The following is a 46,173-nucleotide window of genomic DNA, read 5'->3' as shown; positions in this document are numbered from 1 at the left end:
AGCATTCGTATCATTTTTTACCGTAATACTCGCCACATAACCGCTACCCCATTGATTATCAATGTTGTAGGTACAGGCTGCAAAGGCATTGAGGGAAAACGCGGCCAGGCCGGTGCTAACGCCGAGCGTTAACATTTTAGCCAGTGTTTGACTGGCATTTTTTTTTGGAATCATTTTAATCTCCGCTAGATAGGTGGTACGGGTTCACTCTGCTGCAAGTAAAAAGCACCCGGCCCATGGACCGGGAAAAACAGCGCTCCTAAACAACCCTGTTACAAAAAAGCGCCGACACAGCGGAAATAAACCCGATTGGTTTTTCTTTAATTACATTTGAAGCAACTGTGATTTTTTACCTGTTACCAGGCCTATTATTTGTATTCATTGCCGATGACAGTGAGTATCTGTATTGCACCACTGCTATTTGTGAATTTAAACTCAGCTTTTACCTATTAAATGGTTCAACCATGCTGGATACTGGAACGCCAAAATTATTGTTATAGCCTTGGAGTGGTTTCCAGCGAGGCCGCAAAGCTGGTGTCGAAAGTAGCGAAATAGCAGGCGTTACTCCCGCATTTTTGAAAGGATTTTTATCACACTGTAAAAATTCGTAAAATTCCTGCAATTATTTGCAGTTTTTTTGTCGTGTAATAATGCAAAATGTGATGTGTATCAATTTAAATGCATCGAAAAAACCCTGTGAAAAATACCAGGCGAATTTTCGATAAGGCAACATAAAAAAAGGCCAGGTGTTATTCGCTTGGCCTTTTTTATAAACGCTGTTTTTATTATTAAAAATTAAACTGCATCGTCTTTATTTTGATATAAATTTTTGAACGTTTTAGGTACACATCCGTACTCTTGCTTAAACAGTTTACTGAAATAGGAAACGTTGTTATAGCCTACCGAATAAGCGATTTCTGATACGTTTGCCTCTTCATTTTCGGACAATAAACGCGCAGCTTCGGTAAGGCGTAATTTATTGAGATAAGTACTAAATGTAAGGCCAAGCTCATCTTTCAATATATCGTTAATTTTAGTTCGGTTGATGCCCAGAGCTGCGGCCGCTAATTCAAGGCTTAAATCAGGATTGGCATATTCGGTTGCCATGTAACGAAACAACCCCGTTTTTTCTTTATCCCGCTGCGGCTCTATTGTTAATTTTGCATATGCAATCAAGGGCTGGTCCTGTCGAACCTTTTCTTTCAGCTCTGCTGTAAGAACAATCACATAGCGGCGAAACTGCCAGATAACAAACAAAATCCACAATATCAGTGAAAGTGCTATAGCCCCATAAAAAAAACGTGAATCAGCGCCTTGCAATTTGATATCGGTCAGCTTTACATGGGATGGAGTATTAATCGGGCTTTGCAAAGAATTCACCCAGGCAAAACCCATGGTTTTGTTAAGCTTGTACGATGTATCACTAAATTCAAACCCGTACCGACCCAGCCACCAGTGCGGTGTATCCAGGCTATCAAAATCAATATTGATATCAGACCAATGTTTATCACAGGAAAATGCTGTGGAAGATACACGTCGGGTAGCCATGTTTTTTAAATCGGTTACTTTGTCATCAAAACTAAATAATACAAAGAGCAATACATTCTTTGGATCGCATTGGATTTTAAATGAGATCTTCGAATATCGGGTTAAATCTACCTGAATAAAAGATTGGATAGGATCAACAAAGTACATCGAAAAATGGGTGTATGGAAATGGCTCCACCGGGTCAAGAAAAAAATCATATTCAATCGTGCCTACTTCATTCTCCACCGTTAACATTGTTTGTGTTACAGGCTTCTTGGGTTCTATCGCGGACATCCACAGAAATTCAGTATCGCGAGCCGGGAACATCGAAGTACTTATTTGGGATTTCTTGATCCCAATATAAATAATAAGCCCTGTCACAAGCATCAAAATAAATGAAGCGATGATTGCGTTTCGAAAAAACTTTAGCATTTTTAAAACCGCATGATTGACGCAGTTGGTCGTTTTTTATTTTCGATATTTCAGAATTATTACGATTGTGTTTGTGCGAAATATCGTTGTGAGCCAAGAGGCGTTCGTTATTATGAATGGCTTCCCTAAAGTCACAGTAACTTTTAATGAAGGCACCAAACATCATAATATCAGACATATATATGATAAAAGCAAGAGAACTTTCGCAATACTTTTTATTGTGTTGTTAGTGATTTAATTTTTATATTTGAAATTGCAGATCGTTTCACACTACTAAAGCGTCGCTTAAATCAATTTCAACATGTATTTATCCTGTGATTGCCGAACGAATGGTAGTGGTCCTACGCCCCATAAAACCTTACAGGCCTCGCAGCCCGACTCGATAGCAAATCTCAAACTGGATCGGATTTCCATATACCTCTTCCTTGTCGTGTGATAAAACATCCAAAAAAGAAAAAGGTTAAAAACAGATCCAACATATACCCCGTTTTGCACTTATGGCTCGAAGGAAATTGATTCATGAAGTCTGACGCTTCTACAGAAAACCATAATAGTAAAAGTAATCTGGTTAACGCCCCCGGGATATCCCTTCCTAAAGGCGGCGGAGCTATTAAAGGTATTGGGGAAAAGTTTTCGGCTAATCCTGTTACGGGGACCGGTTCCATGTCAGTTCCCATCGCGCTGTCTCCAGGGCGTGGTGGGTTCGGCCCCCGGCTTTCCCTCAGTTATGATTCGGGGGCAGGGCAGGGAGTTTTCGGGCTTGGTTGGCAGATTACACTGCCCTGTATTTCCCGGAAAACCGATAAAGGATTACCCCGTTATCTGGATGATGAAAACACAGACGTTTTTTTAATATCGGGTGCAGAAGATTTGGTGCCTGTACTTGAAAATGGCCTGCCCGCAAAGGAATTAACCCAGTTATGGGGGCGGGAATATGTGGTTTCATTTTTTCGCCCGAGGATAGAAGGGCTTTTTGCACGCATTGAATATTGGGTTGAAAAAACGAATAGCGCCAATACATTTTGGCGTAGCATTGGCCGCGACAATATCACTACCTGGTATGGGCTTGATGAAAATAGCCGTATATTCGACCCGGATAATCACGCGCATATTTTCCAATGGTTAATTTGTAAAAACCATGATGACAAAGGCAATCTCTGTGAATACAAATATATAGCGAATGAAAATCATCAAGCTAATAAAGCGCATCCCTGGGAAGTAAATCGATTAGAACAAGCGCGAACATCCAATCGGTATTTGAAGCGAATTTTGTATGGTAATCGCAACGTATACCGACCGGATCTTGATGCAAATACACGCGAAAACGCCAATGTGGATTGGATGTTCGAAGCGGTTTTCGATTATGGTGACCACGATTTAATAAACCCGAAACCGCTTGAAATTATCAATACTCCCAATCGCGATTGGGCTGAAAGGGTAGATGCTTATTCACAGTATCGGGCGGGTTTTGAAATACGGACGGAGCGACTTTGTCGTCGCGTTTTAATGTTCCATCACTTTCCTGAAGATGAGGATACGCAATTAAATTGCTTGGTAAAATCGACGGATTTTAATTACAGCAGCGCCAGCTTGAATGACCCCGCCAGGCCCGGCTATACAACACTTCAATCGGTGACCCATCGCGCCTATCAAAAACGTGCAGTTACGGATACCGTTTACGAATCCCGCCAGTTCCCTCCTGTTACTTTTTCCTATAGCCAACCTCGGGTGAATACAACTTTACAGCACATCAATGCCGATCAACTGGAAAATTTACCGGTTGGAACTCAAGGCAATGGTTATCGTTGGTTGGATCTTGACGGCGAAGGTCTTTCGGGTGTGCTGGCAGAATCGATAAATGGCTGGTATTACAAGCCTGGCCTGGGGAATGGCACATTTGGTGCGACACGCTCGGTTGCACCACTGCCTGCGCTGGCATTGGCGACTAATGCACCTTATCAATTGATGGATTTGGTGGGTAATGGGGAAATTGATGTGGTGGATTTCTCCGGGCCTGCGCCGGGATTCTATGCGCGTGACCAAGAGCAAGGCTGGAAACAGCATATTCCTTTTTTGAATTTGCCAATTATCAACTGGCAAGATCCTAACTTACGGTTTCTGGATTTAACAGGCGATGGACATGCCGACGCTGTTATTACAGAACAAGAGGTTTTTACCTGGTATCCATCATTGGATGAGCGCGGTTTTGATAATGCTGAACATATTCACCAGGCGATAAATGAAGATGCAGGTCCTCGAGTAATTTTTGCCGATGTAATCCAAACTATTTTCCTTGCTGATATGTGTGGCGATGGACTTACTGATTTGGTTCGAATTCGCAATGGAGAAATTTGTTACTGGCCCAATGTGGGTTACGGACGGTTTGGCCGTAAGGTAACGCTGGGTAACCCACCAATTTTTGATTCCCCTGATTTATTTGATCCCAATAGAATCCGTCTTGCGGATATTGATGGTAGTGGTCCGGTTGATGTTATTTATTTGAGCCGTCATGGCGCCAATTTATATTTTAATCGCTCAGGGAATTGTTTAAGTGATGCCTGTATTGTTGAGTTTCCTGTGGCGACTGAAAATCTACATGCGGTTCAGGTTGCCGATTTGTTAGGTAACGGTACTGCCTGCCTGGTGTGGAATTCGCATTTACCTGCTGACGCACATCGCCCGGTTTTCTTTATTGATTTAATGGGCGGAAAACAGAATTCAAATGATGAAACATTTGTCCGGCACAAACCTGCAAAGCCGCACTTGCTTATTGCGATAGATAATAATCTGGGTGCGACCACGGAGATTGAATACACTCCGTCTACGCGTTTCTATTTGCAGGACAAAAACGCAGGTACACCCTGGATTACGCGTTTGCCATTTCCGGTTCATTGTGTCAGTAAAACTATCTCAAAGGATAAGTGGCGGGGAACCCTATTCACGCGTAGTTACAGTTACCATCATGGCTATTTTGATGGCGTCGAGCGGGAGTTTCGCGGGTTTGGGCGAGTTGAGCAAATAGACACCGAATTGTTCATACCCTTTGCAGAAGATAATGCTGGCAGCCCTTGGATTACGCAGGATAAAAAATTATATCAACCACCCGTAAAAACAATTTCCTGGTATCACACAGGTGCAGCGGTTGACCATAAAAAAATCCTTACCCAATTTGAACAAGAATATTTTACCCATCAATTTAGCGGACGGCTTGATTCGGCTGGCAATACGTTTAACGAAAATAAATTGGCCGAGCCGGTGTTGCCGGATGGATTAACGGCGAGTGAATGGCGTGAAGCTTTGCGTGCTTGTAAAGGAACAATGCTACGGCAGGAAATCTATGAGCTCGATGTGGGCGACCTCACTGCTAACGAACCGACACATACTCCGGTACGTTTGTATTCCGCTACGAATCGTACTTGCCAAATTAAATGCGTACAAAAAAAGGAGAATAATCGCCACGCTGTATTTTTAGTAACAGAAAGTGAAGCGCTAACTTATCACTATGAATTGCCTATACCAAAAGCCGGGGTGTTACATCCTGATCCGCGTATTTCCCACTCTATAAATTTGCGGCATGATCAATACGGAAATCTTTTGCAATCCATTGCAATTGCCTATAAACGGTACAAGGACGCCGATTTCAATCATTTACCCAAACCTGCGTTATTTAATAAAATTCAAGCGGAAGAACATATTGCCTATACCGAAACCTGGTACACAAATGATGTGTTTCAACCTGGTGTTCGCACAGGGCAGGCACTTGAACATTATCGATTGCGAGTAGCTTACGAGGTTAAGACCTATGAATTAAAAGGTATCACGAAAGAAAACTATTTTTATTACACGCCAGCAGATTTTCACAAACTTCAATTAAGCAATATTTACGATACCCATCCCGGGCTTAAACCTGTTCAATTTATTCAGTACCATCATTTTGCTGATGGTACTGCTGAGCAAAAGCGCATTGTTGAACATACTTGCACACGCTTTTTCGATGATCATACCAATGCCCCGCAACACCCTTTAATGTTTGGCCAGCTTGGACCTCGCGGTTTTAAATATGAAGATTACAAACTGGCATTAACGCCGGATTTGTTGGACGCCGTCTTCAAAAGTGAAGACCTGCATGGCAATCTGGTGGACGATAAATTAAATTGGAAATGGAATACTACGGAAACTGTTCGCAATCTTCTGGATACACCTTTAAATCCAATCCATCCCAATTATTTAAAAACGGGCTATATTCGCGGTGAGGCAATTAACCCGGATTTTTCCGGGCAATACTGGATGCGCTCCGGCATAGCGGGATTTGGCCCGGACGCACACAATAATTTCTATTGCCCCAATCTCTATACAGATCCTTTCGGTAACCAGACTCGAATTGCTTTTGACCCGCTTAATTTGTTTTTGGTGAGTAGTACGGATGCCAAAGGTAATATCGCGGGAATTTTTGCCATTAATAACAAGCTGCGTTTTAATTATCGAGTGCTTGCTCCTATCGAAATGATTGATGCCAATGGCAATCACAGCGAAGTTGAATTTGATATTCGCGGGCTGGTTATTGCCGCTGCAACCAAAGGGAAAAAAATCGGTGGTCAATGGGAAGGCGATAATCTTGATGGATTTGATTTTGATCTGGTAAATCCACCGGAGAATAAAATCCAGGGGTTTTGCCTCACTACGCATTTTGGTCAACAGCAGGAGCAGCAGGCACGCGATTGGCTGGTAAATGCTTCATCGCGTTTTATTTATCATTTTGGTAATGCCTATGGTCGCGATAACCAGCCAGTATGGTTAACCTGCATGTCCGGTGCATGCAGTATCGTCCGTGAGATTCATGCAGGGCAGCCTGGGGGAACTACAAGCCCTCTGCACATTTCATTGGAATGCTCTGATGGTAGTGGTGCGGTGGTAATGAAAAAGGTGCAAGCCGAACCGGAACCGGATGCGCCATCGTCATTGTCCGCGCGGCGGTGGATTATTAATGGCCTGGCATTATTTAACAATAAAGGTAAACCTGTTAAACAATATGAACCTGCCTTTAGTAATGATTTCGGGTGCGAAATACCGCATGCAAATGGTATTTCACCGACAATTTTTTATGATGCTATTGGTCGCGTGGTGCGCACAGAATTTCCTGATGGTACTTTTAGTTATGTTGAATTTTCACCGTGGCTAAGCCGCAGTTTTGATCAAAATGATACTGCTTGCGACCCCCTTAATAATGAACACAGCGATTGGTATTTACGGCGTACTGATCCTGCGCATTTACGTTTTGCAGAATTTGCTACAGCAGAAAACCAGCGCGCGGCGAATTTAATTCAGGCGCACGCGAATACCCCCGCTGAGGTTCATTTTGATAGCCTTGGCCGCGAAGTAATTTCCCTTGCACATAATCGCAATAACGGTGTTGATGAAAAATATATTACGTTCTCCAAACTTGATGCTGAAGGCAAGCCATTATGGATTCGCGATGCCAATAACAACCTGGTGATGCAATATATTACGCCTTACAAAATAAATAATGACTTGGACAATGAAATCCCGCATCGTTTGAATGCCGGTCGTGGAGAGCGTATCTATAGTGCTCCCTGTTACGATATGGCGGGTAATTTACTTTTTCAACACAGTATGGATGCAGGTGATCGCTGGGTACTAAGTGATGCCACCGGCAAACCGATGATTGCGTGGGATACCTATCGTGCAGTTGATAAAGATTCTGCACCAACAGAGCAACGGCTCTACATTACTGAATATGATGCCCTGCATAGGCCAGTTTCATTAACAATAAAAGTTGATAACGATACATCACGGTTGATTGAGAAATTTATTTATCAGGATGCCGTCAGTTTTCCTATTAACAATCTTAATGGGCAAGCTACACATCATTACGATGCAAGCGGATTGAATGAAGTTATTGCTATGGATTTCAAAGGCAATCCTCTTGAAGTGCAACGTACATTGGTCGCTGACAAAACAGCGGCTGTTACTGATTGGCAGGGCGACCTCGTCGGGAAACTTGAGCCTGATGCATGGATTAAAATCACCGTTTATGATGCATTAAAACGTATAACGCGGTTATTTAATTGGCATCGCAGTGATAGCAGTCGTGTCGCTGTGTATGAGCCGCAATACAATGAGCGCGGTGCACTTAAAAGTGAATCGCTAATAATCAACGCCATCAAAACAACAACTGTATTAGGTTACGTAGCAGATTCCCTGACACAGCGCACAACGCCCATTGTCCATATTACTAGTAATGCAAAAGGGCAGCGCCAGGAAATCATTCTGGGCAACGGCACTCGCACACAATACCACTACGACGCTGAAACCTTTCGGTTAAAACAGCTGCGAACAACTCGGCCTGGAAATAATCTGCCGTTTCCAAACCATCATTCCAATTTGATCGATAATCGTATTCTGCAACAGTTAAATTACACCTATGATGCAGTTGGCAATATTGTTGAAGTTTATGATGAAGCATATGAGCCGGTGTTCTTCCGGAACATGCATGTCGAACCGCGCAATCTCTATGAATACGATGCACTTTATCGCTTGATCAAGGCCTCAGGTAAAGAGGATGGTTCATATACCGGGGCACCACAAAGTCGCGAGGGTAACTATCGCGATACATTATTTCCAATTACTGCTGCCAATGCTGTGCGTAATTACTCGCAGCAGTATTCCTACGATGCAGTAGGAAATATTTTGCAAATGAAGCACCACGCTGGAAGCAATAATTGGACACGGCATTACACTTATGCGTTCAATGTGCCTGATTTGTCCGCCAGCAATCGCCTGGTTAGCACGCAATCGGGCAGTACTATTATCCAGTATGATTATGATTCGCATGGCAGCATGCTGAATCTTGAAAATACTCCCGATGATTATCGTATGCAGTGGGATCATCGCGACATGATTGCGATGATTAATTTGGCGGGTGGGGGATATGCGCACTATCAATACGCTACTGATAAGCAACGTACTCGCAAGTTGATCCGCAAAAATAATGGCAACATTGTCGAAGAGCGGATTTATCTTGGTGAGTTTGAAATCTATCGCCGTACGGAAAATGGTGTTCTAAAGGAAGAAATTGAAACATTGCATTTGTTCGATGGCGAACAACGTTTATTGATGCTCGACCAAATTAATACCACAGACAATAACCGTCTCCGCACCGGAAATTTATATCGTTATATTTACAGCAATCACCTGGGTTCATCCAACCTGGAGCTTGATGAACACGCCCAAATAATTTCTTACGAGGAATATCATCCCTTCGGTACCAGTGCTTACCAGGCGACTCGTAATAATGCGGAAGCAACACTAAAACGTTATCGTTATACGGGAATGGAGCGCGATGAAGAAAGCGGTTTAAGTTATCACTCGGCGCGATATTATTTGCCGTGGTTGGGGCGTTGGTTGAGCGCTGATGCAGCTCCTCCATTGCTCTCATCCAGCAGATACTATTACGCTTCCAATTCGCCTAATAATAAAGTTGATCGCAATGGTTATGAAGATACCTGGGTTTCGGCCCAAACTAACTATACCCTTGATCACCTGATAGCCCAGGCAAACCAGGGAAATAAAGTGGCTTCCCGAAATTTGATGATGACGGTTGCCAGCGATAACTTTAGTAAACAAGATTCAGTATTTACGCCGCGTCCGCCGCGTCCGCAAATTTCATTGGCTTCTATTGCATCGACTGGACCCAATGGTCCTGTTCAAGCAGCTATTGCTATTACGCAACGTTCATTGTTCGAAGTTCAGGAATTGGATGAGCTTTGGCAACGGGCGAGTCGAAAAGAGTCTAACAAATATGAAACTTCTCGAGGCAACTTCTTTAAATTGTTGCGGGATGATCAATCGGTAGCGGCTAAAGCTTTCAGATCAGTTTGGAGCAGGATTGGCGATTTTGATCCAGATACAGGTTTGCCAAGGCTTCGATGGGATTCTGCTTTTGAATCAAATCTTGCACGCTCTTCCGGATCTCCAAAAATGACGCAGCTGCAGATCAGCAAGTTGGTGGCGTGGATGAACAGTCCAACTCGTTTGCAGGGTATCAAAGATATTATGTCCAAATCGATGGACGATATGCAGCATCGAATATCCTTAACTGGTCAGCTCCAGCGGATGGGAGGATCGGCGACTACCTTTTTTCGAAACACATGGGCATCCCGAAATGCCTATTTATCCCAGGTGATACCGGGGTATGAGGAGGTTACTGCATTAGGCGGTGGATCGTTTGTTGCGGGCTTATCGTTTTTTTTCAGCACGTCATTCCTGTCTCGACTTCCTGGTTTCATAGCCTCAGAAACCATGAGCATCGTTGAGTCATATGGCTCGGCTTTAAGATCTATATTTGGTGGAATTATGAGTGGGCCGTTTATGTTGATACCAGCGTTTGATTTGCAAATGAAAGCAATAAATCCACCAACACCAACAGACGCATAATTGAATAGCGTCTGTCATTGATGCCTGACTAAAACATGTGTTGCATGAATTTATTTTTTAATTGATCAATATTTTCAATGTTGTTCGGAGAACTGTATGCTGCCAATAAGTGCAACCATCAAACCAGGCGATAGCGGCAACGACGTCGTTAATCTTCAACAAGTGTTGCAGTTCCTTTATGGGAAAGGTGTCTTTAAAACATTTAACCCGCCGAATTCCCCCACTGCTGAAGAACTCAATGCGCTGGTTAAAAAAATGGGCAGCGAACAAACACAACAAGTGTTTGGTGATGCGACTCGTTTGTTGATTCGATACTTTCAAATACAGCGAGGTCCGGGGGATAACCTGCACGGATTGGTCGAAGAAAAAACTGCGCAACGCATTAATGCATTGCTATCCGAATTGGGTGCACCAATCGATAGCAATTATGTTGTAACCGGGATAATCACCAATGCCAAAACGCACGCCGGGTTGGCAAATACAGCAGTGCGTGCGTTTGATGCCGATGGTGCAATTCGCACGCTGCTTGGGCAAACACAAACAGATACTAAAGGTCGATACCGTATTGAATTTCATCCATCGGTATTTCAAAACACTCCTGCTGAACGCGGCGGCCCGGATTTAATTATCGAAGTATTTAGTCAACCTGGTGATGTTTCATTGGGAATATCAATGAAACACAATAATTGCCAACAAGCGACGACAATTGACCTGGCAGTGATGATTCCCGACTTGAATGTATTCGGTAATGTGATTGACTCTAACAAGCAATTACAAAAAAATATTATCGTAACTGCCTGGGATCGTGATTTGCGCAAACGGCAGCTTTTAGGTTCGGCAATCACAGATGAAAAGGGCAATTATTCCATCAATTACAACATCGACCAGTTTGTCGCTGCTGATGTGGTTGGGCGAAATAAACCCTGGTTAATTATTGAGGCGCAACGAAAAGCCAATGGCGAAATTGAACAGAGTATCGTGATCAAACCCGATCAGGTAGAGCGCTTTCAGCGAGTAGATTTACTATTAAAACCCGCTGCAGAAAAATCGCTTTCTGAATGGGAACAAATAACGCAAATGGTTTCCCCGCTGCTGGCGGAACAAGCCGATGATGGCGACAACTTACAGCCTGGTGAGTTGAATGATGACGATATTCAATTTATTGCGAGCGAGACCGCGCTGGAATACAGCCATATAACTGCGTGGTCACTTGCCCATGTTATGCAGGATGCGGCATTGGTTTTATTCGACGAAGAGCATGCACTTGAGGCTATGGTGGTTTCAAAATCGGGCGGGCCCTTGTTTTATGGTTTGATTCGCCAGCTCTCTGTTTCAGTATTGCAGCAATTATTCTTAAAATCTGCTGATAGTATTGTACGAGCACTTGGTAACGCCGTTGCGCAGAAGCAAATTCCACTTGACGCAGAAGATGAAATAGACACATTCGTTGCTACATTGGTTTTGTTACGTCAGCTGCAAACAATCAGCCCGCAAGCAGCTAACGATCACCCCATTGCCAAGATCACATCGTTACTGAAAATCAATCTTTCTACGCCTGTTAAGTTGGCTGCATTGGCGTTAGTCGAACAAGGGGATACGTCGGATCCCGATATTTTTTTGTCGCTCCACAAAAAATTTCCTGACGATATAAAACCCATTAATCGCTTCATACAAGGTGTGCGGCTTCACCAGTTAACCAATGGCAATGCAACACTTATCAAAACACTTGCCAACCATATATCCAATGATGGTGATTCTATTGTGTCGCTCGCGGGCCTGGATATTGGCGGTTGGAATATCGTAGCAACTGAATCAAGGGTGGACTTACCTGTTGCCATGGCAATGTTAAATTCCATGGAACTGGCGTATCCCGTTGAAGCACTGCAATTACGTATTGAATCCAAACAATTAGCAGAACTCTCCGGGGAAATTAATAACGGTATTAAACAGCTACTCAAGGATAATCCAAAGAAAGTCCAAGACTATATACAGGGTAGGGAAAAAATTCCTGGTGTTATAGAAGATGTGACGGAAAAAGCATTAAGTAGTGTTGGGTTGTTTGCGCGATTGTCTTTACCGTATGAAGTGAGTGCAACATTGATTGCAGCTAACATCGATACACCGCAATTAATCATCCATCACGGTAGGGAAACCCTGCGGGAATTGCTAAAGGAAAAATATGGTGAGGTGATGGCTACGCATTGGAGTGATGCGACTGTCAAGGTAATCGATGATCTTAAAATAATTGGTACGGGTGTTATCGCGGGGACGATTCAATATCAATATGTGCCACCGGGTTGGTATATAAAACCTGACAAGCCTGCACAAGAAATTCGGGAAAATATTCCCGGCATCCCTGCTTTACTGGGCGACCTTGATGAGTGTATTTGCGCTCCATGTGAATCCATGTTGGGACAACCTGCTTATTTGGTGGATTTATTACAGTTATTGGATAAACCCAATGCAAATAACCAAGCAGCGTTAGCTTTTTTGCGTGCGCGTCGCCCGGATATATTTGGATTACCATTGGGATGTGAGCAAGCTGAAACCCCGGTTCAGCATATCAATCTTGTTATCGAGATGTTCGAGGATCAGTTGCGACCAAGGCAATATCCAAATCCATACATGGGAATTGATGTGTTGTATAAGCAGCTGGCGCAACAACCTTATCCCTGGTTCATGCCTTTTGATAAGTGGCAAGCACAAGAGTCTGCATATCTACAAAAATTAAATATTACTGCACATGAACTCAATGAATTAACGCAGAATAATTTAACGGAAGAGCAAATTGCAGCAAACTTGCTCGGTATTCCTTCTCCATCATCCAGCAACACCATCCCTGTAGAATGGAAATTATTGACAAATATTACCCAGGGTACAGAGCTCTGGAATTTATACGGTTTTTCTGTAAATTCCCAAGGGCAGGTCTCACTGGTGGACCCTGCTTCTGGTGAGGTGCTTGCCAATCAACCCGTTCAGGATGTTGTAAAGAGAATTTCCGTGTTATTGGCGCGCACGGGCTTGTCGCTCGATGAGTTTGAGGATGTGATCCGCCAGCCATACGTGGGCAATTTATCTATTGAAAATCGTGCGCAATGTAAAACCAGCCAGATGATCCTTAATACAGGCACACAGTCGCTGGACATTTGCCTTGACCGCATTCATCGCATAGTGCGCTTGCAGCGTAAACTGGGTTGGGCATTTGCTGATATTAATGCTGTGTTGGCGGCATCGACTCAAAGCACAAATTTCAGTAGCACTATTATTCATATTGCTCGGATCAAATCCCTGGCTGATACCTATCATCTATCCGCGAATTTATTATGTCACATGCCGCAAACCTACGGCGCCATTTTGCGTACCCTGGGGTTTAGCCGCGCGCAACGTTTATGTTTGGAAAAAATTCTGGGGATTGATCCGGCGCAAACTAGCTTCAGCATTGCTGATTTAAACGTGATTCTCACATTTAATACACTGATTGGAGGAACTCATTTTTCGCCGGAAGAACTCGGGCTTGTATTCCTGCCACGTAGTGACTTGCAATCTATTTTCATAGAACTTCCAGGCTATATAAAAAATGACATAGAAATCGCAGCGACAGCCGGACAACTGGTTAATACATTACAACAGGAGCAAATGCTGCTACATAAACAATTGTTGCAAGACGGTGTGCAAGAAGATCCAGAACTTCCTTCGCTAGAAGATGATGCCATTATCACGTTGATTGCTACCTCGTTAAATATTTCGGAGCAAGATGCCAGGAGTTATGCCTTTTTTAAAACATCAACAAATGAAACGCTGATAGAAACCCTGCGTGCACCTCACACTATTATATCCACCAGCACCCTTGAAGTTTGGTTGAACTGTGTATTTCGAATGGAAGGAATCAGGAATAAATTTGATACGGGATTATGGGATGCGTTAATAAAAACGTTTGATTGGGTAACTGTAATAGCCGGTCATTCTGTAACCGGACGTTCAGCTATTATGTCGTTGGTAAACTGGCTTTGGCTGGCGCAACCGGAAAGGGCAGGGCCACTGGTAATTGCTGGAATAATAACCTTGTCAATGTTGGATGACCCCGCCCAATTCAATACGGCCATCAATATTTTTTCAAAGCGTTTCGAAATGGATGCATCTATTGTAAATGGACTTGCGCTGTTAGTTGGGTTGTCGCCAGCCAGTATAAATAGTTTTAACGACGCTGCATTAGTTAAACGGTTTTTTGGATTGTTAGAGTTTGCCAGGCAGTGGCGAGCTGACAGCATTGCGATTACTAATTTGCGCAGTAATAGCGTTGCGCAAGTAGTGGAGTCATTATTGCGAATTAAGCATGGTTATACCGATGAAGAATGGATTGAAATCAAACGCCAGATTGAAAATCCTGTTCGTCAACAGAAACGCAATGCGTTGGTTGCTGAACTGGTTCGGCGCAATCCGCAGCTAAAAAATGCCAACGATATTTATGAGCATTATCTAATCGACCCATTGGTCGAGCCATGCATGAATACTACACGAATCCTTGAGGCGATTACGGCAACGCAATTATTTGCACAGCGCGTGTTATTTGGTGTTGAGCGGTATCGGGATAGCGCCAACAACGAACACGGATTACTTGCCAGTGATGCATTGAGGAGCCAGTGGACATGGATGCGCAATTACCGTGTATGGGAAGCCAATCGCAAAGTATTTTTATTTCCTGAAAATTGGCTGTATCCGGAATTGCGCGATGACAAGTCGTCCAGTTTTAAATTATTGGAAACAGAATTGGGCAAAGGCGAGTTAAACGGAGCAATGGCTGATGCAGCATTTGGTCGATTTCTTGATGACATCGCGCGTGTTGGCCAGATTCAAGTAGTAAGTATGTACGAGGATGTTAAATATGAGGGTTCACAATCCGGCACTTACGGGCGTCGGGCAAGCCAGGAGAGTCGCTCTCAGCGAAACCTCTATATTGTTGGAAAAACACCTTCGGTTCCTGCCAAATATTTCTGGCGGAAATCCATTGCATTTGGTTCTCCTCAAATGCAATGGACTCCATGGCAAGAAATTGAGCTGGACATTCAAGGTGATCATTTGCAAGTATTTGTACTTAACGAAAAGTTAATGGTTTCATGGCCGCTCATCACCCGCATCAGCCGAAAAATAAACGCCGATACTCAAAAAGATTACTGGCATATTGAAATGTGTTATTCGTCTTTTGATGGGTACAACTGGTGCCAGCCGATAATCACCGGTACCTATAGCCAGGATTATCAGAACCCTAATGATATTGCTGTAGATGCATTTGAAGATGAGCGCTATGGTTTTTCGTTCCGGAACCGCGTACTGCCAGATGACCAGATGGCGGTGATTGAATGTTTCTCAATGAATAAAATACCGGGTTCTGCATTGCAGCCTCCTTCTTCGCCGGCTCCGTCAAGGGAACCACTGGTTGTGACAACCGCGGGCACAGACTTAATTATTCGAGTTTTTCGAGCGGCAATTTGGAATGGAAATATCCTGCCATCATTTTGCCAAAAAATGTATGAGTCCTATCTTTTACACATTGCGGCTGAGCATCGATTAAGCAGTGTTGGAATTAATTTGAACTCTGCTTTTTTTGATTTCCTGGATGTTTTTGGTGATAGTAATGTGGCAACCAAATACGATGACCAAATGAGGGATTGGAGTACTACACTGAACCCGGTGCTGGGAAAATTTAAAAGTATTAATGCTACTCCGGGTATTGGCGCTGCAACGTTATACGATCAGTATATCGAGGAATTTGTAGCGGCTGGCAATGCGAATCAACATCCTAATTATGCAAAATTTGTCACCGAACTTTTATCCAAAAGTTCGCAGCGAATTATTTCCATCCAGGCGACCGTCCAGTCAACACTCACCGGTGTTTCGGGAATTCATATTTTGCCGCAGGGCACCAGTGTTGAACTACAAATTGGATCAAACCCGAATAGAATCAATACATCAGTAGGGAGCTCGATTGAACTTGATGTGGCTTACGGGCAGCAATCGGAAGTAATTATTACCTTGTATTGGCGCGGCTTGTCTGCTGCTGCTTCCCTTGGCCTGGTGGCCGAAGGAAAAAAATTAATGCAGGAATTAAATTTCAAGTTTGATTTGCAAAATAATGACCCGTCACATTATGGAATTGTTTCAGAAGCAGACCGTTCGTATTCCAGGGTTTTTGATTTTCATATCCGGCGTAATGGGCAAGTATCTTTGGTTAAATCGTCCGGTTTGCTTGAGAAGCTGGTAAGCAACACAGTGTATTTTACCAATGGTTTTTTAGAGCAGGATCATCTGAATGGAGCAAATGAACTTGATTTTGGAAATCCTGCCTATGAAGAAGGGCTGCATTTTTCAGGGTATGATCAGGTGTTCGATAAATCACTTAAACAGCACCGCTTTTATACTGTTGGCGCAGCAGGTGTAAGGAACTACTCGCAAAACCATCAGGTATGGAGTTATGCCGAGGGGGATACCGCGTGCCTGGTAGATTTGAAACCGTTTAAAGGCGGGCGAAAAATTTATCCCAATGTGTGGCTTGATGAAACTAACCTGGCGGCAAATTGGTTTTCCTCATCGACAATTCCCGTAGGTGCGCGCCAGATAAATACCTATGGTGCAAATAAGTTGCCTGCAAACACGTTGGTTGATCCTAAAGTGATTAGCGGTGAATTGACGTTTAATGCTGATATGCCAAACGCCTGCTACAGCTGGGAAGTTTTTTTGCATGCCCCGTTATTAATTGCTGATCAATTATCCAAACAACATCAATTTGAAGATGCTGAACGATGGTTGCGTTATGTATTTGATCCTGCATCAACAGAGCCAGGTACTGATGCATCGCGCTTTTTAAAGTTCCGGGTGTTCAAGGAATTAAATACGCATACGCAAGTTGTTGATGACCTTAAGGCAATCGCACAGACAGCATCTGGCCGTTACAGTGATAGTGATGTTAGCCGGATTAATACCATTATCGAACGCTGGCGCGAACTTCCGTTCAGGCCATTTGTAATTGCACGTGATCGCCATATTGCCTTCTTGTGGCGAACATTGTTTGCCTATATTGATAACCTCATTACATGGGCAGACAGTTTGTATCGCCGTGATACCCGTGAATCCAACAATGAAGCCATGATGCTCTACGTGCTTGCATATCGAATTCTGGGGCGTCGACCAAAGCAGATGGCTGGCGCGTCCAAAAAAGTGGCAGACACTTATGACAAATTAGCAAGCAAACTGGATGCTTTCTCTAATTATTGGGTCGATGTTGCAACCAGGGCCGGTGGTTACGTTATTTATAATAATGGGGCCAGGTTGGCTTTAATCGACAAGCAGCCACCGACATCTGCAGGTACGTTATTATTTTGCATGCCGCATAACGATAAGTTGGATCGCTATTGGGAAGTTATTGAAGATCGGTTATTCAATTTACGCCATTGCAGAAATATTGAAGGTATTGCACGCGATTTGCCGCTGGTTGACTCTCCCGTTGATCCGGAGTTACTGGTGCGTGCAACAGCGGCCGGTTTGGATTTGAACAGTGTTATTGCCGGCTTGTATGCGGCTCCACCACATTATCGTTACGGTGTACTTGCCGCACGTGCAATGGAGTTGGTTGGCGAAACGAAATCGCTGGGGGCGGCAATGTTATCTGCATTGGAAAAACACGATGCGGAATATATGGTTCAGTTGCGATCAACCAACGAGATTGCATTATTACAACAAATTGGTGAACTCAAGAAACTGCAAATTAAAGAAGCGGAAGCCAACATTACTGCGCTTCGTGCAGCACGAAAATCTGCAGAAACACGTTATAGCCAATATCAGCGACTGTTGGGGCTGGATGGTATTGCACCGGATGAGGGGGCTGCTGTTGGCGAGGTCGCTATGCTGGGGCAACTCGATAGGGGTAATTCAAGCCCGCGATCCGGAATGGGATTAATTACCGAGGAGGCCCAACAATACAACGGCGTTGAATCAGTTAACACCTGGTCAACTGCCGCTACCATTTCCAAATTGGTAGCAGGTGGCCTTCACGCGTCTGCTTCGATTGTTGCTGCTGCAATGTCTGCGACACCCTTACCGAACCCTCCCAAAGTGCTTGAAGCAATCGGAAATTCAGTATCTAACATCGGCGATTCATTTTCTTTTGTCTCCCAGGCCTGGCGAATTTACGCTGAACAACAAGGTATGTTGGCAGGACACCTGCGCCGTCGTGACGACTGGGCTTTTCAAAACAACCAGGTACTTAAAGAACTCAAGCAAATCGATAAACAAATTCTTGCCAATCAGATTCGCATCGATATCACTGCGAAGGAACTTGATAACCACCAATTGCAACTTGAACAATCCCATGCTGTGGATGATGTGTTACGCAATAAGTTTACCAATGCGCAGTTGTATCAGTGGATGTCGACGGAGTTGGGGGCTCTGTACAACAAGGCCTATCGTATGGCCCTGGAAATGGCTCGCAAAGCGCAGTCGGCAGCAGAGTTGGAGCTAGGGCTTGAAAAAGGCGCCCTTGATATTGTTCGCAATGACCACTGGAAATCCATGAAGCAGGGCTTGCTTGCCGGTGAGCGCCTCTATCAGGATTTGAAACGTTTGGATGTGGCGTATCTTGATCAGAACAAGCGCGAATTAGAACTTACCAAACACATTTCATTGCGACGCCTTGACCCTGCTGAATTAATTAAATTGAAATTCGGCACAGACGATAATGGTGTACGCGTTAATCGCTGTGAATTTGATATTCCGGAATGGTTATTTGACCTTGATACACCGGGCCACTATTTGCGCCGGATTAAATCGGTTGCGCTCAGTATTCCCTGTGTTGTTGGTCCTTATACCAGTATTCATTGCAAGCTGACGCTAGTGAAAAGTTCAATCCAATATGATCGCACCAGCAATAAATATACTGATTGCCCTATCACATTGGAAACGGTTGTCACCAGCACTGCCAATGCAGATTCCGGTTTGTTCGAAACCCAATTACAGGATGAGCGTTTTTTACCGTTTGAAAACGCAGGTGCGATTGGTAGGTGGAGAATTGAATTACCTGACCAGTTCGTACAATTTGATTATTCTACTATTTCGGATGTTATTTTAACCTTGCGCTATACGGCGCGCGATGGTGGGGAGCAATTAAGTGATTTGGTAAAAGAATCATTGGCCGTGCAATTCAATCCGGCCCCGTCCGCACCACAGGATGATTCACCGGGTGTTCCACTGCTATTAAGTTGCCGATCAGATTTTTTTTCTGAATGGACGCACAGCAACGTTTCGGGAGAAACACTTGAGATCACGCTTACGAAAGATTTTTTACCTTATTGGATGCGGGTAAAAAATATTGGCTTAATTGGGAGGGTGCAGGTTTTCGCCATAAAAAATAATGTTAAGCCAGGATCAGCTGATACAGTGACGACGACTGTATTAGCACTTGAGCAAAAGATAGATCTCTTTAGCGGGAGTGTGAATCAATCGATTGATACGACAATAAAGGTTGCGGAAGCGGCAGTCTCGGATGTATTAGTCCTTCTCATGCTAAAGCAATCAACCTGATAATTAACGCGCAATGAAAATTTTCTTGCTTAAGGTACATTTTATAGGCACGCAAACCAGTTGTATTAATGTTGAACATCCAGAGCGGATTGCTCAAATTCACTTGCGCGGGTTTTAACCTGCTCAAGTGAATTGATTGTTGTGGTTTTTCCGTTTGAGTGTTATCGCCTACACTAAATCCATGTCTTTCATTTTCTGATAATTTTGTTCCTCCCCATGTCTAATATTGCTGTAGTAATTATTTGTCTCATTGTTGGTTTGCTGTTCCAACGCAGTAAACACCTGCCGGAAAATGCGGCGGCTGCGTTGAATGGCTATGTGATTTATGTGGCGCTGCCCGCGTTGATCCTGGCAGAAATTCCCAAGTTAACCTTGAATCACGAGGCGCTGATCCCCGTTGTTGCTGCATGGGCAGTGATGTGTTTTAGTGCAGCGATTACATTTTTTACGGCGCGCTGGTTGCAATGGTCGCGTGAAATTACCGGCGCCTTGATGTTGTTGGTGCCTTTGGGTAATACCGGTTTTGTTGGAATTCCTCTGATTGAGGCGCATCTTGGTTCTAAAGGCATTCCCTATGCAATCCTCTATGACCAACTGGGAACTTTTGTTGCATTGAATACCCTGGGTATTGCGCTAGCAGCTTACTATGCGGGTGGTGCTACATCGGCTACAAAGATCTTGCGTAATATCCTGGTATTTCCTTCTTTCATTGCGCTTATTCTGGCGCTGCTGCTACGCTTTTTTACATATCCCGATTGGCTTGCCGAGGCGCTTGCGCGAATCTCATCTACACTTGTGCCTGTGGTGATGGTTGCGGTTGGGTTGCAGTGGCGCTTCAAACTGGAATCCACGCATTTATTACCCTTGGTATTAGGGATTTTTTATATCCTGGTTTTATCTCCCGCGTTTGCCTGGTTTGGATTGTGGTTATTTGATATCCAGGGCCTTGCTGCACAGGTTGTCGTGTTAGAAGCCGGGATGCCGGCAATGATTTCTGCTGGCGTATTGGCAATTAGCCACAACCTTGCACCGCGCTTTGCGGCATCCATGGTGGGTTATAGCTTATTGGTTGGATTGGTTAGTGTCTGGTTGTGGCGAGTTTTGCTGGTGCATTAACCGGGCAATCGGAATTAACAATAAATTAAATGTAATCTTAAAGTTTCTGCACGGATGGTTTGTTTTATGTCGCACAATCAGCCGTCTGGTTTGCTGAAAAATGATTCTTCTGCATGGAGTTCCTTGCAGTTAGATACTTATGATTTTTATCTGGCACAACTTTGCGCAACAAATCCTGTCAGTGTTACGCAGAACATTTATTCAACAGAGGGTCAGTTACTATTGGCAGTTGGCGATTTGGTAACCCATAACGCTCTGTTGCCACTCCGCGCATTTACCCTCGTAAAGCCTTTGTCAGGTTGCATCCACATCCAGCGATTGATGAATAATGCTGATTTTTTACAGCACATGGTCAATATCATTCGCGACACAGAATTTTTCCAGGCGCTGGAAGAGCGAAAATACCCGCTTGAATCCTTGCGACCTGTAAGTGAAATGCTGGAGCAATTTCCATTGGTGCAGCAACGTTTGACGGTAATGGCGGCGCAGATGGGCGATTTATTTCAACGCACATTAAGCGTGGGATTGTGGTCAATTTTTATCGCACAGGAAATGCGTTTGCCAATTGTAGAAACGCAGATGGTTTTTTGGGCTGCGATTTGCCATGACTTTGGCATGATGCATATCTCTCCGCACATTTTGGCAAAGGAAGAAGAATTAACTGCAGAGGAATGGCGCAGCTTGCAAGGGCATGTCGAAATTTCCCGGCAAATTCTTCGCGAGGCGGCAGAGTTTCCGGAGGCGCTTATTAATGCAGTGTATGAACATCATGAGCGTAGCGATGGCACAGGCTACCCGCATGGAAAAGTAGAAAGTGAAATCTCCTTGCCCGGCCAAATTTTGGCGCTTGCTGACAGTATTGTCGGCATCTATTACAACCGTTTTAAGCCCCATGGCCGCCGTTGGCGAGAAGTTATCGCGGTGTTGGAGTTAAACCGTGCGGCTTATTTATATCGCAGCTGTGAAATTGTGAGCACTATGATTTTTCGCAGTGAAATTCCCCTGGATAATGTGGTGGAAGGTAGTGATGTACCGGAATTTGCCGAACGGATGTTGCAACAAAATGTGCATCTGCAACAGTGGTTTGCTGAATTGAGTTCGGTGTTGACCGACCTTGGTTATACACATGGTGATCGTAAACTCCACAGTTTGCAGAACGTGGTATTGCATATTGCATCAACGTTCAAGGGCAGTTTGTTATTTAAGGAAGATTTGCGTGCGTCGCTGCAATCGATTGCGAACCAGCAGGGCATTGGTATTAATAAGGTAGTGGAAGATGCCTTATTGCGTCAGCAGGAAATGAATTTCCACCTTCATCGCTTAACCCATATGTTGCAAATGTATATGGGGTCCGGCGATTGTAAAAATCCAAAAATTGCTAAAAAACTTGATGCGGGATTACAAAAAATTGGCGGCTTTTTAGCGCCGCCAACTGCGCAATAGGACATTATTTTTTGCCATTTATTGCTGGTGCCAGAAAGGCTGGCCTACCGTTGGCGTGCTGGGGTTGGCAGTCTGGCGTTTTTGCATTAAGCCCGCCTTGAATGCTTTACGGCCTGCATCAATTGCATCGGCAAATGCTTCTGCCATCAACGGCGGGTTATGTGCTTTAGCTACCGCAGTATTTAACAATATTCCGTCAAACCCCATCTCCATTGCCTCAGCAGCCTGTGAAGGCGCGCCAAGGCCGGCATCAATAATCATTGGAACATCTTTGATTCGTTCACGCAGGCTGCGCAAGCTGTAGCGATTTAATAATCCCTGGCCGGTACCAATAGGAGCTCCCCATGGCATTAATACTTCGCAGCCAACATCGAGCAAGCGCTTGCATAAAATTAAATCGTCAGTGCAATAAGGCAAAACTTTGAAGCCTTTTTTAATCAAAATGTCTGATGCTTCTACCAGGCCAAATGGATCTGGTTGCAAGTTGTAATCATCACCAACCACTTCCAGTTTAATCCAGTCAGTATTAAAAATTTCGCGCGACATCTCGGCGAGTGTTACGGCTTCTTTCACGGATTTACAGCCAGCCGTATTAGGCAGTAAACGGCAGCCACTTTCCTGAATATATTGCCAAATGGCATCACCATCACGGTTGGCCGGGTTTTGCCGGCGCAAACCAAGCGTCACAATTTCGCAGCGCGATTGTGTAATTGAATCGCGCATTAATTGCGGTGATGAATAAAGCGCAGTGCCGAGTAAAAAGCGACTGGAAAATGTTTCACCATAAAGCGTGAAATCGCGTGCAGGTGTGGTTGATGTTGCGTGGCTCATGGCAATTAACCCCCGCCCACCGGGCGAACTATATCAATTTGGTCGTTGTTACTGAGTGCCCGCTCCGTGTAAGTGGAGCGGGGTACAAATTCCTGATTGATTGCCACAGCAATTTTGCTATCGCCGTAACCCCAATCCTGTAATGCATCGCTCAACAGTGTTGCCGGAGCAATGGATTTAATTTCATTGTTTACACTGACTTGAATCATCATTGATTAACCTGAAACAGAAGCTTGAAGCAAATCGGGAAATAATATGTGTGGGTTTTGTGCAACCCTGGCAAGTACTTGTTCAACAACGGCAGGTGCCAGCAGGTAACCATGGCGGAACAAACCATTTGCAACAATCAAACCGGGTTTGCAGAAAATTTTTGGTAAATTATCCATAAATGCCGGACGCAAATTGGTATCCATTTCGATAATCCGTGCCTCGGCAAATGCAGGTGATAATGTGTAGAGTGCGCTACCTAATTCGAGCGACGATTGTAGCGTTACTGGCGAGCGATCTTCACTTTCAATTTGCGTCGCGCCAATAATAAAACGATTATTCGGTTTTGGTACTACATAAAGCTGGTAGCGCGGATGCATTAATCGCACCGGGCGCTGCAGATGAATTTCACTGGTTTCCACATGCAAGGTTTCACCGCGTACACCGCGCAATTTTTTCAATTGTGTTGTTGCGCCCAGGCCACGGCAATCGATTACCAAATCAAATTTTTCTACACCCGTACCTGTGTGAATGGTTTGCGGCGCTGTTTCTACGGGAGTGTCTTCGCGAATCAGGACGCCCTGGCGAATTAATTCATCCCCGAGCCGCTGTAAAAATTCGCGGTTATGCAAATGGCCTTCTTCTTGTAAAAGTAACCCGCGCATGAATTGCGGACTTAAATCCGGTTCCAGATCCCGGATGTCGCGATTGGATAAGTGTTGGTAATTGCGGCACTCCGGCACAACAAAATTTAACTCGCTTTCGAATTGTTGTAATTCGCTTTCATCTTGCGGGTGGGCGACCAGCAAACTTCCTTTGGCGAAAAATAATTCTGTTTCGCTGTGCGGTAAATCTTTCAACCATTCTGGCCAGCGCTGCAATGCAAATTGCCCCATGCGATAGACATTTGCATCGGATACGACAGCTTCGCTCAGCGGGGCGATCATCCCCGCAGCCGTAAATGCCGCTGCACGCACTGCATTACCGGCTGGTTGTAACTTGCCTGCGTCAAATAAGGTGATGTCATGACCAAGCAGGCGCAAACGCCAGGCGAGTAAACGTCCTAACAAGCCGGCACCGGCAATAGCAATTTGTTGTGGGTTGGTTTGGGTATTCACAATGCCTCGAAAAAAGAGGCGGAGGGCAGGGGAAATAGCTATCGCTATACGCCTTGTTCCCTCCGCAGGTGCTAGCCTGTTCAGGTTCTACGGGTTGGGCCGAGCCCATCTCAGCCCCCGTACCGAATGTATCGGCCAGGGCGCCCCGACAAGAATGCGGCCAATATACTGATGGCTGCAGCCCTTCGCAATCAAAACCTTGCAGGTTTTGTTAAGGGTCCAGCGACTCAATAACGCTGTGAAATCCACCACCCGCAACTCTGGTGTGGATGCGTTGGCCCGGTTGGACTTGTTGTTGATGGGTGATGATCCGGCCCGATTGTGCATCGCTTGCCAGGGCAAATCCCCGTTCCAGGGTATTGAGCGGGCTTAATGTATTTAGCATCCTCGCCGCGGTTGCGAGGCGTAATTTTTGACGATCTATATAAGTGAATTGTGCTTTATGAAGTTGTGCTTGCGCAGCATTCAGGCGTTCGCGCATTTGCGCCAGGCGCACTTGCGGGTGGTGCGCCTGCATGCGCAAGCGCAATTGTGACAGTTGGTGTTGATGGCGACTCAGCAAATTTTTAATGTGGTTTTTCAAACGCAATTCGAGATTATCCAAACGTTGCGCCTGTTGTTCCAATCGTTCGCGCGGGTGGCGTAAACGCTGGCGCAGGTGATGCAAATGTTTTTGCAGCTGTGCAAGTTTGCGTAACAGGGCATCTTCAAGTAGTACTTCAAAGCCGATAAATTTATCCAGCCATTCATCGCCATCGGGTACCAATAGCTCGGCAGCAGCAGATGGGGTGGGCGCGCGCAGGTCGGCAACAAAATCAGCGATAGTGAAATCCACTTCGTGGCCTACGGCGCTTACGATTGGTAACTGGCTGTTAAAAATGGCACGGGCAACGATTTCTTCATTAAATGACCATAAATCTTCCATTGAGCCGCCGCCGCGAGTAAGCAGGATGACATCAAACAGATCGGCCCGGTTGGCCAGCGCAATGGCTTTGGCGATTTGTGGTGCGGACTCTTTGCCCTGGACTGCCACAGGAATCACAGTGACGGGAATGCCGGCGAAGCGGCGCTCCAGCACGCTGAGGACATCGCGGATCGCCGCGCCGGTTGGCGAAGTGATTACCGCAATATGCCTGGGGATTTTAGGTAAGGCTTTTTTGTGGGCCTCATTAAACAATCCTTCGGTGGAGAGGCGATGCTTCAGCTCATCAAATGCGCGTTGTAATGCCCCGCTGCCGGCTTCTTCCATATGCTCGGCGATAATCTGGTAATCGCCGCGACCTTCATAAAGGCTGACGCGGGCGCGGATCAGTACATGTTGCCCTTGTTGCGGCTTGAATCGCACTGTCATATTGCGGTTGCGAAACATGCAGCAACGCACCTGGGCTTGATCGTCCTTCAAGGTGAAATACCAGTGACCGGAGGAAGGGATAGACACATTCGACAGCTCTCCTTCTACCCAAAGCAATGGTAAATGCGTTTCCAATAACTGCCGCGCCTGGCGGTTAAGCTGGGTGACGCTAAGGATTTCCCGGTCGGGGGTTTTGCTGAAAAGATCATTCATGGCAGGCATATTCACAAGCAAGTTGTTGTGCATTCTATGTCACGCATCGGTGTGCGGATAGCCCGAAAGCAGGTAATAGCCACAAGATATAGTGGTTATTAGTTTACCCGCAGGGATCGAGCCGCTATAATTCCGCGTTTATTTTTCCCGCTCTATTTTGAGGTTGGTAGCTATGTTGCGAATTGCTGAAGAAGCGCTCACATTTGATGATGTGCTCCTGGTTCCAGGTTTTTCGGATGTGACCCCGAAAGATGTATCCCTGAAAACTCAGTTGACTCGCAAGATCCAGCTAAATATCCCTCTGATTTCCGCTGCAATGGATACCGTAACCGAAGCGCGCCTCGCTATTTCCATGGCACAGGAAGGCGGCATTGGTATCATTCATAAGAATATGACAGTCGAGCAGCAGGCCGCTGAAGTGCGTGCGGTTAAGAAATTCGAGGCTGGCGTAGTTAAAGATCCAATCACGATTGACTCAAGTGCGACTATCCGCGAGCTGATCGCCTTGACCCGCAAGAACAATATTTCCGGTGTTCCCGTACTTCATAACGGTGATCTGGTTGGTATTGTTACCGGTCGCGATGTGCGCTTTGAAACCAACCTGGATGCCAGTGTTTCCAGCATTATGACTCCGAAGGCCCAGTTGGTAACTGTTAAAGAAGGCTTCACTTCGGAAGAAGTACGCAATCTGCTGCACAAGCACCGTATCGAAAAAGTACTGGTAGTTAATGACAACTTTGAATTGCGTGGTTTGATCACTGTAAAAGACATTAACAAAGCCGAAAAATACCCCAGTGCTTGTAAAGATCCTGAAGGTCGCCTGCGCGTAGGTGCGAGCGTTGGCACCAGCCGCGATACCGATGCCCGCGTAGATGCATTGGTTGAGGCCGGTGTAGATGTGCTAGTAGTCGATACCGCCCATGGACACAGCAAAAACGTATTGGACCGTGTGCGTGCAATCAAAGCCAAATACCCTGATGTGCAAGTAATTGGCGGTAACATCGCTACTGGCGCGGCCGCTCTGGCGTTGGTTGAAGCAGGCGCAGATGCAGTGAAAGTCGGTATTGGCCCGGGCTCAATTTGTACAACCCGTATCGTCAGTGGTGTCGGTGTTCCACAAATCTCCGCAATTGCCAATGTTGTGGCTGCATTGAAAGGCACCGGTGTTCCAGCGATTGCCGACGGCGGCATTCGCTATTCCGGTGATATTGCCAAAGCCGTGGTGGCTGGCGCTCATGCTGTAATGATGGGTTCAATGTTTGCCGGTACAGAAGAAGCACCGGGTGAAGTGGAGCTGTATCAAGGCCGTACTTACAAGGCGTATCGTGGTATGGGCTCATTGGGTGCTATGTCCCAATCGCAAGGGTCAAGCGACCGTTACTTCCAGGATGCCAGCGCCGGTGCGGAAAAGCTGGTTCCGGAAGGTATTGAAGGCCGCGTTCCTTATAAAGGTCCATTGGCGGCAATTGTTCACCAGATGATGGGTGGCTTGCGTTCAGCCATGGGTTACACCGGTTGCTCTGATTTGGAGGCCATGCGCACCAAACCAGAGTTTGTGCGGGTAACGGCGGCGGGTATGGGCGAAAGCCATGTGCACGATGTGCAGATCACCAAAGAAGCGCCGAACTACCCGATTGGTGGCCGTTAACCTTTGCGCTTGAATAGTGACGTAAAAACTCGGGTGCGCCCGAGTTTTTTATTTTCCCCTCTTTGAAAAAAGGGGGAAGTGAAAACGAATTTTTATTTATCTTCAGGAATCAACATGACTCACGATATTCACGCACAGCGAATTCTTATTCTGGATTTCGGCTCACAGTACACCCAATTGATTGCTCGCCGTGTGCGCGAAATTGGTGTCTTTTCCGAAATTCGCGCCTGGGATATGAGCGACGAAGAAATCCGCGCATACAATCCCAAGGGAATTATTTTAGCGGGTGGCCCGGAGTCTGTTCATGAAGCCAATTCCCCACGCTCACCGGAAGCGGTATTTAATTTGGGTGTGCCCGTATTTGGTATTTGCTACGGCATGCAAACCATGGCGGAACAATTGGGTGGCGCTGTAGAAGGTTCCAATGTTCGCGAATTTGGTTACGCACAAGTAAAAGTGGAAGCCGATAGTGCGATCTTCCAGGATATTAAAGATCACGTTGATTCCGACGGTAATGCATTGCTGGATGTGTGGATGAGCCACGGTGACAAAGTCACCAAAATGCCAGCAGGTTTTAGCATCCTTGCTTCTACGCCTTCGTGCCCGATTGCGGGTATCGTTGATGAAACAAGAAAGTTTTATGGTGTGCAATTCCATCCGGAAGTGACTCACACCTTGCAAGGCAAGCGCATTTACGAACACTTTATTTTAAATATCTGTGGCTGCGAACCCTTATGGACTGCCGCGAATATTGTTGAAGATGCAATTAAAAAAGTGCGTGAACAGGTTGGCTCTGACAAAGTATTACTTGGACTTTCCGGCGGTGTGGATTCCTCTGTTGTTGCTGCCTTATTGCACAAGGCAATTGGTGATCAACTGACCTGCGTATTTGTTGATAACGGTTTGTTGCGTAAAAACGAAGGCGATCAAGTGATGGATATGTTCGCCAAAAATATGGGCGTGCGTGTTATCCGCGCAGATGCGGAAGAGCAATTCCTCGGTAAGCTTGCAGGCGTAAATGATCCTGAGAAAAAACGCAAAATTATCGGTGGTACTTTTATCGATGTATTCGATGCAGAAGCAACCAGGCTCAAGGATGTGAAATGGTTGGCGCAAGGTACTATTTATCCTGATGTCATTGAATCGGCTGCTGCCAAAACCGGTAAGGCACACGTTATCAAATCGCACCACAACGTAGGTGGCTTGCCGGAAGATATGGCTTTCAAATTGGTTGAGCCGCTACGTGAATTGTTCAAAGACGAAGTGCGTGCAATTGGCCTGGAATTGGGTTTGCCATATGACATGGTTTACCGCCATCCATTCCCGGGGCCGGGTTTGGGTGTGCGCATCCTGGGTGAAGTGAAAAAAGAATACGCGGATATCTTGCGCGAAGCGGATGCAATTTTTTTGGAGGAGTTGCATGCGTCTGGCTGGTATCACAAAACCTCGCAAGCCTTTGCAGTGTTCCTTCCCGTAAAATCCGTTGGTGTAGTCGGTGATGGTCGTCGTTACGAATGGGTTATTTCATTGCGTGCCGTAGAAACAGTAGATTTTATGACGGCACGTTGGGCGCACTTGCCCTATGAATTGCTGGAAAAGGTTTCCGGCCGCATTATTAATGAAATCTCTGGTGTTTCACGGGTTTGCTATGATGTATCGAGCAAGCCGCCAGCTACTATCGAGTGGGAATAATTAATTATTGTCAGGATCAATCACAGGGATGTGTGCTGTGCAGTGATATTTCTATACTAATGAGACGCTGAACTTATGCAGCAATTTTGTTTATCAACCGCAATTAAATTTCTTGTTACATCGTTTTTTCTCAGTTCTATTTTTAGCAGTGGATTTGTATTGGCTCAAGGTGTCAGCACATCCAGTGAACCTTCTCTCGTTGATGATGTTGTTGGTAATTTAATAACTCCTGCGTCGAGCGCAACGCATGTTGGTGTGGTTGCTGCTGTGCAAGAACCTTTATCTGTGCATGCGGAGTCTTCTGTTGCCGCAGCTGCATCATCCACAGCAACGTCTGTAAACGAGCCAGTCCTGGTACAATCATCATCTGCTGCTGAATCTTCCGTTGCCAGTTCTGTTGCTGGAATTTCCAGTAGTGTTGCGTCGTCCAGCGAACAGTCAGTATCAAGTGTTGCCATTGCAAGCCCACCTATTGCTGAACCTGCCAACACTATTTCTGTTTCGCCCGAGGCCGCTCCTGTAGCTATCGGTTCTATTGCGCTTTCCAAATTTATTCTGGATACAGAAGTGAAACCGAATTCGTCAGTGCGTTTGACCTGGAGTTCGGATGCAGCAGTAGGTGCATTCAGTGAAGCTACGCCAGTGTTGGTAGTCAATGGAGCGAATCCCGGTAAAACGTTATGTTTGACGGCGGCAGTGCATGGCGATGAACTGAATGGAATTGAAATGATTCGTCGCGTTATATTTGATATTGATCCGGCGAAATTAAACGGCACTATTATTGGTGTGCCGGTTGCCAATATTATGGGCTTCCGCCGCAACTCCCGTTACTTGCCGGATCGTCGCGACTGGAATCGTTATTTTCCGGGTAATACCTACGGTAGTTCCGCATCGCGTCTGGCGCATTCATTTTTTTCCAAAGTAATTATGCATTGCGATTCGCTGGTGGATTTACACACGGGTTCATTTCATCGCACCAATTTGCCGCAATTGCGTGCAGATTTGAGTGATGAAAATGTTGCGCGCCTTGCGCAAAGTTTTGGTGTGATTGCGGTATTAAATAGTCGTGGTAATCCAAGCTCATTACGCACTGCTGCGGTGCGCGCGGGCATTCCATCCGTAACCCTTGAAGCGGGCGAGCCAATGGCAATGCAGCGCGATGTGGTGGAGCAGGGCGTTACTGCACTCAATACATTACTCGCAAAAACTGGAATGTACGGTAAACAAAAACGCTGGAATCGCATTGCTCCCGTTTATTATCGTTCAACCTGGGTGCGTGCAAATCAAAGCGGAATTTTATTTAGCACGGCGACCTTGGGGCAGCGCGTTAAAGAAGGCGATACGCTCGGCACGGTAACTGATCCAATTACCAATGCGCGCACAACAATCAAATCACCTTACACAGGGCGAGTGATTGGTATGGCATTGGATCAGGTTGTCCTCCCCGGTTTTGCCGCATACCACATTGGTATCCAGACTCCGGAGGCAATCCTGATTGAAGAAAGCCAAATGAACCAAGCTGCACCGGAAGAGGATGAAGAGGACGGCGATGATTCCGGTACTGATTCCACTGATGAAATAGAAGAACCTGAAACTGGAGTTAGTAAAGCGCAAGATCGAATGGCGGATGAGTAACTCATCCGCCTGTTATGCGCATTTTCTTTTTGATATTCGTTTTAGTCAGATTTTTAAGCAATCCATAATAATAATTTCATAAATTGTCGTATTGATTTGTTAAATAATGGATGTTTATAATCGCGCCACAGATAATATCTGGCTAGGGCGAGCCATTAAAATTTCCCTCGTAATACCTTTCCACCTTCAATTTTCTTTTCTTTAGTTATTTCCACTCAGGAAGTGCTAGTTATTTTTTATATGGACTATTGTATGAAAATTCGTTCTATTTTGGCGTTGCTGGTTTTAGCAATCCTCCCTTCTGTAAAAGCTCAAGAGCAGTTTTATTCTACGGTTGATGTTACGGCGAATATTCTTGAGATCGCATATGACCGTAAATTGGTATCGACTTTAAATGGTTCCATTATTGTTGCTGGTGTCAGGGGCGGAAATCCCTCGGGTTATGGTGGTTGGACTTCGCAATATGGATATACCTACGGTGAACATTACGATATTTTGTGGGCAAAAATGAATAAAACGGTAAATTGCGGAGGTCAGGAAATAAGTGATTTCGTCGTGTTACCAATATTGTTATCTCCAATGCCCTCAAACTATACGTCTTCTTTTCCAAATATCCCATGGATTGCAACGGCTGATCCTGATGATAGTTATTTTCGTACTAAAGAACTATTTTCGAATGCGTATCTGAATAATCTACAAGTGAAGTTTACTCGCATCATGTGTGGCAACCCTCAATTGCATCCAATAAAAAATCAATTGGTTCCCGTTGCCTATATTCAGGGCCAAAAATATTTCAAAATCATTCCAAAAAAAACCGATAATTCAACGAATAATTCTGCATGGGTAAATGGCGTTCAAGTAACACCCACCAATTCCCAACCAACAAATGCCGTTGTTACCAACTGGAATTTCACGGTTCCAGCTGCTGGTAACTACGATGTTTATGTTCACTGGGTTTCCAATAAAAACCAGGTAGCTAATATTGCTTATGCGGTAGATGGTCAAGCATTGAAATCCGCAGCACTTGATCAAAATATTAATGCTGGTATTTGGACCAAATTAATAAAAAATACCCAATATTCAGTCGGTGAGCACAGTATAAAAATATCTGTCGACGCTAATGCTAATTACGTTGTTGATGGCGTAAGGGCTGAAAAATCCGCGCAGTAATTCAATTGTAGAATCTATTTAAATCATTATCTTTATGGGCTTCCTGTAAGGGAGGTTTTTGGCTTGCATATATGGAATATTGTATGAAAATTCGTGTGTTTGCTTTATTTGGTTTTCTATTTACATCGTCATTCGTTAATGCTCAAGAGCAGTTTTATTCCACAGTTGATGTTACGGCGAATATTCTTGATGTCGCTTATGACGTGAAGTTGATAAATGATTTTTATTATGGAAGAACTAATGTGGTAGCTGGGGTAAGAGGCTCTGCAGTTGAATCAAATAGCTGGCCTCAGGCACATTTTTCGGATGTTTTATGGGTAAAGTTGAATAAAACAGTAAATTGTAGTGGTCAGGACATAGAAAATTTTGTGGTGCTACCAATGAAGATTCAACCCATAACACCCGCTTATGCTGCAAATAGCCCAAGCACACCTTGGGTAGCAGTCCAAACTCAAGAAGATTATTATGCCGGTATAAAAAATTTATTTTTCACTGCATTTACTAATAATTTACAAATAAAGTTTACGCGAATAATTTGTGGTCAGCCCCAATTGCATCCAGTAAAAAATCAATTGGTTCCTGTTGCTTATATTCAGGGGCAGCGTTATTTTTCAGTCATGCCTCCCCTGGTAAATAATTCACCTAATAATTCCGCATGGATTAATGGTGTTCAAGTTACTCCCACCAATGCCCAACCAACAAATGCCGTAGTAACCAATTGGAACTTCACAATTCCAACGGCTGGTAACTACGATGTTTATGTACATTGGGTATCCAATAAAAACCAGGTTGCCAATATTTCCTATGCAGTTAATGGGCAACCTCTCAAATCGGCTGCACTCGATCAAAATATCAATGCCGGCATTTGGGCCAAACTTATTAAAAACACCCAATATTCAGCGGGCGAGCAAAGTATAAAAATCTCTGTAGATGCTAATGCCAATTATATTGTGGATGGTGTAAGGGCAGAAAAATCTGCGCAGTGATTTACATCGGCGGGCTTCTTTGGTTCGCCGTTTTATTGCATATATTTCCGGGTTTAAGTTCTTCATGGCTTCAATTATTGAAGCTTGAGGGGCATCTTATTTTTTGTTTGATCTCCAACTAATTCGTGATCTAAGTTCACTGTAATAATTTTTAAATGGATCTGTTATGAAACTCCAGCATGATGCAGCCAAACCACACAATAATCTTTCGCTTAAGATGAAACTTGAAAAGGTTATTGTTGCGGCAGCGATTTTTGTCTCCTGTCAAATAGCCTGGGCGCAAACGTCGCCGCAAGTGAGCCTCTATTTTGAGCCGCAGCAGGTGCTTGAGGGTGAAACATCACATTTGCGCCTTGTGGCTGCTCATGCAGATTCCTGCCAAACCAGTGAAGGGGATTCATTGGAGCTGGATGAATCCGGAACTTCAAATATTAAATACGAGGATATATCGGAAAAGATAACCTCGAAGGTTATTTGTAAAAACGCGTATGGCAGTACGGAAAAAGTTGCTTATCTGCGACTGAATGGTAGCTCAGGGATAGATGAACTAATTGCAGCAGCGGCTTCATCCGGTTCTGCGCAAGAGTCAGAAGGAGAAAATGAGGTCGTTGTTACGGGTGTCGATTCCAATGGCTTTTGGATTTCTTCATTCTTTGATTCTTTTTTATCGTTTTTCAAAAATTTATTTACCAATGAATCTGAATTAATGTCGTCAGTTGAGCCGTCAGCGTTTGCAGGTGCAACTTCCGCTTCTTATGATCTGACTGTGGATCGTTTAGGTGCTGCAGTTTACAGCTTGCCAATATCGGCTCCGAATGGAACTGGTGGTGTTAAACCGAATATTTCCGCCATTTACAACAGCCAATCACCGAATGGTTTATTAGGTAAAGGTGGCTCATTAGGTGGATTGAGCGTAATCAAACGCTGCCCGCAAACATTGGTTCGTGATAATGCGAATAAAGCAATTACCTGGACAGCGGAAGATCGTTTCTGTATTGATGCACAACGCCTGATATTAATTACAGGCACACAAGGTGAAGCAGAAAGCCAGTATAAAACTGAAATTGATAACGGCGTTGTTTACACCGCGAAAGGTGGTACTTCAGGTAATCCGGATTATTTCGAAGCCCGCGCACAAGACAATGCAACATTAATATTTGGCGGTTCTGCTACAGCAAAAGAGCTGGGCGGCTCGACTATGACCTGGGCTTTAACCCAGTATAAAGATGCGGCTAACAATGCGATTGAATATGTATATGAAGGCACTGCTGCCGATGGCTTGCGTATCAAGCAAATTAATTATGCATTCCCTGAAGCGAATACCACGGTTAATCCAGGCGCATACATCGAATTTATTTATAAAGATCGTGATGATTCGATTTCCAAATATGTTGCAGGCTACGAGTTCCGCAACAATAAATTATTAACACAAATTAATTCCTATTCTTTGCCAGGAATATTGCATCGCAGTTATCAATTGGATTATGCCACTAGCAGTGGTTTGGCTGGTTATGTAAGCCGTTGGCAGGGAGTGGATGAGTGTACGACACATAGTCAATGTTTTTCAACGAACCAGTTTGTATGGGGTAATACCCGCACCGATTTTGACGGAAAGACAGAAATAAAAAATATTGGTATTTCTCTAATATCAAGCGTTGCAAAGCATGGACATCAAACCTATAGCATAGATAGCAATTATTATTCTGCACTTGAAGCAGTGGATCTTAATGGAAATGGATTAAATGATTTGGTTTGGACTGAAATAGCCAATAGTGATAATGCAAGGTACATCTTTGCCGCATTTGATACGGGTGTGCTGCCGTTTGACGCAGATAGACTTGCCCGTAGATATGCATTGTCTTCAGAGTCGTCGATCCGGAACCAACCTCGCGTAGAAGTTGGTGATACGAATGCAGATGGTGGAGCTGATTTATGGCTTCCTCAATATTATTCTGATGGTAGAACAAACTGGTCAGGACAAATGTTTGGACGCCCATACAAGGAGGAGTGGAGTGCATCGGTGGCACAGGGATTAGGTTATGCTCAGTTCGTTAAAACAGCTGATTTTAACGGTGATGGCTATGATGATTTAATTAGCTTTTTACAGCAGGATTTTTATGGGAGCAGCCTTTCTGTTAATTTTAGTAGCTTTTCAAAAAATACAACATTGCCTATTACATCGAATAAATATTTTTCAAAAATAAGCTCAACTCCTTTAAGTTTCAATGACGTTAAAAATCGTCCCTCTGATGAGGCATTTCAATTTCCTACTTCTAGTGGACAGCCTGCTGAAATTGATATGGCAACAGGTGATTTCGATGGAGATGGGCGTATTGATATTGTCGCCAATACTGCTTGGGAAAATGCAACATTAAATAAACAAACTCTAAAGCTCAACTGGTACTCAATAGACGGTACCTCCTTAATATTTAAAGGGAATGTATACGAAGAGACTAAAAATTATTTGTCTCGCTATTACACCGATAGATATCTTATGAGCGACGCATTGAATTTGTATGATCTGCAGGCTCCCGATATTAATGGTGATGGTTTGTCGGACGTTGCTTTTAGAATAAATGCGACAACATGGAAGTATGCTATTAATACAGGCAAAGGATTTAAACCACTCACTAATATTTTTTCATCTGATTCAGAGTCGGTCTATGCTAGAAACTATCGAAGTACAGCTTTTTTTGATGTTAATGTTGACGGCTCGAAAGACTTTGTCTGGTATAAATATAATGCTACAACTAAAAATTATGAAATTTATGTAAAGTATTGGAGCGAAAAAGAATCAGGGTTTTTACCGGATTCTTTGCTTAGATTATCTGTTAATCAACCATTTTTGTTTGCTGATATGAATGGCGATAAATGGTTGGATATTATTGAGCATGATCAGGCTGCAAGAAGTTCCTCTCAGGAGTATTTGAAAATATATGGATATTCAAATGATCCATCTTCCCAAAATAAAAATTCCACGGGAGTGTTAACCCAAGACTCTATCGTAGAAATCAAAACTGGTCTTCGTGCTATTACAACAATTGAATATCAAACATTATTAAGGCCTGCCAAACAATCAAAGTTTTCTTGTACAAGCAGAAGTACTTATACGCCCTTTGATTGTCAGGATCATTGGGGCGCGTCGCAATATAAACCATTAAAAGTCGATGTTGCGCTCAATCCAAATACATTGGATGCTGTCAGTGTTGATAATGACAATTTTTATACTAAAAATAATGAACCATTTAATGGGCTAAATAACTTACATGCTGGTCAAGCCAGAGTTTTTCAACACGTTGCCCCTTTACCGATTGTAACGAGAATCAAGAAGCTGCAAGATTCAAATGTTGTGAGTGATAAAAAATATTACTCTTGGATTATGCGAAATCAAGCAGGCGGAAGGGGGCTGTTAGGATTTGAAAAAACGCTAATCGATGATCAACTTAGTGGCAACCGCGTTGAGACCTCATGGCGTCAAGACTGGCCATACACAGGTATTGTTACTTCGCAAACAACCTATACAAAATTTGGAAAACTACTTGCTGAACAATCCAATCAATTAAATCTTGCCGTAACTAACACACCAACTGGAAAAGTGTTTAGTCCCCGCATTGAACAGGTAACTGCTAAAACTTACGAGCTGAAAGCCGGCGGTGCTGAGCAAGGAAATTTAATTGGCAACGTTACTGCTTCTGCGCAAAATAGTTCTGTCAAGGCAATCGATAATGTAACCGCGAATACTTCATCAGCATCTGCAAATACCGATATTGGTGAGCCATCCGAATACAAATTAGATATAGATCGCATGGGCGCATCTGTATATCGCTTGCCTATATCTGCTCCAAATGGAATCGGTGGTGTTAAGCCAAACATTTCTGCAATTTACAACAGCCAATCACCGAATGGTTTATTAGGTAAAGGTGGTTCATTAGGTGGATTGAGCGTAATCAAACGCTGCCCACAAACATTGGTTCGTGATAACGCGAATAAAGTAATCACCTGGACTGCGGAAGATCGTTTCTGTATTGATACGCAACGCCTGATATTAATTGCAGGCACACAAGGCGAAGCTGAAAGCCAATATAAAACTGAAATTGATAACGGCGTTGTTTATACCGCTAAAGGTGGTACTTCAGGTAATCCGGATTATTTCGAAGCTCGCGCACAAGACAATGCAACATTAATATTCGGCGGTTCTGCTACTGCAAAAGAGCAGGGCGGCGCGACTATGACCTGGGCATTAACCCAGTATAAAGATGCAGCTAATAATGCGATTGAATACGTGTATGAAGACACTGCTGCTGACGGATTGCGCATCAAGCAAATTAATTACGCATTCCCGGAGAAAAATACAACAACAAATCCTGGTGCTTATATTGAATTTATTTACAAAGATCGCGAAGATCCAATCGCAAAATTTGTAGCAGGTTATGAATTCCGGACCAATAAATTATTAACGCAAATTAATTCCTATACGTTACCGGGATTATTGTATCGCAGTTATCAATTAGACTATGCAGCCAGCAGTGGATTAGCGGGTTATGTCAATCGATTGCAAAGTATTGATGAATGCGCAGCCTTAAATCAATGTTTCTCGGCGAGCCAATTTACCTGGGGCAATACGCAAGTCAACGCGAGTGGCGTTACCGAGTTGAAGGATATCAACATCGGTTGGTTGCAAGATGTGACCCAAAACGGTTATGGCTTAAGCAGTATTGTTCGCGCAGATTTTGTTGACTTGAACGGTAATGGTATTGCCGATCTTGTTCTGGAAGAGCAAAACTCTTCCAAGGCCATGACTTTTACAGCGTTTGATCCCGCTGTTCCTGCAATTGATTCAGATAACAGAACCAGTTATAGAACAGATGAGCGAGACCCTACTCAGGTTACGCAAACAAAACCGTTCAGTTTTGCTGATATTAATGCCGACGGTGTTTCTGATTTGTTAACAGGGGGATATGTAACGTCTGAATATTTGAGAAGTTATGGCAGCACTCAGGCGAGAAGTAAATACCAATGGTATCTGGATCAAAACTACGTGCCCTTGTATTCAGGATACCGCTATAACTTTTATGGTGACTTTGATGGTGATGGTTTAATTTACCAACTCTTGATTGGCCGTGAAATAAAGCGTTATTCGCAAACTCGTGATTTTTGGGTCAATAAATTAAAGAAAAATACCACTGCATCTGCAGAAGCCGCTAAAGAAATGGCGAGGTACTTTAATTGGACGGAGAATGTTAAAGCAACGTTTAGTGATATCACCGCTGCTACTGTTACGGAACGAGTTGAACTGCCAACTGAATACGGCCAGCCAGGCAATATTGACATGGCGGTAGCTGATTTTAACGGCGATGGAAAATCAGATTTAGTAACTTACACGTCGTGGCATACCAATTCAGCGAACCAAACTGACTATAAATTAAATTGGTATAGCTGGAATGGCACACAGTTTAATTTGCAAGGGAATATTTATACCAAAACGCAGCCAGGTAGCTATTATGAAAATGGCAACATGTATGACGCTACCTACCTTAAAGATTTAACTACACCTGATATTAATGGTGATGGTCTTGCTGATGTCAGCTATAGATTCATCAATAACTCGCCGACATCCTACGCCTTAAGTAAAGGCAATGCATTTACTACACCAGTGGTAATGAATAATCCCCTCATTACAAGGGCCTACAAAGTTTGGTATCACGATATTAACCAGGATGGTTCTGCCGATTTTATTTTTGCCACGTCAGATGTAGTCTCAGGTGTTACCCAGTACACCTACTACGTAAGTTATTGGAACGCAATGCAATCCAAATATCTTGATCCTGTGGTGTTGCGCACTACAACAAATACACCGATTGTGATGGCAGATGCTAATGGTGACGCCTGGGTTGATTTTGTCGAGTATGATCCAACAGCAAAAAATGCTGGCAAGCCCTATATCAGAATTTATGGCTTCACGAATGCATTATCTACAACCAATAATAATCATGGTGTATTCACCCGTGATGTAATTGTAGGAATTAAAACTGGTATTCGTAAATTTGAATCCATTGAATACCAGACCCTTGCTCGCCCTGCGACAGTTAAAACCAAAACCTGTATAAATCCTGCGATGGCTTGTCAGGATTTCTACGGTTCTCATCACTATGAATACAATCGCATTAAAGGTGTATTTGCAACTGACTCCTTAACGGCGACAGAAGTCGATGAAAAATCTTACTATCGCAAAGCTAATGATCCGTTTGCAGGATTATCCAATCCCTACGCTGAAACCGCGCGGGTAACACAAGTCATTAATACAATGCCGATTGCAATTCGTACCAAAACAATAGTGAAGCAAGCAGCTGGTGATGTGTTGGTATCGGACAAAAAATATTTCTATAACAGTTTGCGTACCCAGGCAGGTGGGCGTGGTTTATTAGGATTTGAGAAAACAACGGTAGAAGATTTACTGACAGGCAAACGCACCGAAACCAGCTGGCGTCAGGATTGGCCGTATACCGGTATTATTGGCAAGCTGGAAGAAAAAAATTTGCAAGGCGCAACACTGCGTGAAGCGGATAATCAACTTACACTTAAAGCATATACCGAATCCAGTGGCTTGAAAATTTTCAGTCCGGCGGTGAATGGACAATTGGTAAAACGATATGCCGCACCACTTGTTGCAGGTCAAACCGGACGCTTGCTCAGCACCGAGTTGATTGGTCTTGCTACCAGTTCATCGTCATCCAGTGCTAAATCTTCATCGAGTGTTAAATCTGTTTCTTCATCAAGTAGTGCGATTGCCCGACCTGTTTCATTGGAGCTGACTGCGCCTGGTGAAGGTGCGGTCCTTAATTATGAATCGGGTGCAAGCATTCCTCTTTCTGCCGTTGTTAAAGCGGCTGATGGTTCCATTTGGAAAGACACTGATGGTTTGCCACCGAAAGTCGTTTTTTACGATTACTGGACCGATAGTGTTAGGGATGAAACCCGCTTGTATCAAAAGCTCGCAATGAGTGTTGCAGACGGCGTACCTGTCTATTGGACACCTGACTCGCAAGGTATGTATGCTATTCGTGCGATGGCTTATTTAAATGATGGAACGATTCTCTATTCGAAATTAGCTGGAGTATGGATCAATCGCCCTGTCGGTACTCCCGCTGCGCGCTTGATAGCAACCAGTTATGGTTATTCATATCCAGCAGACTGGACATTTAATTTCGCGGTAGATGCCAGTGATGAAGATGGAATTGAAAACGTCAGTTTTTACGCGAATGATAATTTTATTGGTAATGGTACCTCGATTAATGGTTCCACTGCGCCGCGCTTTGATTGGAAACCAACCGTGTTGGGCGCTTATCAAATTTATGCGTTGGTGAAAGATAAAACCGGTAAGGTTTCAAAAACAAAAACCATGCTGGCCAATTACGGTATTCCATCCGTTGAAAATAAAATCCCACTGCCGGTTCGTGATCGTTACCCCTACATGACCGAAGCATTACCTTATCCTGCGTATTTCTATACGTTAGGCTCCGATGTTTATTTGTCTTCCCAATTGAAAGGCGAAACCAATACTCAATGGAAGGAAGCTGATAACAGTATCCCTGTTGCAAAATTCTATGCGTCGGATATTTATGTCGCAGAGAGTGCTGCCAGTGGTTATGCAACAACCTGGCGCCCAACGCTGGCGGCTGCCTATGAAATGACAGCCATTTCAAAATTGAAAAATAATGAGTTGGTTGTTTCTCCTCCATCGACGTTGTTAGTTGCACAAGCAACTGCGCCACGTGCATTGCTCACTGCGCCAGCTTATTCCGGTATCAGTTATTACCAGGGGCAATTAATACCCGTATCAGTCACTGCAAATGCGATGACCGGTTCATCTATTAACAAAGTGGTGTTTTATGCAAATGATGAAGAGATCGGCACAGATACTACAGCGCCATACTCACTGTCCTGGATGCCTCCTGCAACCGGCCTTTATCGATTAAAAGCCCATGTAGTTGATAGTAAAGGCGTGGTTGGTGTTTCTGCGCAGCGCGATGTTCGTTATTTGAATCAAGGTACGTCTAATAGCCTGGCGACTATTAATGAACCGTTAGTTGCTGTACTGAATGCTGCGAATGATCAATATTTTGATGGGTTATCTTCTGCTTATCGATTGCGTGTGACAGCGAAAAATTTGCCTGAAAATCCACTCATTGAGATTTTTGCGAAACCCAATAACGCTACTTCATGGTCTTATTCTCCCTGGGTAAGTGTTGAGCCGGGCGCAGAGGAAACACTTGCTGCTCCTGCAGGTGTAAGTGTTCAATCAGATGCTTCTGGTGTTGTGATATTTGCAATCAATGGACAATCTATTGGTGGCTATGATTACCGCGCTCGAATTTGTGATCGCGTGACATTTAATTGCAGTGTATTTTCCGATTTGACATCAGTAAATCTGGTTGCAGTTTCGTCGAGCAGTTCATCGGCAAACAGCCAGGCCTCCGGCAATAATCAATCTGCTAGTGGTGACACAAGTGCTGCGCAGAATAGTTCTGCAGCAAGTTCGCAAGCATTGAAACTGGCGTTAATGTCTCCGCAGACATCGTTCACTGAAAAATATGGATTGGGTGCAGAAGTTGTATTGGGTGCTTACCTTGTTGGTCCCGGTTATTCCGGTGGCCTTGATGTGAATGGTAAAGCTGCTGCTGTTGATTTTTATGCAAATGGTGTTCTTTTATCGGGCTTACCACCATATCCGAGCAGTAACTTTTTGAAAGGCTGGACTCCAACTGCTGCCGGTAAATATGCGATCCATGCAGTGCATCGTATGCAAAATGGCACCACATTGATTAGCCCAACTGGCTATATGGAATTTACGCAGACCGGTGCGCCTGTGATTTCTATCAGCTCACCTGTAACAAACCAACAGTTAGTAAAAGATCAGGCAGCTACGATTAGCGCTTCCGTTTCTGATCCGGAAAATAATGTGGGGCACGTTACCTTTTATGTAAATAATGTTCAGGTTGGTGAGCGTGATTTCACTGCACCATACAGTGTGGACTGGACGCCAACTAGCAGTGGTAGTTACACAATTTATGCTGTAGCGCTCGACAATACGTTGTTGAAAACTACTTCTGTTGCAGTGAACGTGAATGTACAAGGCAACAGTTCCATGGCGAGTAGTTCGATATCGAATAGCTCGCGAGCATCCAGCAGTGCTATTTCTACGGTTGTTGGTAATTTATCGGCGTATCCAATCAATGGTGCGATTATTGAAAATTTCGCGAACGCACCATGCTTCCAGTGGCCGGGTGCTACAGGAATTAATTCCTATCAAATTACGCTGGCAACATCCTCAAATCTTGGCGGGCAAAAATGGACCAAAACTATTGGACAGCGTTCGGTTTGTTGGGGTAATGGACTTGGTTGGAACAGTGCCAGTGATGTACCAGAGCTACTCTCTGAAGGCAGCACTTATTATTGGCAGGTCACCGGCAGTGCAGGTGGAAATACTTACACATCGGCAATTCAGTCGTTTGTTGTAGGCGCTTCCGGATTGCCTGCTATTCCACAAATTACCAGTGCTCCGATTCAGGCAATCGGTAGTTTTACGCTGGATTGGTCACCGGTGGGCGCGGTAAAAACTGATTATTTTAATTTAAGGGAAAAATCGAATGGACAGGTAAATGTTTATAGCAATTTATCAACTCGTTCATACATTCTGACCCCGCTTAATGCGATGGTTTATGAGTACAGTCTGCAAGCCTGTAATGCGAAAGGTTGTAGTGATTTTTCTGCACCAGTGCGGGTGATGGCGAATCCGTTTGCATCGCTTGCTTCGCCTGCCTTGGTTTCACCTGTTGATAATTCAATTATCAATGTTAGTGGCGCCAGCCCTTGCTTCCAATGGAGCACAGTAACCGGCGCAACTTCTTACAATGTCACTATCAATACTGATGGTCATTTCCCTGTATCCCGTTGGCAAAAAATATCAACGACAGGCACATCAATTTGTTGGGATGGCGGTTCAGGATGGAGCGCTGGTGGTGTGCAGAAGCCTGCTGACCTGATAATGAAAGAAGGTGCTGCTTATTACTGGCGTGTGGTGGCTGTCAAAGGCAGTAATGAAGCTTATGGATTCTCGCAAACGCGCAGCTTCCGTATGACTTCAGGTATTGCAGAGGCGCCTGTGGCTCCTGCTGCAATTGCTGTGGAGCCATCCGCATCATCATTCAGCGTTAGCTGGCGATCAGTTAGTGGGGTTTCGTATTACGAATTGCAGCGTGCGTCTTCAGGCGATCCATTAGGATTCTATGCCGCAGAGTGGTCAGCTGGCGAAAAATTATCTGCAACAAGCACGCTGGTTTCAGGCCTGGTGGATTTCAATCTTTATCGTTGGAGAGTAAGAGCGTGTAATTCAGCGAACCTTTGCTCTGCATGGAAAGTATCGGAATCAAAAGTTTATCAACCGATAACATCGCTTACCCCGGTAGTGCCTGTTCTGCCCGAGCGCGCAGCGGTATTGGGTGGAAATCCTTGCTTCGAATGGACCCCGAATGCAGCGACAACAGGTCATATTGTGACGGTGAGTGTAGGGGATTATTTCCCCGCGCAACGCTGGTCTAAATCTGTGGCATCAGGCAACCGCGTTTGCTGGAATAACGGCGAGGGTTGGGAGTCTGCAGGGTTAACAAAATTAGCTGTTCCTAAAAACTTGCAGCCCGGTGTGCCATATCAATGGCGAGTTGTTAGCGGCGATAGTGCAGGTCGCCAGGCTCGCTCCGAAACACGTAGCTTTGTTGTCGATACAAACAACGCATTTAATGCAGATATGCTGGTTCCAGCATTAAGTGTTATTGATGCGGACCAGGATTGTTTCTATATCGTTAATATGGGCGCAGCTGCGAATGTGCCGTTCAGTTATGTCTATGAGCTTTACGAGAAAAAATCGTCAGATCTTGATTGGCAGCTGGTTGTTTCCAAAAGCAAGGCGAGAGGAAATATTCCACCGTTTATGCTCTATTCTGATGCGGATATATTCAGTGGTCGGTATTTATCGGGTGGTGCATACGATTATCGAGCGCGAATTTGTGAGGGTGATAATTGTGGCGCTTTCTCATCAGTATTATCGGTTAACACAAGCCAGTCTTGTAAAAATGTCGCTATGCCTGTTGTTAATTTTGAACCATTAATTAGCACTGCGGTGGTAGGTCAGGACAACTTGTTAAGTGTGAGTGCAACCACAACCCAGGGAACGATTAGCCACGTGAATTTTTATGCGGGCGGGCAATTAATTGGTACAGATACTGCCGCCCCATTTTCTGTGAATTGGAAGCCAACGATTGAAGGTACTACGCACATTGAAGCAATTGCTGAAACCAGTACAGGTGGTACAGGCAGTACACATTTCAAATCGGTGAATGTGATCGCTCAACCTGCAATCAGTGACACAGGTAATTTTGATTTCGCCGTCAAGCAAAATGTGTATAACCTTAAATTTGATTTAAGCTGGAAACCTGTTGCTGGCCATACTCGATATGAATTGTGGCAACGCAGTTCGGGAAGGCTGGATGATTTGTATGAATCAGGCTGGAAATCCTATGCAATTTCCGCTGCTGAATATGGTGCCGGTGTGATTTCTATTCCTGTGAATAGTATCCCTGATGCGCTGTACGTCCAGTGGAAATTGGTGGTATGCGATGCAGCAATTAATTGCAAGTCTCAACTCTCCAAAGTGAAGACACTGCAATACAATCCGGTTGCCACTATCACTGAATCATTAACTCCTGCGAATAACGCTACTGTTGATTTTGATAAAGCAGAAAACAATCTTTGCTTTGATTGGAGTAAAGATCCGAATGCAGTGCTTTACACCGTTGCTGTTAGTGATGTACCGGAATTCCCTGAGCGTCGCTGGCAACAAAGTGTAAGTAAAGACAATGCGAAACTTTGTTGGGGTAACGTAAATGATTGGACACGTGCGGGTGTTTATCGCAATGAGTTGCCTGAGGATCTAAAAATTGGCGGGACCTATTTTTGGCGTGTTGTTATCAATTATGCCGATGGTAGCCAGGGGTTTTCCAATACCAATCAATTTACCTTATCCAGTAATGTTCCTCATCTGGATGTGACAACGAATCTGGTGGCGCAGAATTTTGAACTTAAATGGAACAAGGTGAATGCGCGCTTCTATCAATTGCAGGTCCGTGTTGGTAACAACATGGCTGAAGTGGAGGCTGCTACTGCGCAACAGATTCCGCTAATAGATTCGACGGCAACAACGGTCATCGAACCTATGGCCAATTACAAAAATTATCTCATGATGCAATGGCAGGTCCGCGCTTGTCAGTCGGCAACCAATTGTGGTGCATGGCAATCGTCAAGAATTAAAACCAATCAATACGGTGCAACATTGTCTGGTATTAATTTGACTGCTCCTGCTAATGGTTCTCCGATTGATATTGCTATTAATCAATCCATTCCTTGTTTTAAATGGAGCGCAGATGCCAACGCAACTGACTACGTCGTTACTGTCAGTGACACACCTGAGTTCACCGAGCGTCGTTGGGCAAAAACAGCAAATGCAACTGAAGTTTGCTGGGACAGTGGCAATGGTTGGTCAGCAGCGGGTATTTATAAAGATGAATTACATCAATCTCTGTATCGCGGATTTAAATATTACTGGCGAGTAGTGTCCCGCTATTCAAATGGCGGTTTAGGCTTTTCGCAAACCTACAGCTTTGATGTTACAGATTCCTCAGAGCCGGTTATTGCATTGTTAGCGCCAAAGCCGTTGGATGGTAATCG

15 protein-coding genes and 1 riboswitch (1 of these 16 only partly in view) are annotated in these 46,173 nt (G+C 44.4%); of the genes, 10 read left to right on the top strand and 5 right to left on the bottom strand.

Annotation, left to right across the window (positions count from 1 at the left end; genetic code table 11):
- Window positions 1-795: 795 nt before the first annotated feature.
- Entirely contained in the window at window positions 796-1,959 is a 1,164-nt protein-coding gene (locus A596_RS10430; protein WP_039914213.1) for a helix-turn-helix domain-containing protein, read from the bottom strand.
- Window positions 1,960-2,478: 519 nt separating this feature from the next.
- On the opposite strand from A596_RS10430, the gene A596_RS10425 reads away from it, so the two are divergent.
- From A596_RS10425 to A596_RS10410, 4 genes are all read left to right on the top strand, one after another.
- Window positions 2,479-10,413: a SpvB/TcaC N-terminal domain-containing protein gene (locus A596_RS10425; protein WP_052417381.1), complete on the top strand. Its 7,935-nt coding sequence runs from the start codon at window positions 2,479-2,481 to the stop codon at window positions 10,411-10,413.
- 96 nt (window positions 10,414-10,509) lie between these two features.
- The gene (locus A596_RS10420; protein WP_039914212.1) at window positions 10,510-19,983 is read left to right on the top strand and encodes a Tc toxin subunit A-related protein; all 9,474 of its coding nucleotides are present in this window, start codon (window positions 10,510-10,512) and stop codon (window positions 19,981-19,983) included.
- Window positions 19,984-20,199: 216 nt separating this feature from the next.
- Window positions 20,200-21,099 (top strand): AEC family transporter, encoded by a 900-nt coding sequence (locus A596_RS10415; protein WP_039914210.1) that lies wholly within the window; start codon window positions 20,200-20,202, stop codon window positions 21,097-21,099.
- A 66-nt stretch (window positions 21,100-21,165) separates the two neighbouring features.
- On the top strand, window positions 21,166-22,542 hold the full coding sequence (locus A596_RS10410; RefSeq protein WP_039914208.1) for an HD-GYP domain-containing protein: 1,377 nt from the start codon (window positions 21,166-21,168) through the stop codon (window positions 22,540-22,542).
- 18 nt (window positions 22,543-22,560) lie between these two features.
- On the opposite strand, the gene A596_RS10405 is transcribed toward A596_RS10410, so the two are convergent.
- The 4 genes from A596_RS10405 to xseA all read right to left on the bottom strand — a co-directional run bounded on the left by A596_RS10405 (window position 22,561) and on the right by xseA (window position 26,262).
- On the bottom strand, window positions 22,561-23,373 hold the full coding sequence (locus A596_RS10405) for a thiazole synthase (RefSeq protein ID WP_039914205.1): 813 nt from the start codon (window positions 23,371-23,373) through the stop codon (window positions 22,561-22,563).
- A 5-nt stretch (window positions 23,374-23,378) separates the two neighbouring features.
- Window positions 23,379-23,585 (bottom strand): sulfur carrier protein ThiS, encoded by a 207-nt coding sequence (gene thiS / locus A596_RS10400; protein WP_039914203.1) that lies wholly within the window; start codon window positions 23,583-23,585, stop codon window positions 23,379-23,381.
- A 3-nt stretch (window positions 23,586-23,588) separates the two neighbouring features.
- Window positions 23,589-24,698: an FAD-dependent oxidoreductase gene (locus A596_RS10395; protein WP_235425669.1), complete on the bottom strand. Its 1,110-nt coding sequence runs from the start codon at window positions 24,696-24,698 to the stop codon at window positions 23,589-23,591.
- 40 nt (window positions 24,699-24,738) lie between these two features.
- Window positions 24,739-24,856: riboswitch (TPP riboswitch) on the bottom strand.
- A gap of 53 nt (window positions 24,857-24,909) precedes the next feature.
- Window positions 24,910-26,262 carry an exodeoxyribonuclease VII large subunit gene (gene xseA, locus A596_RS10390; RefSeq protein WP_039914628.1) on the bottom strand — a complete coding sequence of 451 codons (1,353 nt, stop codon included), beginning with the start codon at window positions 26,260-26,262 and terminating at the stop codon, window positions 24,910-24,912.
- Between the two features lie 172 nt (window positions 26,263-26,434).
- Between xseA and guaB the strand changes: the two genes are divergently transcribed.
- The 6 genes from guaB to A596_RS10360 form a co-directional block, all read left to right on the top strand.
- Complete coding sequence (gene guaB, locus A596_RS10385) at window positions 26,435-27,910, top strand: IMP dehydrogenase (RefSeq protein WP_039914201.1); 1,476 nt, start codon at window positions 26,435-26,437, stop codon at window positions 27,908-27,910.
- Window positions 27,911-28,024: 114 nt separating this feature from the next.
- A complete protein-coding gene (gene guaA / locus A596_RS10380; protein WP_039914200.1) occupies window positions 28,025-29,602 on the top strand; it encodes a glutamine-hydrolyzing GMP synthase in 1,578 nt (525 codons plus the stop codon).
- A 75-nt stretch (window positions 29,603-29,677) separates the two neighbouring features.
- Window positions 29,678-31,237, top strand: coding sequence for a succinylglutamate desuccinylase/aspartoacylase family protein (locus A596_RS10375; RefSeq protein ID WP_084128192.1), 1,560 nt, complete (start codon window positions 29,678-29,680; stop codon window positions 31,235-31,237).
- 222 nt (window positions 31,238-31,459) lie between these two features.
- Window positions 31,460-32,407 carry a golvesin C-terminal-like domain-containing protein gene (locus A596_RS10370; RefSeq protein ID WP_152600138.1) on the top strand — a complete coding sequence of 316 codons (948 nt, stop codon included), beginning with the start codon at window positions 31,460-31,462 and terminating at the stop codon, window positions 32,405-32,407.
- An 83-nt stretch (window positions 32,408-32,490) separates the two neighbouring features.
- Window positions 32,491-33,393 carry a golvesin C-terminal-like domain-containing protein gene (locus tag A596_RS10365; RefSeq protein ID WP_039914196.1) on the top strand — a complete coding sequence of 301 codons (903 nt, stop codon included), beginning with the start codon at window positions 32,491-32,493 and terminating at the stop codon, window positions 33,391-33,393.
- 166 nt (window positions 33,394-33,559) lie between these two features.
- On the top strand, window positions 33,560-46,173 hold the 5' portion of the coding sequence (locus A596_RS10360) for an Ig-like domain-containing protein (RefSeq protein WP_039914194.1). 3,157 nt of this gene lie beyond the right edge of the window; the window shows 12,614 of its 15,771 coding nt (coding positions 1-12,614); its start codon is at window positions 33,560-33,562; its stop codon lies off the right edge, out of view.

Origin of the sequence: Cellvibrio mixtus subsp. mixtus J3-8 (assembly GCF_000766945.1) — a bacterium.
GTDB lineage: Bacteria > Pseudomonadota > Gammaproteobacteria > Pseudomonadales > Cellvibrionaceae > Cellvibrio > Cellvibrio mixtus_A.
The sequence above is the reverse complement of the archived record's forward strand: the minus strand, read 5'-3'. Positions and strand labels throughout refer to the sequence as shown.

Bases quoted from the DNA above. Each gene is read 5' to 3' on its own strand.
- A596_RS10430 (WP_039914213.1), bottom strand. From the start codon at position 1,959: ATGCTAAAGTTTTTTCGAAACGCAATCATCGCTTCATTTATTTTGATG.
- A596_RS10425 (WP_052417381.1), top strand. From the start codon at position 2,479: ATGAAGTCTGACGCTTCTACAGAAAACCATAATAGTAAAAGTAATCTG.
- A596_RS10420 (WP_039914212.1), top strand. From the start codon at position 10,510: ATGCTGCCAATAAGTGCAACCATCAAACCAGGCGATAGCGGCAACGAC.
- A596_RS10415 (WP_039914210.1), top strand. From the start codon at position 20,200: ATGTCTAATATTGCTGTAGTAATTATTTGTCTCATTGTTGGTTTGCTG.
- A596_RS10410 (WP_039914208.1), top strand. From the start codon at position 21,166: ATGTCGCACAATCAGCCGTCTGGTTTGCTGAAAAATGATTCTTCTGCA.
- A596_RS10405 (WP_039914205.1), bottom strand. From the start codon at position 23,373: ATGAGCCACGCAACATCAACCACACCTGCACGCGATTTCACGCTTTAT.
- thiS (WP_039914203.1), bottom strand. From the start codon at position 23,585: ATGATGATTCAAGTCAGTGTAAACAATGAAATTAAATCCATTGCTCCG.
- xseA (WP_039914628.1), bottom strand. From the start codon at position 26,262: ATGAATGATCTTTTCAGCAAAACCCCCGACCGGGAAATCCTTAGCGTC.
- guaB (WP_039914201.1), top strand. From the start codon at position 26,435: ATGTTGCGAATTGCTGAAGAAGCGCTCACATTTGATGATGTGCTCCTG.
- guaA (WP_039914200.1), top strand. From the start codon at position 28,025: ATGACTCACGATATTCACGCACAGCGAATTCTTATTCTGGATTTCGGC.
- A596_RS10375 (WP_084128192.1), top strand. From the start codon at position 29,678: ATGCAGCAATTTTGTTTATCAACCGCAATTAAATTTCTTGTTACATCG.
- A596_RS10365 (WP_039914196.1), top strand. From the start codon at position 32,491: ATGAAAATTCGTGTGTTTGCTTTATTTGGTTTTCTATTTACATCGTCA.